Below are 56,291 nucleotides of genomic sequence, written 5' to 3'. Positions count from 1 at the left end.
GCACCGAACGCCCCGGCCACCTTCAGCTCCAGCCCTTGGGCGGGCGCCCCGGTACACCCCGCGAGCACCACCACCACGAGCACCGGCACCACGAGCACCGGCCCGAGCATCCGCACGAGCACCGGCCCGAGCATCCGCGCGAGGACCGGCATGGGCTTCCGCGCGATCTCCGGCATGGGCTTTCGCGGGGGCCTGGACGCGCGCTCAGGGACGTGCCCGGGCGCGGGCCTGGGGGCGGCGGCATGGCGGAGCATCGGGCCCTCCCCTACGCGACGAGCCCCGGGGCAGTCCCCGGGGCTCGCGATGCTACCGCGCAGGCCCGCCACAAACCCCGCAAAACACCCAAATGGCGGTCACCGGGGCCGGGCGGCTCAGTAGGCGGCCAGGACGTCCACCACGAACACCAGCGTGCTGTTGGCCGGGATGTTCGGCTGCTCCTGGTCGCCGTAGCCCAGGTTCGGCGGGATGCTCATGACGACCCGGCTGCCGACCGGCACCCCGGCCAGCCCCTGCTGCCAGCCCTGGATGACGCCGCTCAGCGGGAACTCGGCCGCCTCGCCCCGCTCCCAGCTCGAGTCGAACTGCTTGTCGGTGCCCCAGATCTTGCCCGTGTAGTGGACGGCGAGCGTCTGGTTGGGCTGCACCTTGGCGCCGGTGCCCTCGATCACCGTCTTGACCACGAGCTCGCCCGGGGGCTTCTCACCGGTCTTGGTGGTGAGCGTCGGAGCCTTCTCGCCGCCCGGGTTCTCGACCTTGACGCCCTTGATGGACTCCTTGGTCTCCTTGCCGGTGGCGGCCTTCAGCGCGGGCGGCTGCGTGCCGACGACGTCGAAGACGAACACCTTGGTCGGCTCGGCCGGCGAGGTCTGCTGCTGCTGCTGAGGGACCGAGTCGTTGGCCAGCACGGCCAGCAGCCGGCCACCGTGCTTGACCTTGGTGAAGCCCTCCTGCAGCACCTGCGGGAGCTGCTCGTTGACCGAGATCGTCTCGGGGGCCTTGGTGTCGTACGACGAGCCCTGGGCGGCGTTGGTCTTGCCGTCCCAGTCCCAGACGGTCAGGTTGACGATGACCTTGTCACCGGTCTTGATCTCGGCGCCGCTGCCCGCCTGGATCACCTCGTAGGACGACTTGGTGGCCGGCGAGCCGGACGGGAAGGTCACCGTGGGCTTGGCGCCGGGGTTGCCGGCCACCTTGACCCCGGTGGACCCGCCGGATGCGGCGTCGTCGGAGCCGCATCCCGCGGCGAAGAAGATCAGCGGCATCGCTGCCAGAACGGCCAGAACGCGGCGCATGCGTTTCCCTCGGAAAAGACGTCAGATTCGCGTCACCCTACCCGAACCTCGGGTACGCCCGAGGTAAACGCATCGCCCGCGTCCCGTCCAGCCGCGGCTCACATGCCGGCGATCAGCTTGTCCACCCGTTCGTCCACGCTGCGGAACGGGTCCTTGCACAGCACGGTGCGCTGCGCCTGGTCGTTGAGCTTCAGGTGCACCCAGTCGACGGTGAAGTCGCGCCGCTTCTCCTGCGCCTTGCGGATGAACTCGCCCCGCAGCCGCGCCCGCGTGGTCTGCGGCGGCACCGACTTGGCCTCGAAGATCTTCAGGTCGGACGCCACCCGCTCCACCGAGCCGCGCTTCTGCAGCAGGTAGTAGAGGCCACGCTTGCGGTGCACGTCGTGGTAGGCGAGGTCGAGCTGGGCCACCCGGGGCGAGGAGAGCGGCAGGTCGTACTTCTTGCGGTAGCGCTCGATGAGCTGGTATTTCGTCACCCAGTCGATCTCGCGCGAGACCAGGTCGAGGTCGCCGGTCTCGACCGCGCGCAGCGTGCGCTCCCACAGCTCCAGCACGCGGTGCGCGATGTCGTCGCCGCCGCGCCGGTCCACGAAGTCCTTCGCCTTCGACAGGTATTCCTGCTGGATCTCCAGGCTCGACGCCTCGCGCCCGTTGGCCAGGCGCACCCGGCGCCGCCCGGTCATGTCGTGGGAGACCTCGCGGATGGCCCTGATCGGGTTCTCCAGCGACAGGTCGCGCATCACCGTGCCGGACTCGATCATGCGCAGCACCAGGTCGGTGGCGCCGACCTTGAGCAGCATCGTGGTCTCGCTCATGTTGGAGTCGCCGACGATGACGTGCAGGCGGCGGAAGCGCTCGGCGTCGGCGTGCGGCTCGTCGCGGGTGTTGATGATGGGCCGCGACCGGGTGGTGGCGCTGGAGACGCCCTCCCAGATGTGCTCGGCCCGCTGGGAGACGCAGTAGACGGCCCCGCGCGGCGTCTGCAGCACCTTGCCGGCGCCGCAGACGATCTGCCGCGTCACCAGGAACGGGATCAGCACGTCGGCCAGGCGGCCGAACTCACCGTGCCGGCCGACGAGGTAGTTCTCGTGGCAGCCGTAGGAGTTGCCCGCCGAGTCGGTGTTGTTCTTGAACAGGTAGATGTCGCCGGCGATGCCTTCCTCGCGCAGCCTCTTCTCGGCGTCCACGAGGAGACCTTCGAGGATGCGCTCGCCCGCCTTGTCGTGGGTGACGAGTTCGATGACGTTGTCACACTCGGGTGTTGCGTATTCAGGATGGCTGCCCACGTCGAGGTAGAGGCGGGCGCCGTTGCGGAGGAAGACGTTGCTCGATCGGCCCCAGGACACGACCCGCCGGAACAGGTAGCGCGCGACCTCGTCCGGGGACAGCCTGCGCTGCCCCCTGAACGTGCAGGTCACGCCGTACTCGTTCTCCAGCCCGAAGATGCGACGATCCATCACCTCACACTATGCCCATGGATCGGCGAGCGGGAGAGATCTTGCCGGGTGTTTTCAATGTCGGCCCCGAATGGGGTGTTTCGTCCCTGCTGGCCGCGCCGTGCCCGCCCCTGAATGAGCACGGCGGCGCGCTCACGGGACGTAGATCTCCTGGACCTTGACGATCTTGCCCCGGTAGACCGTGATGAGGGCCGGCTGACGCTGCTTGCCGTGCCGCTTGACCAGCACCGACGTCGAGCACCGCTTGGCGCCCAGGCCGGTCTTCCTGCTCACCGTGAGGGAGCCGCCCGCCTGCTTGCAGCCGTACGCCGACAGGAACACCACGTTCTTCGCGATCGGCGAGGCGTAGGCCGTCGCGTCGCCCTCGCCCGGGCCCACGAAGTAGCCCTCGGTGTGCTTGTCGCGCTTCCACTTGATCGGCTGGTACTCCGCCACGCCGCCGCTCACGTGGGTGATCCAGCCGCGCAGGATCCCGTCGTGGCGGGGGCTGATGCGCTTGGTGAAGTCGTGCTTCGGATCGGGCTGGAAGGTGGTGCCGAAGATCTTCGGCGCCTTGTAGTGGGGGTAGGCGGCGGTCGCGGCCTGTGCGGCGCCGCCGGACGCCACCAGCGCGGCGGCGGCCGCCCCGCCAGCGAGGAGGGTGCGCAACGATGTGTTCACGCCCTTTGAGACCAACGCCGCCCGCCTCCGGTTCGCCCCCACCCGGGTGATCCAGCTCACACCGCCCCGGCCCGGCAACGCGAAAGCGGCAACGCGAACGTTCGAGGCAGCGCCAACGGCAGGAGCAACCCACATGCCCGCCGCACACACGGCGCTGGGCACAGACGGCGAAGCGGCACAGAGCCCGGCAACGCAGATGGCGGGGCCGCGTAGGTGGCGGCCCCGCCGGGGAGCGGTGTGGGGTTACAGGGGTGAGGAGCCGTCGTCGACCGGGCCTTCGGGGCCCGTGGGCGGCGGGGTGTCGCCGGAGGAGCCGGACGAGCCGGCGGAACCGGTGGAGGGCGGCTCCGACGACGACTCGGCCGACGGGGGCGGCGAGGCGGGCGGCTGGGTCGTCTGGCCGAGCAGCCGCTCCAGCCGGGCCCCCGTCAGCCGCAGGAACTTGCGGTGCTCACGGTTGCGGTCGAGCACCGCCACTTCGAGCTGGGCCACCGGCGGCCGCTCCCCGCCCGGCTCGGTCAGCGCTGTCAGCGCCACCTCAAGCGCGTCGGCCAGCGACATCGACTCGCGGTAACGCTCCTTCAGCCGCCCCGCGACCGCCTCGGCCTGCCCGCCCATGGCGGCGAAGCCGTGCTCGTCGAAGACCGACCCGTCGAAGGTGAGCCGGTAGATGGCGTCGCCGTCCTTGGTCTCGCCGACCTCGGCGACCACGACCTCCACCTCCAGCGACTTGATCGACTCGGTGAAGATGCGCCCCAGGTTGGAGGCGTAGAGGTTGGCGAGGCCGCGCCCGGTCACGTCGGAGCGGTCGTAGGTGTAGCCGTTGATGTCGGCGTAGCGGATGCCGCCGAGCCGCAGCTCCTCGAACTCGTTGTAGCGGCCCACGGCCGCGAACCCGATGCGGTCGTAGATCTCGCTGATCTTGTGCAGCGCCCGCGACGGGTTGGGCGCGACGAACAGGATGCCGTCGACGTACTGGAGGACGACGACCGACCGGCCCCGCGCGATGCCCTTGCGCGCGTAGTCGGCCTTGTCCCGCATGATCTGCTCAGGGGACGCATATCCAAAAGGCATGGACACGGGCAGATGGTCCTTTCTAGCGCAGCGGGGCGATGGGGCCGTCGGGCGAGATCATCCGGGCTTCGAGCATCTGGTCGACGTAGCCGGCGACCTGCTCGTCGGTGAGGCGGCGGAAGCCGTCGGCGTCGATGACGCCCACGACCGGCCAGATCTTCCTGGTCACGTCGGGGCCGCCGGTCGCCGAGTCGTCGTCGGCCGCGTCGTAGAGCGCCTGGATGAGCGTCATCGCCATGTCGTCGACCGACGCGCCGTCGCGGTAGAGCTTCTTCAGCGACCCGCGGGCGAAGATCGAGCCGGAGCCGATCGCGTCGAACCGCTCCCGCTCGTAGGGCCCGCCCGCCACGTCGTAGCTGAAGATGCGGCCCTCGTCCCTGTCGGGGTCGTAGGCGGCGAACAGCGGCACCACCACCAGCCCCTGCATCGCCATGCCGAGGTTGCCCCTGATCATGGTCGCCAGCCGGTTGGCCTTGCCCGCCACCGACATCGTGCGGCCTTCGAGCTTCTCGTAGTGCTCGAGCTCCACCCGGAACAGCCGGGCGAACTCGATGCCGGTGCTCGCCGTGCCCGCGATGCCCATGCAGGAATAGTCGTCGGTCCTGAACACCTTCTGCACGTCACGCTGCGAAATCACGTTGCCCGACGTCGCCCGCCGGTCACCCGCCATGATCACCCCGCCCGCGAAGGTGGCGGCGACGATCGTGGTCGCGTGCGGAACCTGGTCGCCGATCGGGGTGGCCAGAACCTCATCCCGCCGTGGCAGCAATTCCGGCGCGTAGGAGCCGACGAACTCCGTGAACGAGGAGCTCCCATTGTTCTGGAAAAGCTGATTCACCAAGCCGACGGGCAGATCCCTGTGCGATGCCACGCGACTCCCTCCCAAACGTCACTGTCCCTAGGGCGACCCTACTGTTGTTGCGTCGCTGTCTGCACTTCCCACGATCAGCTCACGGCGAACCCTCCCCCGCCGCGGCGAACCTACCCCTGCGCGGGCCGATCATTGTCCGGATCGTTTCCTTACGGCCGCCGGCGAAGGTGGGGGCGGCCGGGGCCAGGTCAGCACGGCCGGCGGCAGCGTGCGGCGCCCGCGCGTGTGCTCGGGTGTGTTCGGCGGGGGCTCGTGGCCGGCCTGGGAGACGCCGGGCCTTCGTACGGTCGCTCGCGGCCCCTGACGGCGCGGAAGGATGGGGCGCGGAAGGACGCGGAGGATCAGCGCCCGCGCGAACGGCGACAGCGAGGCGCCGGCCCTGCCGGAGCGCTCGCCCGTTCGCGGTCTCAGCTCATGAGGTGCCGCCCGTCCGACCGCTCATGGACGGGCGCCGAGGGCGACGGCGCAGGGCCCGCCCTGACGGGCGAGCGCGCGCTCGACGTCGTCCTCGGTGGTGCCGTGACTCTCGATCGTGATGGTGCCGTGCCGGGTTTCTTATTCCCCGCCCTTCTGGACGTAGCTGCGGACGAACTCCTCGGCGTTCTCCTCGAGGACCTCGTCGATCTCGTCGAGGATCGCGTCGACGTCGTCGGTGAGCTTCTCCTGACGCTCCTGAACGTCCGGCGCCGCCGAGGCCTCGGTCTCCTCAACCTCGGTCTCGCGCCGTCCGGCCTGCTTCTGGCCGCCGGTGTCCTTGGTTGCCATGTCCTACCTCCGCTTGGGGGACTGCCTCTAGGCATATCTTCCCCGAACCGTCCGACATTTCGCGCCCAACCTCGCGCGATCTTGTATCGGTTGACTGGATAGTGTTGCTATCCAATAATGGATCCCCAATGGATCCCCTACGTACACGGAGGTTCGGAATGTCCACTATGTCGCTGACCATGGCAGGTGTGCTCCTCATCACAGTCCCGACGATCGCGTTTGGCGGTGTGTCGCTGCTGACGTTCCTGATGCGGAACGTTCCCGGCTACCGGGACAACCCGGTCCGGCGGGGCCTGTGGCGGGCGGGGCACGCCCATGCGGGCGTGCTGGTCCTGTTCGCCCTGGTGGCGATGCTGTACGTGGACCAGACCTCACTCCCCGAGGGCGTCAGGACGCTGACCCGGGTGCTGATCGTGGCGGCGCCCGTCCTGATGCCGCTGGGGTTCTTCCTGTCGGTGGCCCGCCCGGGCGACACCAGGCCGAACAAGCTCATCTGGCTCACCATGGCGGGCGGCGCCGGCCTGGCGGCGGGCACGCTGACCCTGGGCATCGGCCTCCTGTGAGCGGGGGCCTGCCGTCAGCGGACGGTCACTCGCCGCCGGTGAGCGCGGCGACCAGGTCGGCGGCCGTGTGGCAGCGGTCGAACAGCTCGCCGACGTGCGCCTTGGTGCCGCGCAGGGGCTCCAGCGTGGGAACCCGCTGCAGGGACTCGCGGCCCGGGATGTCGAAGATGACGGAGTCCCAGGAGGCGGCGGCGACGGACTCGCTGTACTGGCGCAGGCAACGGCCGCGGAAGTAGGCGCGGGTGTCGCTGGGCGGGTGCTCGACGGCGCGCTGCACCTCCTCCTCGGAGACCAGGCGCTGCATGCGGCCCCGGGCGACCAGGCGGTTGTAGAGGCCGCGGTCGGGCCGGATGTCGCTGTACTGGAGGTCGACGAGCTGAAGCCGGGGGTGGGACCAGGCCAGGCCGTCGCGGCTGCGGTAGCCCTCGAGGAGTTCGAGCTTGGCGACCCAGTCGAGCTCGCGGGCGAGCTGCATGGGGTCCTCGGCCAGGCGCGTGAGCACGGACTCCCAGCGGTCGAGCACGTCCTTGTTCATCTCGTCCTGGGCGGTGCCGCGCTCCTCGACGAACTTGCGCGCCTGCTCCAGGTATTCCATCTGGAGCTGGACGGCGGTGAGCTTGCGGCCGTCGCGCAGGGCGATCTCGTAGCGGCAGGTCGGGTCGTGGGAGACCGCACGCAGGGCCTGGACGGGGTTCTCGACGGCGAGTTCGCGGCTGAGGAAGCCCTCCTCGATCATGGCCAGCACGAGCGCCGTGGTGCCGAGCTTGAGATAAGTGGAGATCTCCGACATGTTGGCGTCGCCGATGATCACGTGCAGACGCCGGTACTTCTCGGGGTCGGCGTGCGGCTCGTCGCGGGTGTTGATGATGGGCCGCTTGAGCGTGGTCTCCAGGCCGACCTCGACCTCGAAGAAGTCGGCACGCTGGCTGATCTGGAAGCCCTCGCCGCGCGAGTCCTGGCCGATGCCGACCTTGCCCGCGCCGACGACGACCTGCCGGCTGACGAAGAACGGGGTCAGGTGGCGCACGATGTCGGCGAAGGGCGTGGCGCGGCGCATGAGGTAGTTCTCGTGGCAGCCGTAGCTGGCGCCCTTGGCGTCGGTGTTGTTCTTGTAGAGCTGGATGGGCGCGTTGGAGGGGATGGCCGAGGCGCGCGTGGCGGCGTCGTACATGACCCGCTCGCCTGCCTTGTCCCAGATGACCGCGGCGCGGGGGTTGGTGCACTCGGGCGCGGAGTATTCGGGATGGGCGTGGTCGACGTAGAGCCGGGCCCCGTTGGTCAGGATGACGTTGGCCAGCCCGAGGTCCTCGTCGGTGAGCTGCGTGGGGTCGGCGACCTCTCTCGCCAGGTCGAACCCGCGCGCGTCACGCAGGGGGTTCTCCTCCTCGAAGTCCCAGCGCGCGCGGCGCGCACGGGCCGCCGAGGCGGCGAGGTACGCGTTGACGACCTGCGAGGAGGTCACCATCGCGTTGGCGCCTGGCTGGCCGGGTACGGAGATGCCGTACTCGGTCTCGATGCCCATCACCCGACGCACCGTCATGCAACATCCTCTGTTCGTCCGGGTCTGTCTATCCGCCGTTTATATGCCCGAGCCTATGCCCTTCACAGTGCCCCAGGGCCACAAGGTTATGGCACCGACGCTTTTTCCATCTGTACGGCGGAAGCCGCCGAGGTGCGCGCCCGTCCGCGGGGCTTGAGTATGCGCTGGATGGGACGTTCGGCAAAGACGTACACCAGATAGGACAGGAGCACGGCTATCAGCGTGGCGGAGCAGGCGACGAGCCACGGCGGCAGATCGCCGCTGAGCACGGGGATGACGGCGACGGCGACGACGCTGTGGAACAGGTAGAGCGGGTAGGTGATGCCGCCGAGCGCGGTCAGCGTCCGCGACGGTTTGAGCCGCAGGACCCGGGTGGCGGCCAGCGCCATGAGGGCGAAGACGATCGTGATCGCGATGATCACGCTGGTGTCGGTGACCGGCATGTTCTTGAACCCGGCGGCGTCGATGCGGCGGTGCACGCGGGCCAGGGCGCTGTCGAGCGACAGGGCGTAGCCGGCGGCCACGTAGATCCACGGCAGCCAGGCGTGGCCGTGCTTGTGGACGAGGTAGAGGCCCATGCCGGCGACGAAGTAGGGGGCGTAGTCGGGCATGACGGTCTCGGTGATCACCGGGGGGACGGCGACGTCGCCGTGCTGGAGCAGCTTGAGCGCGAGGGCGGCGGCCAGCCAGATCCCGCAGAAGGCCAGGACGCGCCCGTAGGTGACGCCGACGAGCACGAGGATGGCCATGAGGAGGTAGAAGCGCAGCTCCGCCCAGAGCGACCAGTAGACGCCGCTGGCGTCGGTGACCTTGAACAGCCGCTGGAACATGGTCGCGTTCAGCAGGTATTCGCCGGTGGACAGCTTGGGGTCCAGGGCTTTGGCGCCGGTGAGGCCGTAGAGGGCGGCGACGGCGGCGAGGCTCAGCCAGTACGCCGGGTAGAGCCGCACCAGGCGCGAACGGGCGAACGCGCCGAGCCCCTTCCCCCACACCGTCATGAGGATGACGAACCCGCTGATGATGAAGAACAGCTCGACGCCCAGGATGCCGAGCCCGGCCACGGGGGCCACGGCGGGGAACAGCTCGGCGGGCCGGTCGCCCCACACGCTGGCGTACGCCACGAGGTAGTGGAAGGCGACGACCGCGAGGGCGGCGAGGAACCGGAGGAGGTCGAGCTCGGCCAACCGGCCGTTCTCCCGGGCATGCTTCGGCCGGTTGGGGGTGCGCACGCCCCTTTGACGTCACAGCGATCACTTTGGTTCCCCTCGTCCCGCTGTTCACCTCCGTCACGGAGCGTCAGGGTGATAGGCGGGCCCGATCGCGGGCCGCGGCGACGACGGCCTGGCCCAGGCTGAGGCCGCCGTCGCCGGGCGGCACCCGCCGATGGGTGAGCACGCGGAAGCCGGCCGCGCGCAGCCGCCGCACGGTGCGCCCGGTGAGGAGCACGTTCTGGAAGACGCCGCCGGACAGGGCGACCGCGGTGAGGCCGGTGACGTCCCTGAGCGCGGTGCAGGCACGCGCGACGGCGTCGGCGACGCCGTTGTGGAAGCGGCCGGCGATGACCGGGGTGGGCCGGCCGGACTCCAGGTCGCGGGCGGCGGCGCGGACGAGGTCGGCGCCGTGCACGGTGAGCGGCTCCCCCGGCGTGAGGCGGGCGCGGTAGGAGCCGGTCTCGGCGGGGTCGGCGTGCTGTTCGAGCTCGTACGCGGCCTGACCGGCATAGGTGATCCGGTCGCGGACCCCGAGGAGCGCGGCGACGGCGTCGAAGAGCCGGGCGGCGCTGGAGGTGAGCGGGGAGCCGGCGGCGAGGGCGAGCGCGGCGGCCCAGCGTTCGGCGTTGCGGCGTACGACGTCCAGCTTGGGCGGGCCGTCGCCGGGGCCGAGGTAGGCCGCGGCCATGAGCCAGGGCTCACGGACCGCGGCGTCGCCGCCCGGCATGGGGACGGGCTCCAGGCGGCCGAGCCGTTCGAAGCCGGCCAGGTCGGCGCGCAGGAACTCGCCGCCCCAGACGGTGCCGTCGGTGCCGTGGCCGGACCCGTCGAAGGCGACGCCGATCACGGGGCCCCGCTCGCCGTTGTCGGCCAGGCAGGAGGCGATGTGGGCGTGGTGGTGCTGGACGCCGACGTGCTCGACGCCGGGGATCGCCAGGGCGTGCCGGGTGGAGCGGTGTCCGGGGTGCAGGTCGTGGGCGACGATCTCGGGGCACAGGTCGAACAGGGCGAGGAAGTGCTCGATGCCGGCCGCGTACGAGCGCCGGGCCTCGGGGTTCTCCAGGTCGCCGAGGTGCGGGGAGACGAACGCGCGCCGGTCGCGGGCCAGGCAGAAGGTGCTCTCGCGGTCGGCGCCGCAGGCCAGCACGGTACGGGGGACGAAATGGCGCAGCGGCAGCGGCTCGGGCGCGTAACCACGGGCCCGGCGCAGCACGACGACCCCGCCGGCGATCCCGTCGGCCGTGGGCCGGACCACGCTGTCGTCGGCGCGGACGTGGATGGGCCGGTCGTGGGTGAGGAAGGCGTCGGCGACCGCGCCGAGCCGGGCCAGGGCGTCGGCGTCGTCGTACGCGATGGGCTCCTCACCGGTGCCGCCGGTGAGGGCGAGGGGCTCGGCGACCTCGGCGAGCAGCAGGTGGTGCAGCGGCGTGCAGGGCAGCATGACGCCGAGGCTCAGGCTCCCGGGCGCGACGGAGGGCGCGACCCGCGGGGCGTCGGGGGCGCGGGGGGCGTCGCGGCGGGGCAGGAGCACGATCGGGCGGGCCCGGCTGGTGAGGAGCGCGGCGGCGTTCCCGTCGACGGCGCAGAGCAGGCCGGCCTGCGCGAGGTCGGCGGCCAGGACGGCGAACGGCTCGTCCGGGCGCTGCTCGCGCAGGCGCAGGGTGGCGGCGGCCGGCTCGCTGGACGCGGCGACGGCGAGGTGGTAGCCGCCGAGACCCTTGACGGCCACGATCCGGCCCGCCCGCAGGAGGGCGGCGGCGGTGGCGACGGGATCGCCCAGCAGCTCGTCGCCGCGCGGGTCGAGCAGCCGCAGCCGGGGCCCGCAGCCGGGGCAGCAGATCGGCGGGGCGTGGAAGCGGCGGTCGCCGGGGTCGTGGTACTCGGCGGCGCAGTCCGGGCACATCGCGAAGCCCGCCATGGTGGTCAGCGGCCGGTCGTAGGGGACGGCGCGGACGACGGTGAAGCGCGGCCCGCAGCCGGCGCAGGAGACGAACGGGTGCCGGTGGCGGCGATCGGCGGGGTCGGTGAGCTCGCGCAGGCAGTCGTCGCAGGGGGCGAGGTCGGCGGGGACCGCGGCGCGGCGCGGGCCTGAGGGGTCGGCGGCGGCGATGGTGAAGTCGCCGCGGCCGGTGGGCTCGGCGCGGACGACGGTGACCCGTTCGATCTCCGCCAGGGCGGGGGCGTCGCGTTCGAGCGCGGTCAGGAACTCCGCGACGCGGGTGCGGGCGCCCTCGATGTCGAGGTGCACGCCGTCGACGTCGTCGCGCACCTGGCCGGCCAGGCCGAGCCGCTGGGCGAGCGCGTGCACGAAGGGCCGGAAGCCGACGCCCCGCACGACGCCCTCGACGTGCACCTCGACGCGCTTGAACCCCGCCTGGTCGAGCCCGGGCCGATCGAGCCCGGACCGATCGAACCGGGTCTGATCGGAAGTGGTCACATCGCCAAGTGTGCGCCTCGGAGGCGGGCCGGCGCATGCCTAACGCGCCGTGTCGCGGCGCGTCCGACGTCCTGGTGCCGGGAAAGCGAAACGGGAGGGCCCGGAGGCCCTCCCGTTCGTCGTCGTGCCGGCGTCAGGTGCCGTGGCCCTCTCGGGAAGGGGTCACAGGTACTGGCCGGTGTTGGCGACGGTGTCGATCGACCGGCCGGCCTCGCTGCCCTGCTTGCCGGAGACCAGCGTGCGGATGTAGACGATCCGCTCGCCCTTCTTGCCGGAGATGCGAGCCCAGTCGTCGGGGTTGGTGGTGTTGGGCAGGTCCTCGTTCTCGGAGAACTCGTCCACGCAGGCCGTGAGCAGGTGCTGCACCCGCAGGCCCTTCTGGCCGGTCTCGAGGAACTGCTTGATGGCCATCTTCTTGCCCCGGTCGACGATGTTCTGGATCATCGCGCCGGAGTTGAAGTCCTTGAAGTAGAGGACTTCCTTGTCGCCGTTGGCGTAGGTCACCTCGAGGAAGCGGTTTTCCTCGCTCTCGGTGTACATGCGCTCGACGACGCTCTGGATCATGCCCTGGATGGTGCCCTGGCGCGAGTCGCCGTGCTCGCTCAGGTCGTCCGGGTGCAGAGGGAGGTCGGTACGCAGGTACTTCGAGAAGATGTCCTTCGCCGCCTCGGCGTCCGGCCGCTCGATCTTGATCTTCACGTCCAGGCGGCCGGGCCGCAGGATCGCGGGGTCGATCATGTCCTCGCGGTTGGAGGCGCCGATGACGATGACGTTCTCCAGGCCCTCGACGCCGTCGATCTCCGACAGCAGCTGAGGGACGATGGTGTTCTCGACGTCGGACGAGACGCCGGAGCCACGGGTGCGGAAGATCGAGTCCATCTCGTCGAAGAACACGATCACCGGCGTGCCCTCGGAGGCCTTCTCACGAGCCCGCTGGAAGACCAGGCGGATGTGCCGCTCGGTCTCGCCGACGTACTTGTTGAGCAGCTCCGGGCCCTTGATGTTGAGGAAGAAGCTCTTGCCGGACTGGCCGGTCTTCTCCGCGACCTGCTTGGCCAGGGAGTTGGCGACGGCCTTGGCGATGAGCGTCTTGCCGCAGCCGGGCGGGCCGTACAGCAGCACGCCCTTCGGCGGCCGCAGCATGTGCTCGCGGAACAGGTCGGCGTGCAGGTAGGGCAGCTCGATGGCGTCCCTGATCTGCTCGATCTGCCGCCCGAGACCGCCGATCTCCTCGTAGGAGATGTCGGGGACCTCTTCGAGCACGAGCTCTTCGACTTCGGACTTGGGTATGCGCTCGTAGACGTAACCCGAGCGAGGCTCCAGCAGGAGCGAGTCGCCGGCCCTGACGGGCTGGCCCTGCAGCGAGTCGGCCAGCCGCACGACGCGCTCTTCGTCGGCGTGCGAGATGACCAGGGCCCGCTTGCCCTCGTCGAGCAGTTCTTTGAGCATCACGATCTCGCCGACCTCTTCGTAGCCGAGCGCCTCGACCACGTTGAGCGCTTCGTTGAGCATGACCTCCTGGCCACGCCGCAGCGAATCGACGTCGACGGCGGGGCTGACGTTCACCCGCAGCTTGCGGCCGCCGGTGAACACCTCGATCGTGCCGTCTTCTCTGGCCTCGAGGAAGGTGCCGAAGCCGGACGGCGGCTGCGCCAGCCGGTCGACCTCCTCCTTGAGAGCGACGATCTGGTCCCTGGCCTCCTTGAGTGTGGCCACAAGGCGTTCGTTCTGGCCGGTCACGGCCGCGAGATTCGCCTGTGCCTCATGGAGACGCTCTTCGAGGACTCTGGCCTGACGGGGTGACTCGGCCAGCTTCCGCCTCAGCGCGGTGATCTCCTCCTGCAGGAAGGAGACCTGTGTTGAAAGATCAGCGACCTCCCGTTCGCGCTGCGCGGCTCGAGCCTCAGCATCATCGCGAGCTGCCACGCCCGTCACCTCCTTCCCAGTCGAGGGCGACTACTAAGGACCTTACCTATCTCGGGCCCCTCCGTAACCTGGCCGGGCAGTGTTCGTAGAGTGACATTCAGTGTTCGGCGATTAATCCTCAATAGTGCGTTTAATACTCCCAGCACAGGAACCCGACGATCTGTTCCCGTGTCACGCACCAACGCACCCTCGTGGCCAAATTGTCATAGTTCTTCGGTCGTCCCCTTCGGTCGGCGGCGTCGCGGCGGGGGTGCCACTCCGTCCGCCATGCGACGGGCGGAGACGAGGAACCCCGTGTGGCCGATCATCCGATGATCCGGCCGCACCGCGAGCCCTTCGACATGCCAGTCGCGAACCAGGGTCTCCCACGCATGCGGCTCGGTGAAACACCCGTGATCGCGAATGACCTCGACGGTCTTCGACAGCTGCGTGGTCGTGGCCACGTAACAGCAGATCACGCCGCCCGGCGTCAGGGCCTTGGCGGCGGCGTCGACGCACTCCCACGGCGCGAGCATGTCGAGGATCACCCGGTCGACGTCGGCCTCGTCGATGGAGTCGTTGAGGTCGCCGACCACCAGCCGCCAGGTGTCGTCCATGGGGCCGCCGTAGAAGTTCTCGACGTTCTTGCGTGCCACGTCGGCGAAGTCCTGGCGGCGCTCGTAGCTCGTCACGTGGCCGTCGGGACCGACGGCGCGCAGCAGGAAGCAGGTGAGCGCGCCGGAGCCGACCCCCGCCTCGATCACGCGGGCGCCGGGGAAGACGTCGGCCATGCCGACGATCATCGAGGCGTCCTTGGGGTAGATGACGGCCGCGCCGCGCGGCATGGCGAGCGTGTAGTCCTGGAGGAGGTGGCGGAAGGCGAGGTATTGGGTGCCGCCGGAAGAGCGCACCACGGAGCCCTCGGGCTGCCCGATCAGGTCGCTGTGCGGGATGGCGCCCTTGTGGGTGTGGAAGACGCCGTCCTCTTTGAGCGTGATCGTGTGGCGCTTGTTCTTGGGGTCGGTGAGCTGCACCTGATCCCCCACGCGGAAAGGCCCATGCCTGCGGAAACCCATGGCGGCAAGGTTATAGGGCTTTCGGGCAGCTCCGGACGCACGATAAGTATGGGGGATGCTCGCGCGCCACGTGATCTCCGCCGGCCCCCTCGTCCTGCGGCCCCCCTCCGACTCCGACGCCGAGGCGATCACGCGGGCGTGCGACGACCCGGTGACGGCCCGCTTCCTGCCGCTGCTGCCCTCTCCTTACCGGCCGGCGGACGCCCGCGCCTACATCGAGCAGGCCCGCGCCAAGTGGGAGGCCGGTGGCGCCGAGTTCGCGATCACCCAGGACGGCCGCTACGCCGGCTCGGTCGGCGTCCGGCCGCCCGACCGCTGGCGGGTCGCCGAGCTCGGCTACCTGGTCGCGCCGTGGGCCCGCGGCAAGGGCGTGGCCTCGACGGCCGCGCGGGCGGTCGCCGACTGGCTGTTCGACCAGGGCGTACGCCGGGTCGAGCTGGAGGCCGAGGTGGAGAACGTGGCCAGCCTGCGGGTGGCCTGCAAGGCGGGCTTCCGCGAGGAGGGGCACCGGCGCGAGGCCAAGCTGCTGCGCGACGGCCGCCCCGCCGACCTGATCACCTTCGGGCGGCTGCCGGGCGAGGCGGCGCCGCCGGCGGAGCCGTACCTGCCGTTCTTCGACGGCGGTGAGCTGTCCGACGGCGTGGTACTGCTGACGCCGATGACCCCGGCGGACGCGGCCGACTTCCACCGGATGCTGGCCGATCCGGTCGTGGCCGCGTACAAGGTGGGGCCGCCGAGCACCCTGCAGGACAACGAGCGGCGCTGCCGCTACACCGGCTACTGGTGGGTGTCCGGGCAGCGGATCGAGCTGGCCGTGCGCGACGCCGGGTCCGGGGCGTTCGCCGGGCACGTGCAGCTCACCCAGGTGACGCCGGCGCTCGGGCAGGCGATGGTCGGCTACTCGCTGATGCCGGGCTTCCGTGGCAAGGGGTTCATGACGCGGGCGGTGCGGCTGCTGGTGGACTGGGCGTTCGCCCGTACGGCGCTGCACCGGGTCGTGGCCGGCACCGAGGCGGGCAACGTCGCCTCGCACCGGGTGCTGGAGCGGGCCGGGTTCAGCCGGGAGGGCGTGCACAGGGAGATGTTCCCGAAGGGCGGCGGGCGGCGCGTGGACGACCTCGTCTGGGCCCGCGTCCGCTCCTCCTGACGCCGCCGCTGACAGCCCCGAACGTGGAGAAATCCCGATTTCCTGTTGAGGGCTGGTCAAGGGCCACGTCGAGGGTGATAGTCGGGGCAGCCGCTTTCGAGGGTCGCGTGATCGGCTCGCGCGATCTCGCCTCCGACCGGCCGAGGGATCGCCGCGATGCCATACAACCGTGTCGACGTCTCCATGCGCGAGCTCATCTCCGCCTGTTCAGGACTGGAGGCCGCGGACCTGGTGGACCGGCTGGCGCGGGCCGCCGCCGCGGTCGCGAACACCTCGTACGCGGGTTTCGTCCGCGTGGACCCGCTGCGCGAGGAGGCCCGGTCGGAGTACGCGCACACCCCGCCGGGCGACCCGCTGCGGGTGCGCGGCTGGCTCGCGGAGTCGGGGGTGCTGAAGGAGCTGGTGCCGGCCGTGGAGCCGGTGCGGCTGGCGTGCGACCCCAGCGTGGGCGAGCCGGGCTTCCTCGCGACGCCGGTGCCCGCGGTGTCGTGCGACCACCTGTTCGTGTGGGTCGCCGGGCGGGCCTTCTGCGACGCCGACGAGCACCTGCTGAGCAGGTACGCGATCGCGGCCGGGCGGGCGCTGGAGGCGGCCAGCGGCCTGGAGGCGGCGGTGCGGCTGCTGCGGGGCGTACGGGCTTTCCGCCCGGTCTGACGAGCCCTGGAGGACGCCGGACGCAGGCCTTTGGGGACGCCGTACGGCCGCGCCCGCTTGGCGAGGGGCGCGGCCGGCGGGCGCTCAGCCTCGGTGCGCCTCGTAGCGCAGGGTGCGGGAGACGCCCACGCGCACGGTGGTGCCGGGCGCGATGGTGACGGGCTCGTTGGGCGGGATGTCGTAGAAGTTGGGGTCGCCGGGCGGCTGGATCTGGGTGCCGTTGACCGAGCCGAGGTCGACCAGGTTGACGTCCCAGCCGTCGAGCGCCACCCGCAGGTGGCGGCGCGAGACCGAGCCGTCGGGGCTGGTCACCTTGGCCGGGCGGGCGGTGCCGCCGGCCACCTCGGGGGCCCGCTCGGGGTCGCGGCCGAGCAGGTAGTCGCTCTCCAGCGGCAGCGCGGTGCCGTCGTCGAGGATGAGCACGCCGAGCGAGGGGCGCGGGCCCTTGTAGGGGACGAGGGTGCGCTGGACCAGGGCGATGCCGCAGACGGCGCAGTAGGGGACGCGGGGGTCGTTGAAGTGGTCGTTCTTGCAGTCGACCCCGTAGACCAGCGGCCGGTCGCCGTGCTCGGGCTGCTGCTGCTCCTGCTGCTGCTGCGGCGGCGGGCCCGGGTGGTCGAAGTGGTCGGGCTGGCCGAGCGGCGGGGGCGGCGCGGGCTGGTCGCCGAAGTGGTCGGGCCCGCCGAAGGGCTGCGGCCCCTGCTGGTCGGGCAGGCCGTTGCCGGAGGGCGGCTGCTCGTCGTAGGTCGGGTAGTGGGCCGGCCCGGGGAGGGACGGCGACGACTCGCGCGAGTGGTAGGGCGGCGGCTGGTCCTGCGGCGGCCCGTAGGGAGAGTGCTGCTCCTGCGACGGGTAGGGCTGGTCCTGCGAGGGGTACGGCTGATCTTGCGGCGTGTGGTAGGGCTGCTGCTCCATGGCCGCCGGGACGGGCTGGGGGCCCGAGGGCGGGCTCGGCACGGCCGGCGGCTGGTCGGCCAGCGGGTAGGGCGGCCGCTCCACCGGCTGGGGCTGAGACTGCGGCTGGGGCTGCTGCTGGGCGGGCGGCTGGATGAGGTCGGCCTCGATGTGGAAGGCCGTGGCCGGCATCTCGCTGGTCAGCGGCCGGGACTGCTCGGGCGCGGCGGACGGACGGTCGGCGGGACGATCGGCGGGACGATCGGCGAGGTCGCTGACCAGGCCGCCGCCGTGAACCACGCCGCCGTCGAGGCGTACGGCGGGATGCGGGGAGCCGGCGCCGGGCAGGCTCAGCTCGACCCGCTCGACGGTGCCGGTGACGAGCCGGTCGGCCCAGGTCAGGGAGTCGCTGCCGGACAGCCGCGTCTCGCCGGCGGAGGTGACGACGCTCGCCGAGGCCGAGCCGCTGACCAGGACGGCGACGCCGCCGGTCACCGGGCCCGCGACCGCGCACGCGGCCGGGTCGCCCGCCATGTTGGCCGCCAGCACCTGCGCCGCGCGGCGCGCCAGTGCCCGGCCGTCGCCGCCGGAGGCCGCGGTCTCGCGCAGCGCGTCGAGCAGGCCGTCCGCGGTGGCCTCGCCCGGATCGCACACCAGCAGCAGCCCGCCCAGGTAGGCGACGAGCCCGTCACCAGGAAGCGGGCGCACCACTCCGAAGCCTTGGTCGGTCATGCGTCCTCCCTCATGACGACCGTGCCGCGCTCATAGGTGCCCTCGCTGCGCTCGGTCACTCAACTCTCCTCCCCGGAAGCCGGCGTTGTCACGGCGCCCGCACTGCGGTGCCGGCCACCAGCCATACGCATACCCAGACGACGGAGCCGTGCCGCGCCCCCGTCGTCTCGATTCGATGAACCGGTGGACCGCAACTAACCCCTTAACTGTGCAAGTTTGGCCAAACAGCACACTATCGGCCAGTCATCGCATCGCAGAAATCGCCCGGGTCCGCTCCCGAACCCGGAAACCGCTGGACACGACCCTATCCGGGGGCTGCGGCTTAAACGAGTGGGACAAATCAGACGCCGGTGAACACCCGGTTCACATCGGCGGTGGACAGCACGCCGTAGACCTCGCCGCCCGGCTCCACGAGGAGATATTCGCTGCCCGGCGCCTCGCGCATGGCGTCGATGAGCGGCTCGCCCGCGAGGTCGGCGGCCAGCACCATGGCCGGGTCGAGCGACTTGGCCAGGGAGGCGGAGCTCACCCACGGGCGGCGGTGCTCGGGGGTGGCCTGCACGGCGGCCTCGCTGACGATCGCCACCGGCCGGCCGTCGTGGTCGACCACGACGATGGCGCCCGCGTGCCGCTCGCCCGCCTGCCGCAACGCCTCCGACAGCGGCGTGTCGCCGCTCACCGGCACCGCCCTGCGGGCCAGGGCCCGCGCGTTGACCCGCGGGATGCGGGCCCGGATCTTGGCCACGCGCAGCGACTGCGAGGCGCCCATCCAGATGAAGGAGGCCAGGACCAGCGGCCAGATCACGTCGGTGATGTCGGCCTCGCCGCCGCCGATGAGCACCGACGCGACGGGCACGGCGACGAGCAGCACGGCCAGCACCCGGCCGCCCCAGGCGGCGACGATCGTGCCGGTGCCGGGGCTGCCGGCGATCTTCCACACGCCGGCGCGCAGCATCCGGCCGCCGTCGAGCGGCAGCCCCGGCAGCAGGTTGAAGACGCCGACGATGAGGTTGGCGAACCAGAGCTGCAGCACCAGCACCTCGAGGATGCCGCCGTCGTTGATGAGGTAGACGTCGGCCAGCCAGCCGAGCCCGGCCAGCCCGAGCGACAGCCCCGGCCCCGCCGCGGCCACCAGGAACTCCTTGCCCGGCGTGGGCGGCTCCTTCTCGATCTCCGAGACGCCGCCGAGGAGGTAGAGGGTGATGCGGCGCACCGGCAGTCCGTAGGCCTTGGCGAGGACGCTGTGCGCCAGCTCGTGCAGCAGCACCGAGACGTAGAGCAGCACCGCGAAGACGAACGCCACGCCGTAGGCGGCGGCCTCGCCGATGCCGGGCAGCATCCGGCCGAAGTAGGGGCCGAACATCACGGTGATGAAGCCGGCCACGAGGAACCAGGTCCAGGACACGTAGACGGGGATGCCGAACAGCCTCCCCATCGGGACGCCGGAGAACTCCTGCCGGGGGCTCTGCTCGCTCACCGCTCTCCTCGTACATTTTTCCGTCGGGGCCGCGTGCGTCCGGGCCCCGGCGGTGTGGTGGTCTTGCTGCCTTGATGCTACGCGCCGCAGCGGGCGCTCATCGTCGCGCCGGGGGTCAATCTGTCGGGGCCGTGACCTAGAGTGCGTGCATGACGCTGACCGAGCCGGTGATCATCGGTGCGCTGTCCCCCTCCCGCGCGGGCGATTTCATGACCTGCCCGCTGCTCTACCGCTTCCGGGTGATCGACCAGCTCCCCGAGCGGCCCTCCCCGGCGGCGGTGCGCGGCACGGTGGTCCACGCGGTCCTGGAGCGGCTCTACGACCTGCCGGCCCCGGGCCGGTCGGTGGCGGCGGCGCTGGAGCTGCTGGAGCCGCAGTGGCGGCGGCTGCTCGACGACGACCCCCAATACGCCGAGATGTTCTCCGGCGAGGAGGAGCAGGCCGAGTGGCTGGCGCAGGCGCGCGGCATGCTGGAGCGCTACTTCACGCTGGAGGACCCGACCCGGCTGGAGCCGGCCGAGCGTGAGCTCTACGTCGAGGCGGTGCTCGACGGCGGGCTGATGCTGCGCGGCTACGTCGACCGGCTCGACGTGGCGCCGAGCGGCGAGGTCCGGGTGGTCGACTACAAGACCGGCAGCGCGCCGGGGCCCGACTTCGAGGCCAAGGCGCTGTTCCAGATGAAGTTCTACGCGCTGGTGCTGTGGCGGCTGCGCGGCCGGGTGCCGCGGCTGCTGCAGCTCGTCTACCTCGGCGGCCAGGGCGAGGTGCTGCGCTACGCCCCCGACGAGGCCGACCTGCAGGCCACCGAGCGCAAGGTGATGGCGCTGTGGACGGCGATCGAGCGCGCGATGCAGAGCGGCGAGTGGCGGGCGCGGCGCAGCAGGCTGTGCGACTGGTGCGACCATCAGGCGCTGTGCCCCGAGTTCGGCGGCACCCCTCCCCCGGTGCCCGACCGGCAGCCGGGCGACACCGTCCGCAGGAACCGCCGGGCCGCGACCGACGAGCTTTAGCAGGACTAATCCTCCCCGGGGAGGAGGAATCGGACTCGCGGGCGGTCCTACAGTGAAGCCGTGCGCATCGACCGAACCCGCCTCCACGACCCGGTTCTCGCCGCCGTGGTGGCGATCGTCTCGGTGGTGCTCCACACCCTCGAAGACCCGCTGATCCCGGCGTCCGCGGGGCTGCGGCCGCCCGACGGGTTCGGCGTCGCGCTGGTGGCCGTGGCGGGCGTGCCCGTGGCCTTCCGCCGGCGCTGGCCGCTGGCTGCGCTGTGCGCGGCCCTGGTGCCCGGCCTGCTGCTGACGGCGACGGGCTACGGCGCGGGCGTGCCGGGCCTGGCCGGGCTGGTGCTGCTCTACTCGGTGGCCTCCCACCGGGGGCTGGCGATGGCGCTGGGCGGCCTGCTGGTGTCGCTGTCGGCGTACGCACTGGGGGCGCTGGCCGGCCCGGTGCGGGTGGCGGCCTGGACCGACCACGTGGCGGTCGTCATCCTGGTGGCGGCGGTGTGGGGCGCGGGGCGGAGCCTGCGGCTGCGGCGGGCCTACTTGGAGGAGCTGAAGGACCGGGCGGCGCGGCTGGAGCGGGCGCACGCGGCCGACACCCGGGCGGCGCGGGCCGAGGAGCGCTCACGGATCGCGCGGGAGCTGCACGACGTGGTGGCCCACCACGTCAGCGTCATGGTCGTGCAGGCCGCGGCGGCGCGGCGGGTGCTCGCCGCCGATCCCGCGCTGGCGGGCGAGGCGCTGTCGGCCATCGAGCACACCGGGCGCACCGCGATGGCGGAGATGCGCACGATCGTGGGGGTGCTGCGCGCCGACGCGCGAGCCGAGCTGGGGCCGCAGCCGGGCGTACGCGACCTGCCGGCGCTCGTGGAGCAGATGCGGGAGGCGGGGCTGCCGGTCCGGCTGCTGGTGGAGGGCGAGCCGCGGGCGCTGCCGGCCGGGGTGGACCTGGCGGCGTACCGGCTGGTGCAGGAGGGGCTCACCAACAGCCTGCGGCACGCGGGGGCCGGGGCCGGCGCGGTGGTCACCGTCCGGCACAAGCCGCGTGAGCTGGACGTACAGGTCGAGGACGACGGGACGGGCGGCGCGGCGGAAGGTCCGTCCTCAGGGCAGGGGCATGGTTTGGTGGGCATTCGCGAAAGAGTGGCACTCTATGGTGGAATCCTGAGCATCGGTCCGCTACCGGGGGGCGGTTTCGAGGTGCGGGCGAGATTCCCGCTGAAGGACGGACAATGACGATCAGAGTGCTGCTGGTGGACGACCAGCCGCTGCTGCGCACCGGTTTCCGCCTGATCCTCGAGGCCGAGCCCGACCTCACGGTGGTGGGGCAGGCCGGCGACGGCAAGGCCGCGATGGAGCAGACCCGGGCGCTGCTGCCCGACGTGGTGCTCATGGACATCCGGATGCCGGGGGTGGACGGCATCGAGGCGACCCGCCGGATCGTACGGGAGGCTGCGCCGTCGGCGCACGTGCCGAAGGTGCTGGTGCTGACCACGTTCGACCTCGACGAGTACATCGTGGAGGCGCTGCGCGCGGGCGCGTCGGGGTTCCTGCTGAAGGACGTGCCGCCGGACGAGCTGGTGCAGGCGATCCGGGTGGTGGCGGCGGGCGAGGCGATCGTCGCGCCGAGCGTGACCCGGCGGCTGCTCGACCGGTTCGCCGCGCGGCTGCCGTCGGCGTACGAGCAGGCGGCCCCGGCCCGGCTCGACCGGCTGACCGAGCGGGAGCTGGAGGTGCTGCGGCTGATCGCCAAGGGCATGTCCAACGCCGAGATCGCCGCCAAGCTGGTGGTGAGCGAGACGACGGTCAAGACGCACGTCGGCAACGTGCTGACCAAGCTGGGGCTGCGCGACCGGGTGCAGGCGGTGGTGCTGGCCTACGAGACGGGCCTGATCACACCCGGCGCCCTGTCCTGAAAAGCGGGTCCTGAAACCCGGGCCGGGCGGCCCGCTGACGGGGACGCCCGGCGCCGTACGGTCTCAGCTCTGCTCGGCGGCCGCGGCCGCCGGGGTCTCCACGGCGTTCTCCGGGAAGTGGCAGGCGACGCGGTGCCCGCTCGCCACCTCGCCCAGCGGCGGCTCGACCGTCTTGCAGATCTCCTGTGCCTTCCAGCAGCGGGTGTGGAAGCGGCAGGCGGGCGGCGGGTTGAGCGGGCTCGGCACGTCGCCGGCCAGCCGGATGCGCTCGCGGCCCTTGCGCGCCTTGGGGTCGGGCACGGGCACGGCCGACAGCAGGGCGTTGGTGTAGGGGTGCATCGGCGAGCTGTAGAGCCGCTTGCGGTCGGCGATCTCGACGATCTTGCCGAGGTACATCACGGCGACCCGGTCGCTGATGTGGCGCACCACCGACAGGTCGTGGGCGATCACGACGTAGGTGAGGTCCAGCTCTTTCTGCAGGTCCTCCAGCAGGTTGACGACCTGGGCCTGGATGGACACGTCGAGCGCGGAGACCGGCTCGTCGGCGATGATGAGCTTGGGCTTGAGCGCGAGCGTGCGGGCGATGCCGATGCGCTGGCGCTGGCCGCCGGAGAACTCGTGCGGGTAGCGGTTGTAGTGCTCGGGGTTGAGTCCGACCAGCGAAAGGATGTCCTGGACGGCCTTCTTGATGCCGTTCTCGGTCTGCACGCCCTGGATGCGGAACGGCGCGCCGACGATGGCGCCGACGGTGTGCCGGGGGTTCAGCGACGAGTAGGGGTCCTGGAAGATCATCTGCATGTCGCGCCGGAGCGGCCGCAGCCGCCCCTGGCTCATGTGCGTGATGTCCTGGCCCTCGAAGACGACCTTGCCCGCGGTGGGCTCCAGCAGCCGGGTGACCAGGCGGCCGGTCGTGGACTTGCCGCAGCCCGACTCGCCCACCAGGCCGAGGGTCTCGCCCTTGAAGACGTCGAAGCTGATGCCGTCGACCGCCTTGACCGCGCCGACCTGTCTCTTCAGCAGGCCCTTGGTCACGGGGAAGTGCTTCTCCATGTCCTGCACGGAAAGAAGCGGCTCACTGGCGTAGTTCGGCTCGCTCACTGGGTCTCCAGCACTGGCTTGATCTCGTTCTCCCACAGGCCGCGCCGCTCGTCCCGGCTCATGTGGCAGCGCACCAGGTGGCCGCCCTCGGTCTCGGCCAGCGCGGGCACCTCGGTGTCCGCCTTGCCCTGCGTGCGCTCGGCGTACGGGCAGCGCGGGTGGAAGGCGCAGCCGGGCGGCACGTTGATGAGCGAGGGCGGCGAGCCCTTGATCGGCAGCAGCCGTTCGGTGGGCTCCCGGTCCAGGCGGGGCATGGAGCCCAGCAGGCCCCAGGTGTAGGGGTGCTCGGGGCGGTAGAAGATGCTGTCGGCCGGGCCGTACTCGATGCACTTGCCGCCGTACATGACGAGGATGTCGTCGGACAGCTCGGCCACCACGCCCAGGTCGTGGGTGATGATGATCAGCGCGGAGTTGAACTCGCGCTGCAGGTCGACCATGAGGTCGAGGATCTGGGCCTGGACGGTCACGTCGAGCGCCGTGGTGGGCTCGTCGGCGATGAGCAGCTCGGGGTCGCACGACAGCGCCATGGCGATCATCGCGCGCTGGCGCATACCGCCGGAGAACTCGTGCGGGTAGCTGTCGACGCGCCGGGCCGGCTCGGGGATGCCGACGCGGCCCAGCATGTCGATCGCGTGCTTGCGGGCGACCTGCTTGCTGACGTCGTTGTGGATGCGGTAGGCCTCGATGATCTGCTGGCCGACCGTGTAGTAGGGGTGCATCGACGACAGCGGATCCTGGAAGATCATCGCCATCTTCTTGCCGCGCAGGCCGCGTACGTGCTCGGCGGAGGCGCCGTTCAGCTCCTCGCCGTCCAGCCAGATCTCGCCGGAGATCCGGGCGCGGCCGCCCTTGTGCAGCCCCAGGATGCCGAGGCTGGTGACGCTCTTGCCGGAGCCGGACTCGCCGACGATGCCGAGCGTCTTGCCGCGTTCGAGGTCGAACGTCAGCCCGTCGACGGACTTGACCAGACCGTCGTCGGTCGGAAAGTGGATCTTCAGGTCCTTGACCTCAAGGAAGCTCACGACAACCTCACCCTCGGGTCGACCACGGCGTAGAGCAGGTCGACGACCAGGCTCGCGACCACCACGAACAGCGCGGCGACCAGCACGACCCCCATGACCTGCGGCAGGTCCTGGTTCCTGATCGCCAGAATGGCGTACTGGCCGAGCCCCGGCAGAGTATAGGTGGTCTCGGTGAGGACGGCGCCGCCGATCAGCAGCCCGAAGTCGATGCCGAAGAGCGTGAGGATCGGCGTCAGCGCGGCACGCAGGCCGTGCTTGACGATGACCTCCCGCTCCTTCAGTCCCTTGGCGCGGGCGGTGCGGATGTAGTCCTCCCCCATGGTCTCCAGCATGCCCGCCCGGGTGAGCCGGGCGTAGGTGGCGGCGAACAGGAAGGCCAGCGTGATCCACGGCAGCAGCAGGTCGTAGGCCCACATCGCCGGGTTCTCCGCCAGCGGCGTGTACGCGCCGCCCGGCGGGGTCCAGCCGAGGCCGTAGCTGAAGACGACCAGGGAGACCATGCCGGTGAAGAAGATGGGCAGCGACACGCCGGCGAGGGCGGTGCCCATGGACAGCCGGTCGAAGAAGCTGCCGCGGCGCAGCGCCGACAGCACGCCGATGGCGACGCCGCCCAGCACCCACAGGATCGCCGCGCCGATGGCCAGGGAGAAGGTGACCGGCATGCGGTCGACCAGGTCCGGCCAGACGGGCTGCCCGCTGATGAAGGAGTAGCCGAAGCAGGGAGCGGGGCACTGCTCGACGCCGGCGCCGTAGTCGTAGGTGGCGCCGGTGAAGATGCCCTTCACGAACCTGCCGTACTGCACGACCACCGGGTCGTTGAAACCGAGCCGCTCGGCGACCAGGTGGACGGTCTCCGGGGTCGCCGCGCGCCCGACGTAGCGCGAGGCGAGTGCCTCGGGAGTCGCCCCGGCCCACTGCGGCACGACGAAGAAGATGCCGAAGGTGACCATGCTGACCACGATGAGCATCGCGAGCGCGCCGATCAGACGCCTGATGATGTATGTGAGCACCGCTGCCGGCCGAGTGGCCGGCCCGCCCCGGGCCGGCCACTCCTGCCTTCACCTGCCTTCGCTAGATCCCCGAGCCTCGCCTGGTCACTCCGCGCCGAGCAGCACGTAGTCGAACATCTGCTGGCCCTCGTTGTAGGCGATGTTCGTCACGCCCTGACCGCGCATGAGCAGGGACTTGGCCCAGACGACGGGAAGGATGGAGGCGTCCTCCATGGTCTTCTTGTCGACGTCCACCCACAGCTTGGCGCGGGCGGCGGCGTCCAGCTCGGCCGCGGCCTGGTCGACGAGCTTGTCGACCTCGGCGTTCTTGACGCTCAGGTTGTAGTTGCCCGCCGGGCGGATGGTGCGGCTGTCGACGATGGCCTGCATGAAGCCGTAACCGTCGGGCCAGTCGGAGCCCCAGCCGTGCGTGGCCAGGCCGATGCCGTTCTTCTTGACGTAGTCGACGTTGCCGGCGTAGTCGGAGAAGTAGCTGGAGGCCGGGAAGCCCTTCAGCGTCAGCTTGATGCCGGCCTTGGCCAGCGCCTGCTGCATGGCCTCGGCGAGAGCCTTCTCACGCGGACGGTCGGCACGGAACGTCATCGTGGTCTCGAAGCCGTTCGGCTGGCCGCAGGCGGCCAGGGCCTGCTTGGCCTTCTCGACGTCGCCCTTGTTCTCCGGCGTCTGGTACAGGTCGAACTTCTCCTGGCCGACGATGCCGGGCGGCATGATGTTCGTGGCGATCTCGCCGCCGGCCACCGGGCCGCCGAAGGCGGTCTGGTTGGCGACACGGTCGGCGGCCCACATGACGGCCTTGCGGCACTCGATGTTGTCGAGCGGCTTGGTGTCCGGGATGACCGAGACGAACCACAGGCGCTGGATCGTCGGGTTGTCGGTGCGGGCCTTCAGCGCCGGGTCCGGCAGGACCTTGCCGAGCGCCGCGGGCTGCATGCCGGTGCCCGGGATGTCGAGCTGGATGCTGCCCGACATGAGCTGGTTGTCCAGGTCATCGGCGTTGACGTTGAGCTGGACCTCCCACTTGTCCGGCAGCGCGGGCCGGTTGGGGTCGGTGGAGGCGTCCCACTGGTCGTTGCGGACCAGCGTGAAGCGCTTGCCGGTCTCGTTGGTCTCGAACTTGTACGGGCCCGAGGAGATCACGTGCTCGCGGTACTTCGCGCCCGTGTCCTTGTCCTTCGGCACCGGCGCCGTCATCGGGAGCTGGACGATGTAGTCCATGGACGAGAACGGCTTGACCAGGTGGAAGACCACCGTGGTGTCGTCGGTCGCCTCGACGGCCGACTTGTAGTCGACGTCGGGGGTCTTGTAGACGCCCTTGAAGTCCTTCGGCCAGGCGAGCAGCTCGTTGAGGTACGAGGGGCCGTGCGGGAAGGTCTCCTTGTCGTACGAACGGGCCACGGCGTAGGCCACGTCCTTGGCCGTGATCGGCGTGCCGTCCTCGAACTTGAGGCCAGAGCGGATCTTGTACGTCCAGGTCTTGCCGTCCGCGCTCGGCTCGCCCAGGCCCTCGGCGAGGTCGGGGACGACCTGGTTGCCGTCGGGGCCGGGACCGGTCTTGTACGTCGTCAGCGTGCGCCAGTAGAGGCGGCCGAAGTTGAACGAGTACCCGTAGTACGTGTCGGCCGGGTCGAGACTGTCCCAGTCGGAGGAGTGCGCGGCCTTGATCGTGCCCCCCTTCTTCGTCGAAGGGTTGTACACACCGGTGAGCGAGGCGTTGAACGCGGGTTGCGCGGCACCGCCGGACGCCGACTGCGCGGGTTGCTGCGGCGTACCGCCACCTCCGCCACAGGCGGAGAGCACCATGGCCAGCGCCGCTGTCGCGGCCGCCGCCAGTGCGGATTTCCTTCTCATTGACTAACCCCTTGGTAGTGAGATGGGGGATGGAGCGTAGGCGAAGATCAGTGCGCGCGGGGGTCGAAGGCGTCCCTCAACCCGTCGCCGAACAGGTTGAACGCGAGGACCGTGATGAAGATCGCCAGGCCCGGGAAGAGCACGAAGTGCGGCAGCGTGTAGAAGCGCACCGCCTCCGACAGCATGCCGCCCCAGGTCGGGGTGGGCGGGTTGATGCCGACGCCCAGGAAGGAGAGCGAGGCCTCGAACAGGATGTTGGTCGGGATGAGCAGGGTCGCGTAGACGAGGATCGGCGCGAGCAGGTTGGGCAGCACCTCGCGGAAGAGGATGTAGCCGTGGCGCGCCCCAAGGCTGCGGGCGGCGTCGACGAACTCCCGCTCGCGCAGCGACAGGGTCTGGCCCCGGACGATGCGGCCGATGCTGGGCCAGCTGAAGAAGCCGATGATGAAGATCAGCATGGCGATGCGCAGGCCGTTGCCCTCCAGCCCGAACCCCTTGTCGGGGACGACGCCCGCCAGCGCGATCGCGAAGACCAGCAGCGGGAAGGCGAGGAAGACGTCCATGATCCGGCCGATGATCTGGTCGACCCAGCCGCCGAAGTAGCCGGCGACCACGCCGAGGACGGTGCCGATGACGACCGACACCAGGGTGGCGAGGAAGCCGATGAGCAGCGAGATCCAGGCGCCGGCCACGATGCGGCTGAAGATGTCACGGCCGTTGACCGGCTCGACGCCGAGCAGGTATTCGCCGCCCATGTTGCCGAACGAGCCCTGGGGCAGCAGCGTGCTCTGGTCGATGGCCTCCTGGTGGAACTCCAGGGGGTCGTGCCCGAAGACCGAGATGATGGGCCCGGAGAAGACCGCCACGAGGATCAGCAGCACGACGACGACGCCACCACCGAGGGCGACCTTGTCCCGCCTCAGCCGCATCCAGGCGATCCTCGTGAGGGACCGGCCCTGGATGTCCTTGCCCGCTCCCACGAGCACCGACTCCGGTTGCGCTTCTGCGGCGGAACCGGGAACGTCAAGCGGCGCGGTCATGCGAAATAGCCCCCTGGATCCAGACGACGCTGTCTATTGAAACTGGACTTAGACCGCGAGTCGCGACCTCAGGAGGCAGAATCTATGGCCTGAGCTGCTATGACCAGTCCCTCAGGCCGCTATGTGGCTAATCTGTGATTGATGCGAAACTCATTCGTATTGATCTTGATCTGAATGTCGTGGCCCGGTCCCGGTTGCGTCTCGGATTCGTGACACAACCGGGGTCAGCTGATGCCGCGCCGCTTCAGAAGCTCCTCGATGTCGGAGAAGTCGTCGTCGGCGGAGGCCTTGCGCTGTCGCGCCGCGACGGCCGGCTTGGGGGCGGCGGCCGGTGCGGCGGGCTTGGCCGCGCCCGGCTGGGCCGGCCGCTGCGCGGGCGTCTCGCCCGTGCCGTTCTTCTCGCCCTTGTCCTTCCGCCCGGCGGAGAGCCTGCGGCCGCGCATGAACCCCGACGCCACGAACAGCACCGCCGACAGCCCGGCCACGGCGACACCCGCCCACACCGCCGGGTTGAGCACCAGGCCGGTGACGAATTTCACGGCCGTGGTGCCGATGGTCCACAGCGCCGGCAGCGCGTCCGTCAGATAGGCCGCCACCGGCAGCAGCGCCCACGCCGCCACCCGCAGGCCCGACGCCGCTCCTCTGCGGCGGAACGCCAGGAAGCTCAGGACCAGGCCCGCCACCGTCGCACCGGCGCACAGCGGAAACCATGCGATCTGGTCGAAGTCCATCCGGCCACCCCTTCGTCTCGGCTTCTGCCTCCATCCTGGCATGCGAACGGCCGTTCGCTCTCCTCCGCGAGAACCAGCCGTCCCCTAGGGGAACGCCGCTCGCCCCCTGCCGTCCTTTCAGGGACGAACGGCACCAACCCCGCCGAACGGGCGTAGCGGCCGTTATGGGCACGCTCAGGGCCGAACGGGACGCCCGGAACGGGACATCCGGGACGGGACATCCGGGACGGGACATCCGGGACGGGACATCCGGGACGGGACATCCGGGACGGGACATCCGGGATCAGGCGGGCAGGAGGGCCCGGAGGTCGGCGACGGTGACCGCGGTGAGGGAGGAGACGACCAGGCGGCCCGGGGCCGGCTCGATCGGCAGGATGCTCGGGACGGCCACCACCGCGCAGCCGGCCGCCGTCGCCGCGGCCACCCCGCTCGGGGAGTCCTCCAGCACGACGCAGCGCACCGGCTCCGCCCCCAGCAGCCGGGCCGCCGTGAGGTAGGGCTCCGGGTCGGGCTTGGGGTGCGTCACGTCGTCGGCCGTGACGATGACGTCGAAGCGCTCACGCCCGACGACCTTGAGCACGGCATCGGCGATCTCGCCCAGCGAGGAGGTGACCAGCCCGGCGGGCACCCCCTCGGCGCGTACGGCGTCGAGCAGCTCGACGGCCCCCGGCATGAGCTCGACCCCGGCCGACAGCCGGGCCACCATGCCGCCGACCATCCACGACCGCACGGTGTCAGGCGGCACCTCGGCGCCCGAGACGGCCAGCATGTAGTCGATCGTGCGCTCCATGGACCCGCCGACCAGGTGGGCCTGGTGCTCGGGGGTCCACACTGCGCCCAGCCGGGCCATCACCCCGGTCTCGATCTCCAGCCAGACCCGCTCGCTGTCGACCAGCAGCCCGTCCATGTCGAAGAAGACGGCTTCCATGCTCATGTGTCTCATGCCCTCGTGTCGCCCGTGCCGCCGCTGTCAGACGTTGAAGTATTTGGCCTCGGGGTGGTGCGCCACCAGCGCGGACGTGGCCTGCTCGGGGTGGAGCTGGAACTCCTCCGACAGGGTCACGCCGATGCGCTCGGGCTGGAGGAGCTGGAAGAGCTGCACCTGGTCCTCCAGGTTGGGGCACGCGGGGTAGCCGAAGGAGTAGCGGCAGCCCTGGATGTTGACCTTGAGCATGTCGTCGAGCGACTCGTCGCCGCCGATGCCCCACTCGGCGCGCACCCGGGCGTGCCAGTATTCGGCCAGCGCCTCGGTGAGCTGCACCGACAGGCCGTGCAGTTCGAGGTAGTCGCGGTAGGCGTCCTTGGCGAACAGCTCGGCCGTGGCCTCCGCGATCTTCGCGCCCATGGTGACGATCTGGAAGCCGACCACGTCGACCTCGCCGGAGTCCTTCGGCCGGAAGAAGTCGGACAGGCACAGGTGACGGTCGCGGCGCTGGCGCGGGAAGGTGAAGCGGGTGCGCTCGCCGCCCGCATCGTCGAGGATGATCAGCGAGTCGCCGTCGCTGACGCACGGGAAGTGCCCGTAGACGACGGCCGCCTCCAGCAGGCCCTCGGTCTGGATGCGGTCGAGCCACATGCGCAGCCGGGGCCGGCCCTCGGTCTCGACCAGCTCTTCGTAGCCGGGGCCGTCGCCGCCCCTGGTGGGCTTGAGCCCCCACTGGCCGAGGAACAGCGCGCGCTCGTCGAGGAAGGCCGCGTAGTCGGCCAGCGAGACGCCCTTGACGACCCGGTCGCCGTGGAAGGGGGGCGTGGGGACCGGGTTGTCGGCGGCGACGTCGGAGCGGGCGGGCAGCTCCTCGACCGGGGTGCGCTGGAGCACCGCGCCGGTCTTGACCCGCCGCTCGCGCAGCGGCGGCAGCGTCGCGCCCTTCTCGCCGCGCTTGACGGCCATGAACGCGTCCATGAGCCGCAGCCCCTCGAACGCGTCGCGGGCGTAGCGCACCTCGCCCTCGAACAGCTCCGCGAGGTCCTGCTCGACGTAGGCGCGGGTGAGCGCGGCGCCGCCGAGCAGCACCGGGTAGCGTTCCGACAGGCCCCTGGAGTTCATCTCCTCCAGGTTCTCCTTCATCACCACCGTCGACTTGACCAGCAGCCCGGACATGCCGATGACGTCGGCCTTCTGCTCGTCGGCGGCCTCCAGGATGGCCGAGACCGGCTGCTTGATGCCGAGGTTGACGACCTGGTAGCCGTTGTTGGACAGGATGATGTCGACGAGGTTCTTGCCGATGTCGTGGACGTCGCCCTTGACGGTGGCCAGCACGATCCGGCCCTTGGTCTCACCCTCCAGGCGCTCCATGTGGGGCTCCAGGTAGGCGACCGCGGCCTTCATGACCTCGGCCGACTGCAGCACGAACGGCAGCTGCATCTGCCCGGAGCCGAACAGCACGCCGACGGTCTTCATGCCGTCGAGCAGCACCTCGTTGATGATCTCCAGGGCGGGGCGCTGCTCCAGCGCGGTGTCGAGGTCGGCCTCCAGGCCCTTGCGCTCGCCGTCGATGACGCGCCGCTTGAGCCGCTCCCACAGCGGCAGCGAGGCCAGCTCCTCGGCCTTGCCCGCGCGCAGCGCGGCGGCGTCGACGCCCTCGAACAGGTCCATGAAGCGCTGCAGCGGGTCGTAGCCCTCGCGGCGGCGGTCGTAGACCATGTCGAGCGCGACCTGCCGCTGCTCGTCGGGGATGCGCGCCATCGGCAGGATCTTCGAGGCGTGCACGATGGCGGAGTCGAGACCGGCGTTGACGCACTCGTTGAGGAAGACCGAGTTGAGCACCATGCGGGCGGCCGGGTTGAGGCCGAAGCTGATGTTGGAGACGCCGAGCGTGGTCTGCACGCCCGGGTAGCGGCGCTTGAGCTCGCGGATGGCCTCGATGGTCTCCAGGCCGTCGCGGCGGGTCTCCTCCTGGCCGGTGGCGATGGGGAAGGTGAGGGTGTCGACGATGATGTCCTCGACCTGCATGCCCCAGTTGGTGGTCAGGTCCTCGATCAGGCGGCTGGCGACGCGCACCTTCCAGTCGGCGGTGCGGGCCTGGCCCTCCTCGTCGATGGTGAGGGCGACCACGGCGGCGCCGTGCTCGCGCACCAGGCGCATGATCTTCTGGAAGCGGGAGTCGGGGCCGGCGCCGTCCTCGTAGTTGACGGAGTTGACCGCCGCCCGGCCGCCCAGCATCTCCAGGCCCGCGCGCAGCACCTCGGGCTCGGTGGAGTCGAGCATGATCGGCAGGGTGGAGGCGGTGGCGAAGCGGAAGGCCAGCTCCTTCATGTCGGCCACACCGTCGCGGCCGACGTAGTCGACGCAGAGGTCGAGCATGTGGGCGCCGCCGCGGGCCTGCTCGCGGGCCATCTCGACGCAGTCGTCCCAGCGTCCGCCCAGCATCGCCTCGCGGAAGGCCTTCGAGCCGTTGGTGTTGCAGCGCTCGCCGATGGCCAGGAAGGAGGTGTCCTGGCGGAACGGGACGGTCTGGTAGAGCGAGGAGACGCCGGCCTCGGGACGGGGGCGGCGGGCGACGGGCTGCTTGCCGCGCACCCGCTCGACGACCTGGCGCAGGTGCTCGGGGGTGGTGCCGCAGCAGCCGCCGACCAAGGACAGCCCGTAGTCGCGGGTGAAGGTGCCGTGCGCGTCGGCCAGCTCGCCGGGGCTGAGCGGGTAGTAGGCGCCGTCGGAGGTGAGCACCGGCAGGCCCGCGTTGGGCATGCAGCTCAGCCGGAGGCGGGAGTGGCGGGCGAGGTAGCGCAGGTGCTCGCTCATCTCGGCGGGGCCGGTGGCGCAGTTGAGCCCGATGATGTCGACGCCGAGCGGCTCGATGGCGGTCAGCGCCGCGCCGATCTCGCTGCCCAGCAGCATCGCGCCGTTGGTCTCGATGGTGACCTGGGCGATGATCGGGATGTCGCGGCCGGAGTCCTCGACGGCCCGCTTGGCGCCGATGACGGCGGCCTTGACCTGCAGGAGGTCCTGGCAGGTCTCGATGATGAGCGCGTCGGCGCCGCCCGCGACGAGACCGGCGGCGTTGTCGCGGTAGGCGTCGCGGAGGCTCGCGTAGGGCAGGTGGCCGAGCGTGGGCAGCTTGGTGCCCGGACCCATCGAGCCGAGGACGAAGCGCGGCTGCTCGGGCGTGGACCACTGGTCGGCCGCCTCGCGGGCGATGCGGGCGCCGGCCTCGGAGTATTCGAAGACGCGGTCGGCGATGTCGTATTCGGCGAGCGCGGCGAGGTTGGCGCCGAAGGTGTTGGTCTCGACGCAGTCGACGCCGACGGCGAAGTAGGCGTCGTGGACGCCGCGCACGATGTCGGGGCGCGAGACGTTGAGCACCTCGTTGCAGCCCTCGTGACCGTGGAAGTCGTCGAGCGTCGGGTCCTGGGCCTGGAGCATCGTGCCCATGGCGCCGTCGGCGACGATCACGCGCTGGTCCAGCACTTCGCGGAAGGACGGGGAGATGCTCATGGGGTAGAGCTTATCGGGTGCGCTCCGGCCGCTGGTCGGAGCGGGGCAGAAGATCGTTCTGCGGGTTCCGCGATGGTCCGGGCGGCCGGGCGCTAGTCTGCCCGTTGTCAATTGAACTTCGCGTCCAATTGGGGCTCCCATGGCCTACCGCACCGTGCTCGTCGGCACCGACGGCTCCGCCTCCTCCTTCCGCGCCGTGACCGCGGCGGCGTCCCTGGCCGCGGCGTCCGGCGCGACCCTCGTCCTCGCCTGCGCGTACCTGCCGATGCGGGAGAGCGAGCGGGCGGCCGCCGCCGACCGGCTGGGCGAGCTGGCGTACAAGGTGAGCGGCTCCACCCCCGCCGACGACGCGCTGCGCGCGGCGCGCGAGCACGCGGTGGCGGCCGGGGCCTCCGACGTGGTGCTGGCCGCCGAGGAGGGCGACGCCGTGGACGTGCTGATCGCCCTGGCCGCGCGGCACCGCGCCGACCTCATGGTGGTGGGCAACCGCGGGCTCAACAGCCTCGCCGGGCGGCTGCTCGGCTCCGTGCCCTCGGGGGTGCTGCACCGGGCGGCGTGCGACGTGCTCATCGCGCGTACGACGGACGGCGGGCGCTGACCGCGCCGGTTGTGCGCTGAGCGCGAACACCTGTGCGGTACGGGCGGGGAGATCGGCCCTGTACCGGCCGCGGGTCCCGTACGGACGGGAGTGACGGGAGGCCGTGCGGGGCAAGGGGTTCGCGAGGAGATCAGTGACGCCGGAGCCTCCTCAGCGCATAGGCTAAGCGGGACAATGGAGAGAGGAGGCGACCCGTGATTGAGCTCGAAGGGCTCCCCGAGCTCGTCGACCCGGTGCTCATTGCCGCGTTCGAGGGGTGGAACGACGCGGGTGAGGCCTCCAGCGGCGTCATCGCGCATCTCGAGTCGGCGTGGAAGGCCGAGCCGCTCATCGCCCTCGACCCCGACGACTACTACGACTTCCAGGTGACGCGGCCGGTGGTCGAGATGAGCGAAGGGCTCACCCAGTCCATCGTCTGGCCGACCACGCGGCTGCTGCGCGCCCGCCCGCCGGGCGTCGAGCGCGACGTGGTGCTGCTGCGCGGCATCGAGCCCAACATGCGGTGGCGCTCGTTCTGCGCCGACATCATCGAGGTCTGCCGCGAGCTCGGCGTGGAGCTGGCCGTCATGCTGGGCGCGCTGCTCAACGACTCGCCGCACACCCGGCCGGTCCCGATCCTGGGCGGCGCGACCGACGAAGGGCTGGCCCGCTCGACCAACCTGGAGCTGAGCCGCTACGAAGGGCCGACGGGCATCGTCGGGGTGCTTCAGCACGCCTTCGGCCAGGCCGGGCTCGACGCCATCTCCCTGTGGGCGTCGGTCCCCCACTACGTCGCCCAGCCGCCCAACCCCAAGGCCACGCTGGCGCTGCTGCGCCGGCTGGAGGACGTCCTGGAGATCCCGATGCCGCTCGGCGACCTCGACGAGGAGGCGCGGGCCTGGGAGCGCGGGGTCGACGAGCTGGCCTCGCAGGACTCCGAGGTGGCCGACTACGTCAAGGAGCTCGAGGAGCGCAAGGACGCCGCCGAGCTGCCGGAGGCGAGCGGCGACGCCATCGCGGCCGAGTTCGAGCGCTACCTGCGCCGCCGCGACCGCGACACCGACACCTGAGCCGCCACCGGCACCCGCCGGGGCTGAGCCGCCACGGGCACCAGGGCTGCCGCGGCGCCTGAGCCGCCGCGCCTCTTCGGGCCCGCCGCGCGTGGGCCGCGCTCGCGCCGCGGCGTTCCGCCGTCCATTCCGCTCGCCCGTACGGACGGGGCGCGTGACGCTGGGCTGGGACCCGCGGGTTCCGGGGGTTGTCAGGGGCGCGGGCGTCCTCGATGGACACGTGGGCTGTCCTGGCAGGACACTGACAGCTAACCCTTAGGGGTTAAATCTGACACTTTTTCGAGGTTTCAGGTAATAATCAGGGGCCGTAGAAGTTTGCACTAAGTTGGGATCTGAGCCACCCGTCCCACGCATACCAACAATTCGCCGGCTTCGCGCCGCGATGCCTACTCCTCTGACCGCGCACGTTAGGCACGCCATGGCGACATCCCATGTAGACCCGTACCAGCGGAGCCAGGACGCCAGGCGGCGCGTCCTGGAGATGGCCGTCTCGCTCCGGGAGGACCGCGGCGGCGGCTCCGTGGACCATTTCCTCGCCCTGCTCCAGGACCGGCTCCCGTCCTGGCTGAGCATGCTCCACGATCTTGCACACCGGATCGGAAAAGGGAGCGTAGCCGACAATCTTCATCCGATAGCACGAGCAGGCATTCAATATTACATAGACGTACAAAGCGCGGCGCTACCCGCGTTCACCTCGCCGAACGTCACCGTGCGCTTCCGGCAGGCCGTCCGCGACACGGGCCTCGGCCCGTGGACCGAGGCCGCGCCGCTGGCCGCGTACCTCGCGGCCGAGCAGCGCATCGGCAGGGTGCGGGCCGACGCCGACCCGGAGGCCAGCGCCCGCCTGCTGATCGCGGGCTGCTTCCACCGGGCCTACGTCGAGATGTTCGTCGGCGCGGACACCTGCCCGTCGCGTGAGGCCAGCGCCCGGGAGGTGGTGCGCGAGCTGCGGCTGGAGCCGGCGGCCTCCGCACCGGCCGCCGTCTGAGCGGCGCGTACGGCCTCGTCGTAGCGGTGCCAGACGAGCGCCGCCACGTCCGGGTCGGCCCCGAGGGGGTCGCTCACCGGCCCGGTGGCGGCCGCGGCCAGCCGGTCGTGGAAGAAGCCGGGAGCCAGCACGTACGAGGCGATCGCCACGCGCGCGGCCGGCGTCGCGGCGAGCCGTTCCATGGCCTCGTCCAGGGACGGCGAGCCTGCCGAGGCGAAGGCCGCGGTGACCGGACGGGCCAGGCGCACGGCGAGCATGCGGGCGGCGGCCCGTACGTCGGCGAGCCCGGCGGGGTCGGAGGAGCCGGCCGCGCCGAGCACGACCGCGTCCGTGGCGCGCAGCCCCGCCCTGCCGAGCCGCCGGGCGAGCACGCCGGTCAGCAGCCGGTGCGGCCCGAGCCGGTCGGCCACCACCGCGTCGGGCCGGTGCGCGGCGATGACCTCGGGCAGGTCGATGTGGACGTGGTAGCCGCCGGCCAGCAGCAGCGGGACCACCACCACCGGCCCGCGCACGACCGGGAGCACGTCGGCCAGCAGGGGTGAGCTGATCTCCAGGTAGGTCAGCTCGACCCGCCGCCCGGGGCGCGCCCTCCTGACCGTCTCCGCCAGGGCGTCGAGGGTCGCCTCCCCCGCCGCGCTGCGCGTGCCGTGCGCGGCCAGGACGAGTGCGGGCGTCACATCCCCGCCTCGTACGGGCAGGCCAGCCGGTAGCCGCGCTTGACCACGGTCTCGACGATGCCGCCCGGCCCGAGCGCCCGGCGCAGCCGGGTGACGGCCATCTCGACGGCGTGCTCGGCGGAGTCGCGGGCGAGGCTGCCGGGCAGCACGGTACGCAGGTCGGCGCGGGACACGACGTGCCCCGGCTTGTCGGCCAGGCGCTTCAGCACCGCCATCGGGGCGGGCGGCAGCGGGCGCAGCTCGCCGTCCACGACGACGGCGTGGCCGCGGATCTCGAGCTCGTGCCCCCCGGCGGCGAGCCGGGTGACGCCGTGCTCGGGCAGATGGCGGGCGAGGGCGCGGGCCAGCGCGCCGAGCCGCGAGCGGTCCGGCTGCAGGGTGGCCACGCCGCGCGAGGTGAGCGGGTCGGCGGTGACGGGGCCGACGCAGGCGGCCACGACCGGCCCGCCGAAGGCGGCGAGCAGGGCGTCCTCCAGGCCCTCGGCGCGGGCCGCGTTCAGCATGGCGTGGACGGCGGGGGCACTGGTGAAGGCGACCGCGTCCACCGCGCCGGAGACGGTCTGGGTGATGAGGCGGCGCAGCGGCGAGATGTCCCGGTACGGCAGCCACCGGTAGACCGGGATCTCGATCACCTCGGCGCCGGCGGCGCGCAGTTCGGCCACGAACTCGCTGAGCGGCTCGCCGTGCTGCTGGACCGCGATGCGCCGGCCGCGCAGGTCCTGGGCGAGGAGGTGCTCCTTGACCTCCTGGCAGGACTCGGTGGCGGGCGTCCAGTGGTCGTTGAGCCCGGCGGCGCGCACCGCTCCCCTGGCCTTGGGCCCGCGGGTGAGCAGGCGGGACCGGGTGAGGTGCGCGCCGAGGTCGGCCGACAGGCCCCAGCCCTCGGCGGCGGCCATCCAGCCGCGAAAGCCCACACCGGTGGTGACGACGACGTCGTCGAGCGGCGCTTCGAGTGCCTGCCGGGTGGCGGCGAGCAGGTCGGCGTCCTCGGCCAGCGGCACCAGCCGGATGGCGGGGGCGCTGACCACGCGCGCGCCGCGGCGCTCCAGCAGCGCGCCGAACTCCTCGCGCCGCCGGGTCGCGGTGACGCCGACGGTGAATCCGGCCAGGGCGTCCGGCGCCGTCTCCGGGGAAGCGCCGTCGCCGACGGGGAGTGCGGTCATGCCGTCACCTCCAGGTACTGGTGGAAGCCTGGCCGGGCCCCGAGCGCCCGGCCAGGCATCACAGGCGCCTGTGACGCAAGTGAGATCACCCTTCGATACTGCTTTCGGGGGGTTTCGCCGCGGGGTCTCTTCTGTTACCGCTGTGCTACAAGCCGGAACCCGTGCGATTGGCACCTGACGATCATGGGAAGCTCTCAGCGTGACAACGCCGCCTATCGGGGAGCCACGGGTGACGGTCCTGCCCATTCGCACATTCGACGATCCGGCGCTGCGCGTGCCGGCCGAGCCGGTGCGCGACTTCGACCGCGAGCTGCGCCGGCTGGTGAAGGCGATGACCGTGACAATGCGGGCCGGCGCGGGCCGCGCGGGACTTGCCGCCCCGCAGGTCGGCGAGCCGCTACGGGTGCTGGTCTACGACTACGACGGCCGTGCCGGCCATCTGGTCAACCCGCGGCTGGAGCTGTCGGAGCGCCGGGTCGTCGCCGACGAGGCGTGCCTTTCGGCGCCCGGCGTGTGGTGGCCACTGGAACGTTCCTACATGGTCACCGCGCGTGGCCGCGACATGTTCGGCAAGCCGGTGACGCTCCGGGCGCTCGGCGTGCTGGCCCGGGTGCTGCAGCACGAAGCCGACCATCTCGACGGCGTGCTGTTCAGCGATCACCTCGAAGCGGCTGAGCGGGAACGGTTTCTGGCCGCCGCGTTGCCGTCGGGCTGAGCTCCCGTCGCTGCTCCGGGTCGGTGCCGCCCCACACGCCGTACGCCTGGCGGGTGCTGAGCGCGTACGCGAGGCACGGCTCCCGCACCGGGCAGCCGCGGCAGACGGCCTTCGCCTCCTCGACCTGTGACTGGCTCGGCCCTTCCATCGAGATCGGGAAGAACAATTCCGGGTCCTGGTCGAGGCAGGCGGCCCTGCGTGTCCAGTCGAGCATCATCATGCTCATGGCGCCTACCCGGACCGGCGGCGGTCATACCTCGCCGAGCAGCCGATCCCAGTCGGCGAGGAAGCGGGCGAGCCCGTAGCGCGCCAGAGCGGCGGCGCGGGCGGCCTTCCCGGCCTGGGCGGCGCTCTCCGGATCGCGGACGAACGCGTGCAGGGCGTCGGCGAGCACGTGCACCTTGGTGGAGAGCACCCCGGCCTCCGGGGGCACGGCCTCGATCGCCTCGGTGGCGGCCAGCGCCACGATCGGCATGCCGAGGTGCATGGCCTCGATGAGGGCGAGGCCGAGCGAGGTCCACCGGTACGGGTGCAGGTAGACCCGGCGCCGGGCGAGCTCGGCGTGCATGACGTGCCGCGGCAGGTCCTCGTAGGTGCCGTACGGCAGCCCGTCGACCTTCATGCCGAACACGTCCAGCGGGACGCGCTCGTGGAAGCGCGGCAGCAGGTCGGTGCCGGCGACGCGGGTGCGCCGTACCGGCTCGTTGACCACGACGCCGGCCCTCGGCAGCTCGCCGGTGTAGAGGGGGCCGGGGTCGGGGACGCCGTGCTCGACGACGCGGGTGGGCGCGCGGCCGTTGTCCCAGTAGAGCTCGTTGAAATGGGTGACGTGGACGAGCGTGACGGCGTCCTGACCGGCCAGCGGGTGGCGGGTGCGGGGCACGTCGCCGGCCGGGGTGTTGTGCTCGACGTACACGGTGGGCACGTCGCGGCCGAGCCACTCCCTGGCCAGGCCGGGCTCGTGCGGGCGCTGGCAGACGACGACGTCCACGTGCTCGTCGCGCAGCCGGTCCCAGGGCACCTCGCGGGCGGCGGCCGGCCAGTCGTAGGTGTCGGCCCGCCCCCGTCCGTCGGGTCCCCGGCCGGGGACGAGCGGCAGCAGGTACTCGTGCGCGCCGCGGACGAAGGCGTCGGTCCAGGATCCGTGCACGTGCCAGAGCAGGATCCTCACCAGCGGCTCCAGCCCATGGCGCGGGCCCACGGCGCGGAGACGGCCGGCACGGGCCCCTCGGCGTCGCTGAGGACGCGGTCCACCACGTCGGCCAGGTCGCCGGCGACCTCGGGCGCCTGGTCGATCTCCTCGGGCAGGGTGATGGCGGTGGGGACGAGGATGCCGCGGGCCCCGGCGGCGCGCGCCGCCTCCATGTCCCGTCCGATGTCGCCCACGACCACGCACTCGCGCGGGCTGACGTCGAGCACGGCGGCCGCCCTGATCACGAGGCCGGGCGCGGGTTTGCGGCAGGTGCAGCCGTCGCCGTCGTCGTGGACGCAGATCGCCCACGCGTCGAACGGCCCGAGCAGCTCCTCCACCCTCGCGTTCACCTGGTCCATCTCGTCGGGCGTGAGCAGGCCCTTGGCCACGCCGGACTGGTTGGTGACCACGGCCACCGGCACGTCGGCGCGGCGCAGCCGGCAGAGGGCCTCGACGGCTCCCGGCATGGGCTCGACCCTGCGCGGGTCGCCGTTGTAGGGCACGTCCCTGATCAAGGTCCCGTCCCGGTCGAAGAGCACGGCGCCGGGACGTCGTCGTTCGAACACCTCTCACCCACCTCTCGCCTCCGTGGCGTGCCCGCCCAGCTACCCGGGGGGCATTCCGGCAAACAACCACGCAGCGTGACCATTGCCCGGCGAAAGGGGGTGTTCCGGGAGCGTTTTCGCACTTCGGGCGGTTGCGCGAGGTTTGACCACCGCTTCTCTCGGTAGCGGTTCTCCATCCCACGGGGGAGGCACGATGAGGTTTCTCGGGATCAACGCGGTCTTCCATGACCCGGCGGCGGCGCTCGTCGCCGGCGGGCGGATCGTCGCCGCGGCGGAGGAGGAACGCTTCAGCCGCCGCAAGCACGGCAAGCGGCCGCTGGCGTTCTCCGCCTGGGAGCTTCCCGAGCAGGCCGCCGCGTGGTGCCTGCGCGAGGCGGGTCTCTCCCCCGAGGACGTGGACGCGGTCGCCTACTCCTACGACCCGTCGCTCGTGGTGCGGCGGCCGGAGGACGACTGGGAGGACCTGCGCACGACGTACGCGGTGCGCGCCCCGCTGTTCCTCGCCACGGCGCTGCCGGGGCTGGACCCGGCGCGGGTGACGTACGTGCCGCACCACGTGGCGCACGCCGCCTCGGCCGGCCTCGCCTCGCCCTGGCGCGACTGCGCGGTGCTGGTGTGCGACGGCCGCGGCGAGAACGTCTCGCACCTGGCCGGCCGCTACCGGGACGGCGAGCTGGAGGTGCTGGCCGCGCAGGAGCTGCCGCACTCGCTCGGCCTCATGTACGAGGACGTCACCGAGCACCTGGGCTTCCTGCGCTCCAGCGACGAGTACAAGGTCATGGCGATGGCCTCCTACGGCCGCCCCCGTCACCTGGACGCGCTGCGCGAGGTGATCCGCTCGACCGGCGACGGCGGGTTCCGCGTCGAGCCGGTCGACTGGAACGGTTACGCCAAGGCGCTGCCCAGGGGCGCTCCGTGGACCTCCGACCACGCCGACCTGGCCGCCAGCGTGCAGGCGCGGCTGGAGGAGGTGCTCATGGAGCTGGCGCGCTGGCTCCACGAGCGCACCGGCGAGCGGCGCCTCGCCCTGGCCGGGGGCGTCGCGCTCAACTGCGTGGCCAACACGCGGCTGCTGGAGGAGGGGCCGTTCGCGGAGGTGTGGGTGCAGCCCGCGGCCGGGGACTCCGGCACCGCGCTCGGCGGCGCGCTGCACCTCGCGCAGGCGTACGGCGAACCGGCCGCGCCCATGGGCACCGCGGCGCTGGGGCGCGGCTTCACCGACGAGGAGCTGGGCGCCTGGCTGGACGTGGCGCGGGTGCCGTGCACGCGGCCCGCCGACCTGGCCGCCGAGGTCGCGGCCGAGCTGGCCGCGAACCGGATCGTGGCCTGGTTCCAGGGCCGGTCCGAGTACGGCCCGCGGGCGCTCGGCCACCGGTCGCTGCTGGCGCATCCGGGGCACGCGGCCAACACCGAGCGGCTCAACGACGTCAAGGGGCGCGAGCAGTTCAGGCCGGTGGCGCCGATGGTGCTGGAGTCGCGGGCGCGTGAGGTCTTCGGGAGGGGGCCGGTGCCGTCGCCGTACATGCTGTTCGTGCACGACGTGCGCCCGGAGTGGGCGGCCCGCGTTCCCGCGGTCGTGCACGTGGACGGCACCGCGCGCGTCCAGACGGTCTCGCCGGCCGACGAGCCGCTGGTGGCGCGGCTGCTCACCGAGTTCGAGCGGCGCACCGGGCTGCCGGTGCTCGTCAACACCAGCCTGAACACGGCAGGCCGGCCCATGGTGGACGACCCGCGCGACGCCCTGGAGTGCTTCGGGTCCGCGCCGGTGGAGGTGCTGGTCCTCGGCCCGTACGTGGTGCGGCGGCGGGAGGTGTTCGGCTCGTGATCACGTTCATGATCACCGTCGTGATCCCCACCGTCGGGCGGCCGACGCTGCGCGAGACGATCGCCGCGATCGGCTCCGGCGTGCCGGTCGTCGTGGTGGACGACCGTCCCGCTACTACGCACGGCGTCGCATCATGTACAGTCGGTGACGGCGGTGGCAGCCACTCAAGGGAGTTCGGCATGCCCACCGTTCTGAAACATCCGCCTGCCCACGTGCGCCTGGTGCGCAGTGGCGGAAGAGGCCCCGCGGCCGCCCGCAACGCCGGATGGCGTGCGGCGGACACCCCCTGGATCGTCTTCCTCGACGACGACGTGATCCCCGAGCCGGGCTGGGCGGAAGCGCTCCGCGCGGACCTGACCGGCCTGCCCGGCGACGTCGCGGGCAGCCAGGGCCGGATCGTCGTCCCGCTGCCCGCGCACCGGCCGCCCACCGACGGCGAGCGGCACACCGCCGGGCTCACCGGCGCGTCGTGGGTGACCGCCGACATGGCCTACCGGCGCGCCGCGCTGGAGGAGGCCGGCGGTTTCGACGAGCGCTTCCCCCGCGCCTACCGCGAGGACGCCGACCTGGCGCTGCGCGTGACGCGGGCCGGGCACCGGCTGGTGCGCGGGACGCGCGTCACGCGGCACCCGGTCCGCCAGGACGGCTTCTGGGCCAGCGTGCGCTTCCAGCGCGGCAACGCCGACGACGCGCTCATGCGGCGCCTGCACGGGCCAGGCTGGCGCGGGCTGATCGGCGGCGGTCGCGGCCGCCTGCGGGCGCACGCGGTGACCAGCGCGGCCGGGCTGTCCGCGCTGGCGCTGGCCGTGCTGGCCACGCGGGTCCGGGGGCCGGTCGTCCCCGGCACGCCCGCGCGGCTGGTCCCGGCCCTGGCCGTGGCGGCCGGGGCCGCCTGGGCGGTGCTGACCGCCGAGTTCGCCTGGCGCAGGATCGCGCCCGGTCCCCGTACCCCCGACGAGCTGTGGCGAATGGCCGTCACCAGCGTGGTGATCCCGCCGGTCGCGTGCGTGCACCGGATGCGGGGGGAATGGAAGGTGCGCCGATGAGCGACAGGACGCTGCGAGCCGCCGGCGGGCCCGGCGGCAGGGGGCGCGTGCTCGTCGCCCGGCTGGACGACGCCGGTGACGTGCTGCTGGCCGGTCCGGCCGTGCGGGCCGTGGCCGCGCACGCGGCCGAGGTGGTCTTCCTCGCCGGCCCTCACGGCCGGGCCGCCGCCGAGCTGCTGCCCGGCGTGGACCGCGTGCTCACCTGGCGGGCGCCGTGGATCGACCACACTCCCCCGCCGGTCGGCCGGGAGCAGGTGGACGACCTGGTCGCCCGCCTGCGCGGCATCGACGAGGCGGTGATCCTCACCTCGTTCCACCAGTCGGCGCTGCCGCTCGCGCTGCTGCTGCGGCTGGCCGGGGTGGGGCGCATCGCCGCGATCAGCAACGACTACCCGGGCTCGCTGCTCGACGTACGCCACCGGTGGGACGAGAGCGTGGACGTGCCCGAGGCCGAGCGCATGCTGGCCGTGGCCCGGGCGGCGGGGTTCCCGCCGCCACCGGGCGACGACGGCAAACTCGCTGTTCAACACCCCTTGCCGGATATCACCGCGATTACCGGGCACTTCTTCGGTGTCGGCGCCGAGGCCGACAAAGGCTCTTATGTCGTGGTGCATCCAGGGACGTCGGCACCCGCGCGCAACTGGCCCGCCGAACGGCACCGGCAGGCCGTGCGGGAGCTGACGGAGGACGGGCATCGGGTCGCCGTCACCGGCACGGAACGAGACCTCACCGCCTACGTCGCCGGCGACGACGCCGCCGACCTCGGCGGCGCGACCACTCTGGCCGAACTGGCCGCCGTGATCGAGCGGGCGAGCGTGCTCGTGGCCGGCAACACCGGCCCCGCGCATCTCGCGGCGGCGGTCGGCACGCCGGTCGTGAGCCTGTTCGCCCCCGTCGTCCCGGCCGCCCGGTGGGCCCCGTACGGGGTCGCGACCGTGCTGCTCGGCGACCAGCAGGCGCCCTGCAGGGACAGCAGGGCGCGCACCTGCCCGGTCCCCGGACACCCATGCCTGTCCCAGGTCACGAGTGAGCAGGTGGTCAAGGCAGTGAGGGAGCTGACGCAGTGAAGGTCGATCTCATCTCCGAGCACGCGGACCCGCTCGCCGCCGTCGGCGGCGTGGACTCGGGCGGCCAGAACGTGTACGTGGCCGCCCTCGCCCTCGCGCTGGCCGATCGCGGCCACCAGGTCGTCGTCCACACGCGGCGCTCGTCGCGGACCCAGCCCCGCTCGGTGCGTCTCGCGCCCGGCGTCGTCGTCGAGTACGTCCCGGCCGGGCCGGCGGCGCACGTCCCGAAGGACGAGCTGCCGCCGTACATGCCCGAGTTCACCGACTTCCTCGCCGACCGCTGGGCGATCGACCCGCCCGACGTCGCGCACGCGCACTTCTGGATGAGCGGGCAGGCCGCGCTCCAGGCCGCCGACGGTTTCCCCGTGGTGCAGACGTTCCACGCCCTCGGCACGGTCAAGCGGCGCTGGCAGGGCGAGGCCGACACCAGCCCGGCGCACCGGATCGACACCGAGCGGGAGATCGGCAAGCACGCCGACGCCGTCCTCGCCACCTGCGGCGACGAGGTGGGCGAGCTGTGCGCGATGGGCATCCCCGAGCAGCGCATCACGGTCGTGCCCTGCGGCGTGGACCTGGAGCACTTCCGGCCCGACGGCCCCAAGGCGCCGCGCACCGCCGGCAGGATGATCCTCAGCATCGGCCGGATGGTGCCGCGCAAGGGCGTCGACACCGTCATCGCGGCGCTGCGCCAGGTGCCCGGGGCCGAGCTGGTGATCGCCGGCGGCGGCCCCGGCGACGAGGAGGCCGTCCGGCTGCGCGAGCTGGCCGCCGCCTACGGCCTGGCGGAACGCGTGCACGTGATCGGCAGCGTGCCGCGCGCCCACGTGCCCGCGCTGATGCGCGCGGCCGACGTGCTGGTCACCGTCCCCTGGTACGAGCCGTTCGGCATGGTCACGGTCGAGGCCATGGCCTGCGGCGTCCCCGTCGTGGCCTCGGCCGTCGGCGGACATCTCGACACCGTGGCCGGCTGCGGCGTGCTGGTCCCGCCGCGCCGGCCGCGGGCGCTGGCCAGAGCGCTGCTGGACCTGCTCGGCGACGAGCACGAGCGGGCCCGCGTCGGCGCCGCGGGGGCCAGGCGCGCCCGCGAGCGCTACGGCTGGCCGCGGATCGCCGAACGCACCGAGACCGTCTACACGCAGGTCATCGGCGGCAGGCTGTGCGGCCTAGAGGCGATGGGGGGTTAGCGGATGGACGTCCATCTCAAAAAGCTCTGGAACACGCTGGAGAAGGTCGACGAGCAGGCCGCCGTCGTACGCGCCTGGGGTGCGTGGCTGGCCGGCTCGCTCGGCCGCGGCGGCCGGCTGCTGGTGTGCGGCAACGGCGGCTCGGCCGCCGAGGCGCAGCACCTGTCGGCGGAGCTGGTCGGCCGCTTCCGCGACGACCGGCGGCCGTACGCGGCGATCGCGCTGCACGCCGACACCTCGTCGATGACGGCGATCGCCAACGACTTCGGGGCCGAGGAGGTCTACGCCCGCCAGGTGCGCGCGCACGGCCGTCCCGGCGACGTGCTCCTGTGCCTGTCCACCAGCGGCTCCAGCCCCAACGTGCTGGCCGCCGCGCGCGCCGCCCGCGAGGGCGAGGTGCTGGCCTGGGCCATGACCGGCCCCGGCCCCAATCCGCTGACCGAGCTGTGCGACGGCGCGGTGGTCGTCCCCTCCGAGGAGACCGCCACCGTGCAGGAGGTGCACCTGGCCATGATCCACCTGCTGTGCGAGGCACTAGAGGAGGCACTGTAGATGGGGCCGCTCGTGGTGATCGGCGACACGCTGCTGGACGTCGACGTGGAGGGCGACTCCGGCCGGCTCTGCCCGGACGCGCCGGTTCCCGTGGTGGACGTCGCCGCGGAGCTGGCGCGGCCGGGCGGGGCCGGGCTGGCCGCGCTGCTGGCCGCCCGCGACGGCGCCGAGGTCGTGCTGGTCACGGCCATCGGCGAGGACCCCGACGGGCACCGCCTGTGCGGGCTGCTGTCGGAGGAGCTGGAGCTGCTCCGGCTGCCGCTGAGCGGCGGCACGGTGCGCAAGACCAGGGTCCGCTCGCGCGGTCAGACCCTGGTCAGGCTGGACAGCGGCGACGGACTGGCCGGCTGCGCGCCGACCGACGCGGCGATGGAGGCCGTCCGGCGGGCCGGGGCGGTGCTCGTGTCCGACTACGGCAGGGGCGTGGCCAGGATGGCCCGCGAGCTGCTGTACGGCATCGACGTGCCGGTGGTCTGGGACCCGCATCCCCGGGGCGAGCAGCCGATGCCCGGCTGCGCGCTGCTGACGCCGAGCGAGGCGGAGGCACGGGCGTTGTGCCCGACCGGGTGGGCGGGGCCCGAGCAGGCGGCCCGGCAGCTCGTACGCAAGCTGCGGGCGCGGGCCGTGGCCGTGACGACGGGCGCGCACGGGGCCGCGCTCGCCGTGGAGGGCGGCCCGTTCGCGCACGTCCCACCGCCGGTGCAGGCCGGCGGCCGGGACGCGTGCGGCGCGGGCGACCGCTTCGCCGGCGCCGCGGCGCTGGCGCTGCGCGACGGCCTCGACGTCAAGGACGCGGTGACCATCGGCGTCGGCGAGGCCTCGCGCTTCGTCGAGCGCGGCGGCGCCGCCAACGTCAAGGTCGCCGAGCAGCAGCTCGGCGACCGGCCGCGCACGGCGCTGGAGGTGGCCGAGTTCACCCGCGCCAGCGGGGGCCGGCTCATCGCCACCGGCGGCTGCTTCGACCTGCTGCACGCGGGCCACGTGAGCCTGCTGCGGCGGGCCAGGGCGCTCGGCGACGCGCTCGTCGTCTGCGTCAACTCCGACGACTCGGTACGCCGCCTCAAGGGCCCGCAGCGGCCCGTCGTGGACGTGCGCGACCGGGTCGAGGTGCTGCGGGCGCTCAGCTGCGTGGACGCGGTGCTGGTGTTCGAGGAGAACACCCCGGACCGCGCGATCGCGCTGCTGCGCCCCGACGTGTGGGTCAAGGGCGGGGACTACGAGGGGGAGTTCCTGCCCGAGTCCGAGGTCCTCGGCAGGCTCGGCGCGGAGATCGTCGTGCTGAGCACGCTGCCGGGGCGTTCCACCACCAACCTGATCAGGGAGATCCAGTGAAGATCTTGATTACCGGGGGAGCCTCCGGACTCGGCCTGGCCACCGCCGAGGCCGTCGAGAAGGAGGGCTGGCGGGCGCTCGTCGTCGACGTACGCCCGCCGGATCAGCGCTTCGAGCACGTCACGGCCGACCTGGCCGACCGGGGCGAGGCCGAGCGGGCGGTCCGCGAGCTGGCCGAGCGGGCCGGCGGCCTGGACGGCGTCGTCACCGCCGCAGGCATCGACGTCTGCGGGCGGATGGAGGACGTGCCCGCCGACGACTGGGAACGGGTCGTCAAGGTCAACCTGCTGGGCACGGCGTCGGTCATCCGGGCGGCGCTGCCGTACCTGAAGCACACCCGCGGCAGGATCGTCACCTGCGCCTCGACGCTGGGGCTGCGGCCGCTGAGCGACGCCTCGGCGTACTCGGCCTCGAAGTTCGGCGTCGTCGGCCTCACCCGCGCGCTGGCCGTCGAGCTGCGCGGCGAGGTGGGGGTCACCCTGCTCGTCCCCGGCGGCATGCGTACGAGCTTCTTCGACGGCCGTCCCGAGCAGTACAAACCGGGCCCGGAGGCCGGGCTGAACGACCCCGCCGACGTCGCCCAGGCGGTCGTGTTCGCGCTGCGGCAGCCGGCCGGATGCGAGGTGAGAGAGCTCGTGGTCTGCCCCTCGACGGAGACGTCATGGCCCTAGAGCTCCTGGCTCTGCGCGGGCTCGGCCTGGGCGACCTGCTCACGGCCGTGCCCGCGCTGCGGGCCCTGCGCCAGGCGTTCCCCGGCCATCGCGTCACGCTCGCCGCGCCGCGGGCGCTGGAGCCGCTGCTGCCGCTGATCGGGGCGGTGGACGGCCAGGTGCACGTCGCCGGGCCGGGGCCCGTGCCGGTGGACGAGCTGCCGTACGAGCGGCCCGACATCGCCGTCAACCTGCACGGCAAGGGGCCGCAGAGCATCGAGGCGCTGCGGGCCACGCGGCCGGGCCGGCTGATCAGCTACGGCACCGGGCCGATGTGGCGCGAGGGCGTGCACGAGGTACGCCGCTGGTGCGAGCTGCTGGAGTGGCACGGCATCCCGGCCGACCCCGCCGACCTGACGCTCGGGATCTCCGACCGCAGCGGCCCGGCGATCGTCCATCCGGGCGCGTCGTTCCCGGCGCGGCGGTGGCCTCCCGAGCGCTTCGCGCAGGTCGCGGCGGCGCTGGAGGACGTGGTGATCACCGGCAACGAGCAGGAGGTGCCGATCGCCGGCCGGGTCGCCGAGCTGGCCGGCCTGCCGCCGGAGCGGGTGCTGGCCGGGCGCACCGGACTGGCCGACCTGATCGACCTGATCGGCCGGGCGCGGCTCGTCGTGTGCGGCGACACCGGCGTGGCGCACCTGGCGACCGCGTTCTGCGTGCCGTCGGTGGTGCTGTTCGGGCCGGTCTCGCCGGCGCTGTGGGGGCCGCCGCCCGGCTGGCGGCACGTGGCCCTGTGGGCCGGCGAGAACGGCGACCCGCACGGCGAACGGCCGCATCCCGGCCTGCTCAAGATCGAGGTTTCCGAAGTCGTCGAAGCTGCCCTGGAGGTGACGTCATGAGGGCTTTGGTCACGGGAGGCGCCGGGTTCCTCGGCTCGTACCTGTGCGAGCGGCTGCTGGAGGAGGGCGCCGAGGTCGTCTGCATGGACAGCTTCCTCACCGGTGGGCCGCGCAACGTCGAGCACCTCATGGAGCGCCCGGGGTTCCGGCTGGTCGAGAGCGACCTGACCGGGTTCGTGCACGTGCCGGACCGGCTGGACCTGGTGCTGCACTTCGCCTCGGCCGCGTCGCCCGCCGACTACCTGCGCTATCCCATCGAGACGCTGCGGGTGGGCAGCGTCGGCACCCTGCACGCGCTCGGCCTGGCCAGGGAGAAGGGCGCCCGGTTCGTCCTCGCCTCCACCAGCGAGGTGTACGGCGACCCGCTGGAGCACCCGCAGAAGGAGACGTACTGGGGCAACGTGAACCCGGTGGGGCCGCGCAGCGTGTACGACGAGGCCAAACGCTTCGCCGAGTCGCTGACCACGGCCTACCGGCAGGCGCGCGGCACCGACACGGGGATCGTCCGCATCTTCAACACCTACGGCCCGCGCATGCGCCCGTTCGACGGCCGGGCGATCCCGACGTTCATCCGGCAGTCGCTCATGGGCGAGCCGATCACGATCACCGGCGACGGCTCGCAGACCCGCTCGATCTGCTACGTCGAGGACACCGTCTCCGGGGTCCTGGCGATGGCGCGCAGCGACTTCGCCGGCCCGGTCAACATCGGCAACCCGGACGAGGTGACCATGCTGGAGCTGGCCACCCTGATCCGGGACCTCGCCGGGTCGGCGTCGGAGATCACCTTCATCGACCGGCCCACCGACGACCCGAAGGTGCGCCGGCCCGACATCACGCTCGCCGCCGAGCGGCTGGGCTGGCGGGCGCGGGTGCCGGCGGAGGAGGGGCTGCGCCGCACGATCGAGTGGTTCCGCGCCGAACTCGGCGCGCCGGATCGGCTGGAGCACGCCTCCTGACACCTGCGAACGAGCCCGCCCGGCGGCACCGCCGGGCGGGCACCGTCAGGCGGAACCGTCGGGCAGGGCCGTCGGGCAGGGCCGTCAGGCGGGGGTTCGGAGCGTGATGCCGAGCAGGGCGTCGGTCAGGTCTGCGACCAGGGCGGGAGCGCCGGGGTCCGAGCCGCCGCCGGCCACCGCGTCCGCCGCCCAGGCGTCGATGGCGGCCAGCGCGCCGGGCGTGTCGAGGTCGTCGGCCAGGCGCTCGCGCACCCGCGTCAGCAGGTCCTCGGCCGAGGGCCCCGACTCCCGGGCGACGGCCGCGCGCCACGTGGCGAGCCTGCGCTCGGCCTCGGCCGTCAGCTCCGGCACGTACTCCCAGTCGGCGCGGTAGTGGTGGGCCAGCAGCACCAGGCGGACCGCCATCGGGTCGTGCTCGGTGCGCAGCCGCCGGACGAAGACCAGGTTGCCCCGGGACTTCGACATCTTCTCGCCGTCCAGCGCGACCATGCCCGCGTGGGTGTAGAACTTGGCGAACGGCCACTCCCCCGTCAGCGCGTGGCCCTCGGAGGCGCCGCACTCGTGGTGGGGGAAGATCAGGTCGGAGCCGCCGCCCGCGACGTCGTAGCCGGCGCCCAGGTTGTCCAGCGCGATCGCGGTGCACTCGATGTGCCAGCCGGGACGTCCCCTGCCCAGCCGGGAGTCCCAGGCCGGCTCGCCCGGCCGTTCGGCCCGCCACAGCAGCCAGTCGAGCGGGTGGCGCTTGCCGGGCCGGTCGGGGTCGCCGCCGCGCTCGGCGAACAGCGCCGTCATCTCGTCCTCGTCGTAGCCGGAGACCTGGCCGAACTTGGGGGCGTCGGCGACGCTGAAGTACACGTCGCCGTCGAGGTCGTAGGTGACGCCCTTGTCCGACAGCCGCACGATCGACTCGGCCACCCGGTCGACGACCTCGGTGACGCCGACGTACTCGCGGGGCGGCAGGATGCGCAGGGCCTCCATGTCGCCGCGGAACAGCTCGATCTCCCGCTCGGCCAGCTCCCGCCAGTCGACGCCGGTCTGGGCGGCCCGCTCCAGCAGCGGGTCGTCCACGTCGGTGGCGTTCTGGGTGTAGTGGACCTCGTGGCCGGCGTCCAGCCACATCCGGGCCACCAGGTCGAAGGCGTGGTAGGTGTTGGCGTGGCCGAGGTGGGTGGCGTCGTAGGGGGTGATGCCGCAGACGTACATCCTGGCGGTCGGGCCGGGGTCGGTCTGCCGGACCTGCTTGGCGGACGTGTCGTAGAGACGCAGCGGAATGCTCTCACCGGGGAGCTTGGGGACGTTCTGGGCAGACCACGATCTCATGCCTTTGAGCCTATCCGTCCGTTTCCTGGGTCAGGTCGGTGAAGTCGTACGTGACTTCGTCCGGCGACAGCGCGACCTCCATCACCGACAGCGAGGCGAAGATCCGCCCGTCGGGCAGCTCGTGCCGGACGATGAGCGCGCCGGGGTCGGCCGACGGCTCGGCGGCGACGAGGTCGCGCCAGGTCTCCGCCGTCTCGAAGCGCGGCAGGTGCGCCAGCACGCGCGGGCTGACCGGGTCGAGGCCCTCGTTGACCACCATGCTGGTGCCGTCCGGCAGGTCGGCCGTGGTCAGGCGCTCGCCGTCCCAGCTGAACAGCCGGACCCCGTCCAGCGTGGCCAGGACCAGGTGGAAGGGGTCGTAGCGGGACAGGTCGCCGCGCGGCCCCTCCCCTGTGTACGCCGCCCGCAGCGCCAGATCGCCCCGCGAGACCTTGGTCCGCTCGGCGGCGGACCGGCCGCGGCCGTTGAGCAGGGCGGCGGCGCGCCGGGCCGCCGGGTTGACCGCAAGCCAGGTGCCGCCGGCCTTGAGGTCGCGCCCGCCGATCACGCCCGGGTAGTCCGGCCAGTGCTCCCCCGGCCCTTCCCAGGGCCGGTCGGTGAACTCGTCCCGCACGCCCATGAGGGTCAGGGGGCGTCCCGTCCGTACGATCAGCGTGCACATGGGCAAAGGGTAGTAAACGCCGAATGGTGCGTCAGATCGGGGGCCAGGGGACGGCGGGCCAGCCCTCCGACGGGTAGGGATGCACCCCGGTGTCGAGCAGCCGCCGCACCCGCTGCCAGGTGGCCTCCACCTCGGCCAGCGTGAGCAGCTCACGCAGCCGCCGGCCGAGCGTGCCCGACTCCAGGTCGCGCTCCAGCTTGGCCAGCACGGCGACGGCCTCGCGGGAGAGGGGCTTGCCGCGCCACTGCCACAGCACGGTGCGCAGTTTGTCCTCGACGGAGAAGCACACGCCGTGGTCGACGCCGTAGACGTGGCCCGTGGGCAGCGGCAGCAGGTGGCCGCCCTTGCGGTCGGCGTTGTTGACGATCGCGTCGAAGACCGCCATCCGCCGTACGACCGGGTTGCGGCTCTTGACCAGGCGCATGAGGTCGATCTCGCGCTCGGTGTCGATCCAGAGCTGGCACATGCCGGGACCGAACGGGCCCTCGCGGTAGACGGTGGGCGGCACGATGCGCCAGCCGGTGGCCCGGGAGACCTCGTAGGCGGCCACCTCGCGGGCGGCCAGCGTGCCGTCGGGGAAGTCCCACAGGGGGCGCTCGCCGCGTACGGGCTTGTAGACGCACGCCGCCGTGCGCTCGCCCAGCGCGACCGAGCAGTAGAGCGTCATGTTGGTGGCCTCGACCAGGCGGCCCGCCACCTCCAGCCGGCCGTCGCGCAGCAGCGCGAGGGCCTCTTCCTCGTTCATGCCCGGTGGACTGGACGGCTTGACGGCCGGTTCGCTCTCCGGAGCGGTCATGAAGCCGCCTCACCCCCGCGATATCCGTTGAGGCGTACACAGACATGCCCCGCGGCGTCGAGCGGCTGCCCGCACAGGGGGCACGGCGGCCGGCCCGCCGCGACGATCTGCAGCGCCCGCTTGGTGAACGCGCGCGCGGCCCCCGCGCTGATCCGCACTCGGAGCATCGCGGGATCGGAGCCGTCGACCTCGTCCTCGTCGACGACCTCCTGCGCCTCGATCACCACCTGCGACCGCTCGGCGTCCCACGCCAGCGCCATCGTGCCGACCCGGAAGTCCTCGGCCAGGGGCACATCGAGCGGGGCGTCGTCGGTCAGCTCGGCCGGCGCCACGGCGGGCACGTGGGCGGTGCCCCCGCTGAGCCGCAGCACCTCGTCGAGGAGCTCGTCGAGCCGGCCGGCGAGCGCGGCGACCTGCAGTTTCTCCAGCGCCACCGTGGTCAGTCTGCCCTCGGCCCTGGCCTGCAGATAGAAGACCCGCGCGCCCGGCTGCCCCAGGGCGCCGGCGACGAACCTCTCTGGTGGGTCGTAGTCGAAGACCGGCATAGCCTGACCTTACGTGGTTCCGGGTCCGCCGCCGACGGCGGCATCGCTCCCGGTGTGATTTTCTCCCCCGTCTTTCTCCTCCGAATCCTCAGGAAGCCGCAATTCCCCCATATCGTTGAGCCTGAGAACAAAGGGACGCAGGGGGGCGTAGCGAATGACGGTGAGGGCCGCCGGATCGGCCGTGATCCGCTGGAACTGATCGAGGTGGAGCCCCAGGGCGTCGGCGACGATCGACTTGATCACGTCGCCGTGGCTGCAGACGAGGTAGACGCCCTTCTCCCCCAGGCGTCGGTTCCACTCCCGCACCGCCGTGACGGCCCGGTGCTGCATGTCCGCCACCGACTCCCCGCCGGGGAACGCCGCCGCGCTCGGGTGGGCCTGCACGACCTGCCACAGCGGCTCCTTGGCGAGCTCCTTCAGCGGCCGGCCGGTCCATTCGCCATAGCCGCACTCGATGAAACGTTCGTCCGTCCGCACCGGCAGGTCGCGGCCCGCCGCCACCGCCGCGGCCGTCTCCTGGCAGCGTTCGAGCGGGCTGGAGACGATCGCGTCGAGCCGGACGCCGGCGACGCGCCCGGCCAGCGCCACGGCCTGCGCCCGCCCCGCCTCGCTCAGCCGCACACCCGGGGTCCGGCCGGCCAGCACCGGGCCGGTGAGGTCCGTCAGCCCGTGGCGGGCCAGCAGCAGCGTGGTCACCGGGCAAGTGTCGCAGCCCTCGATCACAGTGTCGAAACCGGCATCCGGCCCGGCACCAGGACGGGCGGGCCCTGAGGGCGCGTCCGTGCCCCGTACGGCGTCTATCACGACGTCGCGGCCACCAGGGCGGTAACCTGGCGGGATCATGGAGCAGCGCTATGTCGGCCGCAGCGGCCTGTCGGTGTCCCGGCTGGGGCTCGGCACGATGACCTGGGGTCGTGACACCGACGCGGACGAGGCGGCCGCCCAGCTCCGCACGTTCCTGGACGCCGGGGGCACGCTGGTGGACACCGCCGACGTCTACACCGGCGGCGACGCCGAGCGGCTCCTCGGCAGGCTGCTGCGCGAGTCGGTGCCCCGCTCGGAGCTGGTGATCTCCACCAAGGCCGTGGTGACCCCCGCCGGCCGCCGCACGCGCGACGCCTCCCGCCGCCACCTCATCGCCGCGGTCGACGACTCGCTCAACCGCCTCGGGCTCGACTACGTCGACCTGTGGCAGCTGCACACCTACGACGACGAGGTGCCGCTGGAGGAGACGCTGGCCGCGCTCGACGCGATCGTCTCCTCCGGCCGCGCGGTCTACGCCGGCGTGTGCGACTACACCGGCTGGCAGCTCGCCGCCGCCGCGGTCACCCAGAAGTCGATCCCCGGCCGCATCCCGATCACCTCGGCGCAGGCCGAGTACAGCCTGCTGGCCCGCGAGCCGGAGCGCGAGCTGCTGCCCGCCGCCGCGCACCTGGGGGTCGGCGTGCTGGCCTGGTCGCCGCTCGGCCGGGGCGTGCTGACCGGCAAATACCGCACCGGCATCCCGGGCGACTCGCGCGCCGCGACGCCGCACTTCGCCGACTTCGTCCGCCCCTACCTCGACGAGCGCTCGCGCGCGGTGGTGGAGGCGGTGATGACCGCCGCCGACGGGCTCGGCGTCTCGCCGCTGGCCGTGGCGCTGTCGTGGGTGCGCGACCAGCCCGGCGTGGCCTCCGCCATCGTGGGGGCGCGTACGCACGCGCAGCTCAAGGGCGTGCTCCCGGCCGAGGAGGTCGTGCTGCCGATCGAGATCCGTGAGGCCCTGGACGATGTGTCGTCACTCGACTGAGGGGAACAAGAGGCTCTCTCGCGTATCACTAGTCGATACCGAATCGCAACTTCACCTGCCGAAAACGTGCGCCCGCGGGCGGCGTCCATCAAGATTTTCCCCTAAGCAACGCAGGAGGGGACGGATGGGGAGCAGGACCGCGATCTCGGCCGGAGTTCTCGCGGTGGCACTGGTGGCCGTCCCCGGGGCGGGGCCCGCCGTGGCGGCGGCGGCGAGCGCCCAGGACTGCACGCGGGACGGGGGGCTGCTGTCGGGGGTGACCAACACCCTGTGCGACGTGGTGGGCACCCTCACGGGCACCGTGGACACGCTCACGGGCGGCATCACCGACCCGGTGACCAAGCCCGTGGAGAAGACCACCGACGAACTGCTCGGCCGGGTGGGCGAGGCCGTCCCCACCGGGCGGCCGGACACCTCCGGGGAGACCGCCTCGGCCTCGCCGGACGCCACCCGCACGACGAAGTCCCACGGTGAGGACGACGACGCGTGCGACACGCCGGACGCGTGCGCCGGCGACCCGGTCCCCCGGGCCGACGCGACCTCCTCGGCGCCGCCGCGGCGCGACCGTTCGGCCCGGCCCCCGGTGAAGAAGCCGGCCACCACGCCGACGGCCTCGGCCACCGCGTCGGCCGTGCCGGGCGTGACCGCGTCACCTTCGGGCAGCGCCCGCCCCCGGCCCGCCGGCGACGACGGCCGCGAGGAGAGCGAGGAGAGCGCCCGCGCCGCCGATCCGGAGGAGCCCCGGGTGGACCTGCTGTGGCCCAACCCGTTCGCCCGCGAGCTGACCGTGCCGCTGCGGGACCAGCGGGTGGTCCGGCCCACTCCCCCGGCCTCCGACGTGCTCGGCACCGTGCTGACGATCGCG

General features: G+C 72.3%; 53 protein-coding genes (2 of these 53 running past the window's edge). 21 read left to right on the top strand and 32 right to left on the bottom strand.

From position 1 onward, the window contains the following. The 7 genes from SMD20_RS05180 to SMD20_RS05150 form a co-directional block, all read right to left on the bottom strand. Window positions 1–176, bottom strand: partial view of an FKBP-type peptidyl-prolyl cis-trans isomerase gene (locus SMD20_RS05180; protein ID WP_329575512.1) — the 5' portion only. The gene continues 790 nt to the left of window position 1, outside the view; only the first 176 of its 966 coding nucleotides appear in the window; the start codon lies at window positions 174–176; its stop codon lies beyond the left edge, outside the window. A gap of 195 nt (window positions 177–371) precedes the next feature. Next, window positions 372–1,292: an FKBP-type peptidyl-prolyl cis-trans isomerase gene (locus SMD20_RS05175; RefSeq protein WP_329575509.1), complete on the bottom strand. Its 921-nt coding sequence runs from the start codon at window positions 1,290–1,292 to the stop codon at window positions 372–374. A 98-nt stretch (window positions 1,293–1,390) separates the two neighbouring features. After that, the gene (gene pafA / locus SMD20_RS05170) at window positions 1,391–2,749 is read right to left on the bottom strand and encodes a Pup--protein ligase (RefSeq protein WP_091087617.1); all 1,359 of its coding nucleotides are present in this window, start codon (window positions 2,747–2,749) and stop codon (window positions 1,391–1,393) included. Window positions 2,750–2,881: 132 nt separating this feature from the next. After that, window positions 2,882–3,409, bottom strand: coding sequence for a hypothetical protein (locus tag SMD20_RS05165; RefSeq protein ID WP_329575503.1), 528 nt, complete (start codon window positions 3,407–3,409; stop codon window positions 2,882–2,884). 243 nt (window positions 3,410–3,652) lie between these two features. After that, window positions 3,653–4,483, bottom strand: coding sequence for a proteasome subunit alpha (prcA, locus tag SMD20_RS05160; protein ID WP_329592433.1), 831 nt, complete (start codon window positions 4,481–4,483; stop codon window positions 3,653–3,655). Window positions 4,484–4,505: 22 nt separating this feature from the next. Then, complete coding sequence (prcB, locus tag SMD20_RS05155; RefSeq protein ID WP_442942443.1) at window positions 4,506–5,354, bottom strand: proteasome subunit beta; 849 nt, start codon at window positions 5,352–5,354, stop codon at window positions 4,506–4,508. Window positions 5,355–5,909: 555 nt separating this feature from the next. Then, entirely contained in the window at window positions 5,910–6,119 is a 210-nt protein-coding gene (locus tag SMD20_RS05150) for a ubiquitin-like protein Pup (RefSeq protein WP_329575500.1), read from the bottom strand. 179 nt (window positions 6,120–6,298) lie between these two features. Between SMD20_RS05150 and SMD20_RS05145 the strand changes: the two genes are divergently transcribed. Further along, on the top strand, window positions 6,299–6,682 hold the full coding sequence (locus SMD20_RS05145; RefSeq protein WP_329592430.1) for a hypothetical protein: 384 nt from the start codon (window positions 6,299–6,301) through the stop codon (window positions 6,680–6,682). Between the two features lie 25 nt (window positions 6,683–6,707). Here SMD20_RS05145 and dop read toward each other — a convergent pair whose 3' ends face one another. From dop to SMD20_RS05120, 5 genes are all read right to left on the bottom strand, one after another. Further along, window positions 6,708–8,222, bottom strand: a complete 1,515-nt coding sequence (gene dop, locus SMD20_RS05140) for a depupylase/deamidase Dop (RefSeq protein WP_329575497.1) — start codon at window positions 8,220–8,222, stop codon at window positions 6,708–6,710. Between the two features lie 86 nt (window positions 8,223–8,308). Continuing rightward, window positions 8,309–9,451 (bottom strand): acyltransferase family protein, encoded by a 1,143-nt coding sequence (locus SMD20_RS05135; protein WP_329575495.1) that lies wholly within the window; start codon window positions 9,449–9,451, stop codon window positions 8,309–8,311. Window positions 9,452–9,518: 67 nt separating this feature from the next. After that, window positions 9,519–11,870 (bottom strand): carbamoyltransferase HypF, encoded by a 2,352-nt coding sequence (gene hypF / locus SMD20_RS05130; RefSeq protein ID WP_329575492.1) that lies wholly within the window; start codon window positions 11,868–11,870, stop codon window positions 9,519–9,521. Between the two features lie 162 nt (window positions 11,871–12,032). After that, window positions 12,033–13,805, bottom strand: coding sequence for a proteasome ATPase (gene arc, locus SMD20_RS05125; RefSeq protein WP_329575489.1), 1,773 nt, complete (start codon window positions 13,803–13,805; stop codon window positions 12,033–12,035). Between the two features lie 194 nt (window positions 13,806–13,999). Then, entirely contained in the window at window positions 14,000–14,851 is an 852-nt protein-coding gene (locus SMD20_RS05120; protein WP_329575486.1) for a tRNA (adenine-N1)-methyltransferase, read from the bottom strand. A 55-nt stretch (window positions 14,852–14,906) separates the two neighbouring features. Here SMD20_RS05120 and SMD20_RS05115 point away from each other — a divergent pair, with 55 nt between their 5' ends. Both SMD20_RS05115 and SMD20_RS05110 read left to right on the top strand, forming a co-directional pair. Continuing rightward, window positions 14,907–15,998 (top strand): GNAT family N-acetyltransferase, encoded by a 1,092-nt coding sequence (locus SMD20_RS05115; RefSeq protein ID WP_329575483.1) that lies wholly within the window; start codon window positions 14,907–14,909, stop codon window positions 15,996–15,998. A 156-nt stretch (window positions 15,999–16,154) separates the two neighbouring features. Beyond that, a complete protein-coding gene (locus SMD20_RS05110; protein WP_329575481.1) occupies window positions 16,155–16,652 on the top strand; it encodes a hypothetical protein in 498 nt (165 codons plus the stop codon). 84 nt (window positions 16,653–16,736) lie between these two features. Here the strand turns inward: SMD20_RS05110 and SMD20_RS05105 are convergent, their stop codons facing one another. Together SMD20_RS05105 and SMD20_RS05100 are read right to left on the bottom strand one after the other, a co-directional pair. Further along, a complete protein-coding gene (locus tag SMD20_RS05105; RefSeq protein ID WP_329575479.1) occupies window positions 16,737–18,278 on the bottom strand; it encodes an FHA domain-containing protein in 1,542 nt (513 codons plus the stop codon). 340 nt (window positions 18,279–18,618) lie between these two features. Continuing rightward, window positions 18,619–19,755 carry a site-2 protease family protein gene (locus SMD20_RS05100; RefSeq protein ID WP_329575476.1) on the bottom strand — a complete coding sequence of 379 codons (1,137 nt, stop codon included), beginning with the start codon at window positions 19,753–19,755 and terminating at the stop codon, window positions 18,619–18,621. A 149-nt stretch (window positions 19,756–19,904) separates the two neighbouring features. Here SMD20_RS05100 and SMD20_RS05095 point away from each other — a divergent pair, with 149 nt between their 5' ends. From SMD20_RS05095 to SMD20_RS05085, 3 genes are read left to right on the top strand one after another with little or no spacing between them, the layout of a single operon-like run. After that, entirely contained in the window at window positions 19,905–20,765 is an 861-nt protein-coding gene (locus SMD20_RS05095; protein ID WP_329575473.1) for a RecB family exonuclease, read from the top strand. 60 nt (window positions 20,766–20,825) lie between these two features. Then, window positions 20,826–21,992: a sensor histidine kinase gene (locus SMD20_RS05090; RefSeq protein WP_329575470.1), complete on the top strand. Its 1,167-nt coding sequence runs from the start codon at window positions 20,826–20,828 to the stop codon at window positions 21,990–21,992. Further along, entirely contained in the window at window positions 21,989–22,672 is a 684-nt protein-coding gene (locus SMD20_RS05085; protein WP_329575467.1) for a response regulator transcription factor, read from the top strand. The genes SMD20_RS05090 and SMD20_RS05085 overlap by 4 nt, the downstream gene beginning before the upstream one ends. A gap of 63 nt (window positions 22,673–22,735) precedes the next feature. Here the strand turns inward: SMD20_RS05085 and SMD20_RS05080 are convergent, their stop codons facing one another. From SMD20_RS05080 to metH, 8 genes are all read right to left on the bottom strand, one after another. Beyond that, window positions 22,736–23,722, bottom strand: a complete 987-nt coding sequence (locus tag SMD20_RS05080; protein ID WP_442942585.1) for an ABC transporter ATP-binding protein — start codon at window positions 23,720–23,722, stop codon at window positions 22,736–22,738. A 44-nt stretch (window positions 23,723–23,766) separates the two neighbouring features. Next, window positions 23,767–24,792, bottom strand: coding sequence for an ABC transporter ATP-binding protein (locus tag SMD20_RS05075; RefSeq protein WP_329575462.1), 1,026 nt, complete (start codon window positions 24,790–24,792; stop codon window positions 23,767–23,769). Beyond that, a complete protein-coding gene (locus tag SMD20_RS05070) occupies window positions 24,789–25,802 on the bottom strand; it encodes an ABC transporter permease (RefSeq protein ID WP_329575459.1) in 1,014 nt (337 codons plus the stop codon). The genes SMD20_RS05075 and SMD20_RS05070 overlap by 4 nt, the downstream gene beginning before the upstream one ends. Before the next feature lie 84 nt (window positions 25,803–25,886). Continuing rightward, window positions 25,887–27,650 carry an ABC transporter substrate-binding protein gene (locus SMD20_RS05065; protein WP_329575458.1) on the bottom strand — a complete coding sequence of 588 codons (1,764 nt, stop codon included), beginning with the start codon at window positions 27,648–27,650 and terminating at the stop codon, window positions 25,887–25,889. Between the two features lie 47 nt (window positions 27,651–27,697). Then, a complete protein-coding gene (locus SMD20_RS05060; RefSeq protein ID WP_329575455.1) occupies window positions 27,698–28,690 on the bottom strand; it encodes an ABC transporter permease in 993 nt (330 codons plus the stop codon). A 224-nt stretch (window positions 28,691–28,914) separates the two neighbouring features. Further along, window positions 28,915–29,421, bottom strand: coding sequence for a cellulose synthase (locus tag SMD20_RS05055; protein ID WP_329575452.1), 507 nt, complete (start codon window positions 29,419–29,421; stop codon window positions 28,915–28,917). A 283-nt stretch (window positions 29,422–29,704) separates the two neighbouring features. Beyond that, complete coding sequence (locus SMD20_RS05050) at window positions 29,705–30,355, bottom strand: HAD family hydrolase (RefSeq protein WP_329575449.1); 651 nt, start codon at window positions 30,353–30,355, stop codon at window positions 29,705–29,707. Window positions 30,356–30,391: 36 nt separating this feature from the next. Further along, window positions 30,392–33,856, bottom strand: coding sequence for a methionine synthase (gene metH / locus SMD20_RS05045; RefSeq protein WP_329575447.1), 3,465 nt, complete (start codon window positions 33,854–33,856; stop codon window positions 30,392–30,394). A 139-nt stretch (window positions 33,857–33,995) separates the two neighbouring features. On the opposite strand from metH, the gene SMD20_RS05040 reads away from it, so the two are divergent. The 3 genes from SMD20_RS05040 to SMD20_RS05030 all read left to right on the top strand — a co-directional run bounded on the left by SMD20_RS05040 (window position 33,996) and on the right by SMD20_RS05030 (window position 36,491). Continuing rightward, complete coding sequence (locus SMD20_RS05040; RefSeq protein WP_329575444.1) at window positions 33,996–34,454, top strand: universal stress protein; 459 nt, start codon at window positions 33,996–33,998, stop codon at window positions 34,452–34,454. A gap of 194 nt (window positions 34,455–34,648) precedes the next feature. Next, window positions 34,649–35,503: a PAC2 family protein gene (locus SMD20_RS05035; RefSeq protein ID WP_091087559.1), complete on the top strand. Its 855-nt coding sequence runs from the start codon at window positions 34,649–34,651 to the stop codon at window positions 35,501–35,503. Between the two features lie 418 nt (window positions 35,504–35,921). Next, entirely contained in the window at window positions 35,922–36,491 is a 570-nt protein-coding gene (locus SMD20_RS05030; protein ID WP_329575437.1) for a TetR/AcrR family transcriptional regulator C-terminal domain-containing protein, read from the top strand. Here SMD20_RS05030 and SMD20_RS05025 read toward each other — a convergent pair. Next, window positions 36,377–37,168 carry a sirohydrochlorin chelatase gene (locus SMD20_RS05025; RefSeq protein ID WP_329575434.1) on the bottom strand — a complete coding sequence of 264 codons (792 nt, stop codon included), beginning with the start codon at window positions 37,166–37,168 and terminating at the stop codon, window positions 36,377–36,379. The genes SMD20_RS05030 and SMD20_RS05025 overlap by 115 nt on opposite strands. Continuing rightward, window positions 37,165–38,331, bottom strand: a complete 1,167-nt coding sequence (locus tag SMD20_RS05020; protein WP_329575430.1) for a uroporphyrinogen-III synthase — start codon at window positions 38,329–38,331, stop codon at window positions 37,165–37,167. Before SMD20_RS05020 ends, SMD20_RS05025 begins: the two co-directional genes overlap by 4 nt. A 229-nt stretch (window positions 38,332–38,560) precedes the next feature. On the opposite strand from SMD20_RS05020, the gene def reads away from it, so the two are divergent. Then, window positions 38,561–39,046: a peptide deformylase gene (def, locus tag SMD20_RS05015; RefSeq protein ID WP_329575427.1), complete on the top strand. Its 486-nt coding sequence runs from the start codon at window positions 38,561–38,563 to the stop codon at window positions 39,044–39,046. On the opposite strand, the gene SMD20_RS05010 is transcribed toward def, so the two are convergent. From SMD20_RS05010 to SMD20_RS05000, 3 genes are read right to left on the bottom strand one after another with little or no spacing between them, the layout of a single operon-like run. Next, the gene (locus SMD20_RS05010) at window positions 38,982–39,260 is read right to left on the bottom strand and encodes a WhiB family transcriptional regulator (RefSeq protein WP_442942584.1); all 279 of its coding nucleotides are present in this window, start codon (window positions 39,258–39,260) and stop codon (window positions 38,982–38,984) included. The two genes, def and SMD20_RS05010, sit on opposite strands and share 65 nt — an antisense overlap. 36 nt (window positions 39,261–39,296) lie before the next feature. Further along, complete coding sequence (locus SMD20_RS05005; RefSeq protein ID WP_329575424.1) at window positions 39,297–40,217, bottom strand: glycosyltransferase; 921 nt, start codon at window positions 40,215–40,217, stop codon at window positions 39,297–39,299. Next, entirely contained in the window at window positions 40,214–40,804 is a 591-nt protein-coding gene (locus SMD20_RS05000) for a D-glycero-alpha-D-manno-heptose-1,7-bisphosphate 7-phosphatase (protein WP_329575421.1), read from the bottom strand. The genes SMD20_RS05005 and SMD20_RS05000 overlap by 4 nt, the downstream gene beginning before the upstream one ends. A 193-nt stretch (window positions 40,805–40,997) precedes the next feature. Between SMD20_RS05000 and SMD20_RS04995 the strand changes: the two genes are divergently transcribed. From SMD20_RS04995 to SMD20_RS04955, 9 genes are read left to right on the top strand one after another with little or no spacing between them, the layout of a single operon-like run. Then, a complete protein-coding gene (locus tag SMD20_RS04995) occupies window positions 40,998–42,629 on the top strand; it encodes a carbamoyltransferase family protein (protein WP_329575418.1) in 1,632 nt (543 codons plus the stop codon). Next, entirely contained in the window at window positions 42,626–43,675 is a 1,050-nt protein-coding gene (locus SMD20_RS04990; RefSeq protein WP_329575417.1) for a glycosyltransferase family 2 protein, read from the top strand. The genes SMD20_RS04995 and SMD20_RS04990 overlap by 4 nt, the downstream gene beginning before the upstream one ends. Continuing rightward, a complete protein-coding gene (locus tag SMD20_RS04985; protein ID WP_329575414.1) occupies window positions 43,672–44,742 on the top strand; it encodes a glycosyltransferase family 9 protein in 1,071 nt (356 codons plus the stop codon). The genes SMD20_RS04990 and SMD20_RS04985 overlap by 4 nt, the downstream gene beginning before the upstream one ends. Further along, entirely contained in the window at window positions 44,739–45,926 is a 1,188-nt protein-coding gene (locus SMD20_RS04980) for a glycosyltransferase (protein WP_329575411.1), read from the top strand. Before SMD20_RS04985 ends, SMD20_RS04980 begins: the two co-directional genes overlap by 4 nt. Window positions 45,927–45,929: 3 nt before the next feature. Continuing rightward, the gene (locus SMD20_RS04975) at window positions 45,930–46,478 is read left to right on the top strand and encodes a D-sedoheptulose-7-phosphate isomerase (protein WP_329575408.1); all 549 of its coding nucleotides are present in this window, start codon (window positions 45,930–45,932) and stop codon (window positions 46,476–46,478) included. Beyond that, window positions 46,479–47,810, top strand: a complete 1,332-nt coding sequence (locus tag SMD20_RS04970) for a PfkB family carbohydrate kinase (protein WP_329575405.1) — start codon at window positions 46,479–46,481, stop codon at window positions 47,808–47,810. After that, entirely contained in the window at window positions 47,807–48,481 is a 675-nt protein-coding gene (locus SMD20_RS04965) for an SDR family oxidoreductase (protein WP_329575402.1), read from the top strand. Before SMD20_RS04970 ends, SMD20_RS04965 begins: the two co-directional genes overlap by 4 nt. Beyond that, on the top strand, window positions 48,472–49,359 hold the full coding sequence (locus tag SMD20_RS04960) for a glycosyltransferase family 9 protein (protein ID WP_329575399.1): 888 nt from the start codon (window positions 48,472–48,474) through the stop codon (window positions 49,357–49,359). Before SMD20_RS04965 ends, SMD20_RS04960 begins: the two co-directional genes overlap by 10 nt. Further along, complete coding sequence (locus SMD20_RS04955) at window positions 49,356–50,315, top strand: UDP-glucuronic acid decarboxylase family protein (protein ID WP_329575397.1); 960 nt, start codon at window positions 49,356–49,358, stop codon at window positions 50,313–50,315. The genes SMD20_RS04960 and SMD20_RS04955 overlap by 4 nt, the downstream gene beginning before the upstream one ends. 84 nt (window positions 50,316–50,399) lie before the next feature. Here SMD20_RS04955 and mshC read toward each other — a convergent pair whose 3' ends face one another. From mshC to SMD20_RS04930, 5 genes are read right to left on the bottom strand one after another with little or no spacing between them, the layout of a single operon-like run. Next, on the bottom strand, window positions 50,400–51,635 hold the full coding sequence (gene mshC / locus SMD20_RS04950; protein ID WP_329575394.1) for a cysteine--1-D-myo-inosityl 2-amino-2-deoxy-alpha-D-glucopyranoside ligase: 1,236 nt from the start codon (window positions 51,633–51,635) through the stop codon (window positions 50,400–50,402). A gap of 10 nt (window positions 51,636–51,645) precedes the next feature. Further along, the gene (locus SMD20_RS04945; RefSeq protein WP_329575391.1) at window positions 51,646–52,296 is read right to left on the bottom strand and encodes an NRDE family protein; all 651 of its coding nucleotides are present in this window, start codon (window positions 52,294–52,296) and stop codon (window positions 51,646–51,648) included. Window positions 52,297–52,327: 31 nt separating this feature from the next. After that, entirely contained in the window at window positions 52,328–53,092 is a 765-nt protein-coding gene (locus SMD20_RS04940; protein ID WP_329575388.1) for an SCO1664 family protein, read from the bottom strand. Further along, window positions 53,089–53,637, bottom strand: a complete 549-nt coding sequence (locus SMD20_RS04935) for a DUF3090 domain-containing protein (RefSeq protein ID WP_329575385.1) — start codon at window positions 53,635–53,637, stop codon at window positions 53,089–53,091. The genes SMD20_RS04940 and SMD20_RS04935 overlap by 4 nt, the downstream gene beginning before the upstream one ends. A gap of 9 nt (window positions 53,638–53,646) precedes the next feature. Further along, a complete protein-coding gene (locus tag SMD20_RS04930) occupies window positions 53,647–54,333 on the bottom strand; it encodes a histidine phosphatase family protein (protein WP_329575381.1) in 687 nt (228 codons plus the stop codon). A 145-nt stretch (window positions 54,334–54,478) separates the two neighbouring features. Between SMD20_RS04930 and SMD20_RS04925 the strand changes: the two genes are divergently transcribed. Together SMD20_RS04925 and SMD20_RS04920 are read left to right on the top strand one after the other, a co-directional pair. Then, window positions 54,479–55,426 (top strand): aldo/keto reductase, encoded by a 948-nt coding sequence (locus tag SMD20_RS04925; protein WP_329575378.1) that lies wholly within the window; start codon window positions 54,479–54,481, stop codon window positions 55,424–55,426. Between the two features lie 124 nt (window positions 55,427–55,550). Then, window positions 55,551–56,291: the 5' portion of a hypothetical protein gene (locus SMD20_RS04920; RefSeq protein ID WP_329575376.1), read on the top strand. The gene runs 123 nt beyond the window's last position; only the first 741 of its 864 coding nucleotides appear in the window; it begins with the start codon at window positions 55,551–55,553; its stop codon lies beyond the right edge, outside the window.

The sequence above is a fragment of the Nonomuraea sp. LP-02 genome (genome assembly GCF_036289125.1).
Classification (GTDB): domain Bacteria; phylum Actinomycetota; class Actinomycetes; order Streptosporangiales; family Streptosporangiaceae; genus Nonomuraea; species Nonomuraea bangladeshensis.
The sequence above is the reverse complement of the archived record's forward strand: the minus strand, read 5'-3'. Positions and strand labels throughout refer to the sequence as shown.

Bases quoted from the DNA above. Each gene is read 5' to 3' on its own strand.
- SMD20_RS05115 (WP_329575483.1), top strand. From the start codon at position 14,907: ATGCTCGCGCGCCACGTGATCTCCGCCGGCCCCCTCGTCCTGCGGCCC.
- SMD20_RS04955 (WP_329575397.1), top strand. From the start codon at position 49,356: ATGAGGGCTTTGGTCACGGGAGGCGCCGGGTTCCTCGGCTCGTACCTG.
- SMD20_RS05060 (WP_329575455.1), bottom strand. From the start codon at position 28,690: ATGACCGCGCCGCTTGACGTTCCCGGTTCCGCCGCAGAAGCGCAACCG.
- SMD20_RS04960 (WP_329575399.1), top strand. From the start codon at position 48,472: ATGGCCCTAGAGCTCCTGGCTCTGCGCGGGCTCGGCCTGGGCGACCTG.
- SMD20_RS05085 (WP_329575467.1), top strand. From the start codon at position 21,989: ATGACGATCAGAGTGCTGCTGGTGGACGACCAGCCGCTGCTGCGCACC.
- SMD20_RS05145 (WP_329592430.1), top strand. From the start codon at position 6,299: ATGGCAGGTGTGCTCCTCATCACAGTCCCGACGATCGCGTTTGGCGGT.
- SMD20_RS05050 (WP_329575449.1), bottom strand. From the start codon at position 30,355: ATGAGCATGGAAGCCGTCTTCTTCGACATGGACGGGCTGCTGGTCGAC.
- prcA (WP_329592433.1), bottom strand. From the start codon at position 4,483: ATGCCTTTTGGATATGCGTCCCCTGAGCAGATCATGCGGGACAAGGCC.
- SMD20_RS05150 (WP_329575500.1), bottom strand. From the start codon at position 6,119: ATGGCAACCAAGGACACCGGCGGCCAGAAGCAGGCCGGACGGCGCGAG.
- SMD20_RS05020 (WP_329575430.1), bottom strand. From the start codon at position 38,331: ATGACCGCACTCCCCGTCGGCGACGGCGCTTCCCCGGAGACGGCGCCG.
- pafA (WP_091087617.1), bottom strand. From the start codon at position 2,749: ATGGATCGTCGCATCTTCGGGCTGGAGAACGAGTACGGCGTGACCTGC.
- SMD20_RS05175 (WP_329575509.1), bottom strand. From the start codon at position 1,292: ATGCGCCGCGTTCTGGCCGTTCTGGCAGCGATGCCGCTGATCTTCTTC.
- SMD20_RS05080 (WP_442942585.1), bottom strand. From the start codon at position 23,722: ATGGAGAAGCACTTCCCCGTGACCAAGGGCCTGCTGAAGAGACAGGTC.
- SMD20_RS04985 (WP_329575414.1), top strand. From the start codon at position 43,672: ATGAGCGACAGGACGCTGCGAGCCGCCGGCGGGCCCGGCGGCAGGGGG.
- mshC (WP_329575394.1), bottom strand. From the start codon at position 51,635: ATGAGATCGTGGTCTGCCCAGAACGTCCCCAAGCTCCCCGGTGAGAGC.
- SMD20_RS05120 (WP_329575486.1), bottom strand. From the start codon at position 14,851: ATGGGTTTCCGCAGGCATGGGCCTTTCCGCGTGGGGGATCAGGTGCAG.
- SMD20_RS04925 (WP_329575378.1), top strand. From the start codon at position 54,479: ATGGAGCAGCGCTATGTCGGCCGCAGCGGCCTGTCGGTGTCCCGGCTG.
- dop (WP_329575497.1), bottom strand. From the start codon at position 8,222: ATGACGGTGCGTCGGGTGATGGGCATCGAGACCGAGTACGGCATCTCC.
- SMD20_RS05105 (WP_329575479.1), bottom strand. From the start codon at position 18,278: ATGACCGACCAAGGCTTCGGAGTGGTGCGCCCGCTTCCTGGTGACGGG.
- SMD20_RS05040 (WP_329575444.1), top strand. From the start codon at position 33,996: ATGGCCTACCGCACCGTGCTCGTCGGCACCGACGGCTCCGCCTCCTCC.
- SMD20_RS04935 (WP_329575385.1), bottom strand. From the start codon at position 53,637: ATGCCGGTCTTCGACTACGACCCACCAGAGAGGTTCGTCGCCGGCGCC.
- SMD20_RS04940 (WP_329575388.1), bottom strand. From the start codon at position 53,092: ATGACCGCTCCGGAGAGCGAACCGGCCGTCAAGCCGTCCAGTCCACCG.
- SMD20_RS05055 (WP_329575452.1), bottom strand. From the start codon at position 29,421: ATGGACTTCGACCAGATCGCATGGTTTCCGCTGTGCGCCGGTGCGACG.
- SMD20_RS04970 (WP_329575405.1), top strand. From the start codon at position 46,479: ATGGGGCCGCTCGTGGTGATCGGCGACACGCTGCTGGACGTCGACGTG.
- SMD20_RS05030 (WP_329575437.1), top strand. From the start codon at position 35,922: ATGGCGACATCCCATGTAGACCCGTACCAGCGGAGCCAGGACGCCAGG.
- SMD20_RS04945 (WP_329575391.1), bottom strand. From the start codon at position 52,296: ATGTGCACGCTGATCGTACGGACGGGACGCCCCCTGACCCTCATGGGC.
- SMD20_RS05110 (WP_329575481.1), top strand. From the start codon at position 16,155: ATGCCATACAACCGTGTCGACGTCTCCATGCGCGAGCTCATCTCCGCC.
- metH (WP_329575447.1), bottom strand. From the start codon at position 33,856: ATGAGCATCTCCCCGTCCTTCCGCGAAGTGCTGGACCAGCGCGTGATC.
- SMD20_RS05010 (WP_442942584.1), bottom strand. From the start codon at position 39,260: ATGCTCGACTGGACACGCAGGGCCGCCTGCCTCGACCAGGACCCGGAA.
- SMD20_RS04975 (WP_329575408.1), top strand. From the start codon at position 45,930: ATGGACGTCCATCTCAAAAAGCTCTGGAACACGCTGGAGAAGGTCGAC.
- SMD20_RS05065 (WP_329575458.1), bottom strand. From the start codon at position 27,650: ATGAGAAGGAAATCCGCACTGGCGGCGGCCGCGACAGCGGCGCTGGCC.
- SMD20_RS05095 (WP_329575473.1), top strand. From the start codon at position 19,905: ATGACGCTGACCGAGCCGGTGATCATCGGTGCGCTGTCCCCCTCCCGC.
- SMD20_RS04995 (WP_329575418.1), top strand. From the start codon at position 40,998: ATGAGGTTTCTCGGGATCAACGCGGTCTTCCATGACCCGGCGGCGGCG.